The sequence below is a fragment of the Stenotrophomonas sp. 10L48 genome (genome assembly GCF_056395105.1).
Map to the genome: position 1 here is coordinate 1 of NZ_JBFTIX010000003.1, position 57,671 is coordinate 57,671.

General features: G+C 67.1%; 46 protein-coding genes, 1 pseudogene and 1 riboswitch (1 of these 48 running past the window's edge). Of the genes and pseudogenes, 30 read left to right on the top strand and 17 right to left on the bottom strand.

Annotated elements, in window-relative coordinates:
- Positions 1-310 precede the first annotated feature (310 nt).
- The 3 genes from AC1DCU_RS05590 to hemH form a co-directional block, all read right to left on the bottom strand.
- The gene (locus AC1DCU_RS05590; RefSeq protein ID WP_442251900.1) at positions 311-2,407 is read right to left on the bottom strand and encodes a methyl-accepting chemotaxis protein; all 2,097 of its coding nucleotides are present in this window, start codon (positions 2,405-2,407) and stop codon (positions 311-313) included.
- Positions 2,408-2,698: 291 nt separating this feature from the next.
- On the bottom strand, positions 2,699-3,556 hold the full coding sequence (locus AC1DCU_RS05595) for an alpha/beta fold hydrolase (protein WP_442251899.1): 858 nt from the start codon (positions 3,554-3,556) through the stop codon (positions 2,699-2,701).
- Positions 3,553-4,515 carry a ferrochelatase gene (gene hemH, locus AC1DCU_RS05600; protein ID WP_478014148.1) on the bottom strand — a complete coding sequence of 321 codons (963 nt, stop codon included), beginning with the start codon at positions 4,513-4,515 and terminating at the stop codon, positions 3,553-3,555. Before hemH ends, AC1DCU_RS05595 begins: the two co-directional genes overlap by 4 nt.
- Positions 4,516-4,681: 166 nt before the next feature.
- On the opposite strand from hemH, the gene AC1DCU_RS05605 reads away from it, so the two are divergent.
- From AC1DCU_RS05605 to tatC, 4 genes are all read left to right on the top strand, one after another.
- Entirely contained in the window at positions 4,682-5,572 is an 891-nt protein-coding gene (locus tag AC1DCU_RS05605; protein WP_025878761.1) for a lipid-binding SYLF domain-containing protein, read from the top strand.
- A 74-nt stretch (positions 5,573-5,646) separates the two neighbouring features.
- Positions 5,647-5,874, top strand: coding sequence for a Sec-independent protein translocase subunit TatA (tatA, locus tag AC1DCU_RS05610; RefSeq protein ID WP_025878762.1), 228 nt, complete (start codon positions 5,647-5,649; stop codon positions 5,872-5,874).
- Positions 5,875-5,889: 15 nt separating this feature from the next.
- Positions 5,890-6,363 (top strand): Sec-independent protein translocase protein TatB, encoded by a 474-nt coding sequence (tatB, locus tag AC1DCU_RS05615; protein WP_442251898.1) that lies wholly within the window; start codon positions 5,890-5,892, stop codon positions 6,361-6,363.
- Positions 6,360-7,109 carry a twin-arginine translocase subunit TatC gene (gene tatC, locus AC1DCU_RS05620; RefSeq protein ID WP_025878764.1) on the top strand — a complete coding sequence of 250 codons (750 nt, stop codon included), beginning with the start codon at positions 6,360-6,362 and terminating at the stop codon, positions 7,107-7,109. Before tatB ends, tatC begins: the two co-directional genes overlap by 4 nt.
- A 90-nt stretch (positions 7,110-7,199) precedes the next feature.
- Here the strand turns inward: tatC and AC1DCU_RS05625 are convergent, their stop codons facing one another.
- From AC1DCU_RS05625 to AC1DCU_RS05635, 3 genes are read right to left on the bottom strand one after another with little or no spacing between them, the layout of a single operon-like run.
- Entirely contained in the window at positions 7,200-8,111 is a 912-nt protein-coding gene (locus AC1DCU_RS05625) for a BPSS1780 family membrane protein (RefSeq protein ID WP_025878765.1), read from the bottom strand.
- Positions 8,112-8,162: 51 nt separating this feature from the next.
- On the bottom strand, positions 8,163-8,909 hold the full coding sequence (locus AC1DCU_RS05630; protein WP_442251897.1) for a glutamine amidotransferase: 747 nt from the start codon (positions 8,907-8,909) through the stop codon (positions 8,163-8,165).
- The gene (locus tag AC1DCU_RS05635; RefSeq protein WP_442251896.1) at positions 8,881-10,716 is read right to left on the bottom strand and encodes a GspE/PulE family protein; all 1,836 of its coding nucleotides are present in this window, start codon (positions 10,714-10,716) and stop codon (positions 8,881-8,883) included. The genes AC1DCU_RS05630 and AC1DCU_RS05635 overlap by 29 nt, the downstream gene beginning before the upstream one ends.
- An 83-nt stretch (positions 10,717-10,799) precedes the next feature.
- On the opposite strand from AC1DCU_RS05635, the gene glyQ reads away from it, so the two are divergent.
- The 4 genes from glyQ to AC1DCU_RS05655 all read left to right on the top strand — a co-directional run bounded on the left by glyQ (position 10,800) and on the right by AC1DCU_RS05655 (position 19,788).
- A complete protein-coding gene (glyQ, locus tag AC1DCU_RS05640) occupies positions 10,800-11,711 on the top strand; it encodes a glycine--tRNA ligase subunit alpha (protein WP_025878768.1) in 912 nt (303 codons plus the stop codon).
- A gap of 88 nt (positions 11,712-11,799) precedes the next feature.
- A complete protein-coding gene (gene glyS, locus AC1DCU_RS05645) occupies positions 11,800-13,875 on the top strand; it encodes a glycine--tRNA ligase subunit beta (protein ID WP_442251895.1) in 2,076 nt (691 codons plus the stop codon).
- A gap of 253 nt (positions 13,876-14,128) precedes the next feature.
- Positions 14,129-15,925, top strand: coding sequence for an autotransporter assembly complex protein TamA (locus tag AC1DCU_RS05650; protein WP_081794577.1), 1,797 nt, complete (start codon positions 14,129-14,131; stop codon positions 15,923-15,925).
- A complete protein-coding gene (locus AC1DCU_RS05655; protein WP_354275619.1) occupies positions 15,922-19,788 on the top strand; it encodes a translocation/assembly module TamB domain-containing protein in 3,867 nt (1,288 codons plus the stop codon). The genes AC1DCU_RS05650 and AC1DCU_RS05655 overlap by 4 nt, the downstream gene beginning before the upstream one ends.
- A gap of 245 nt (positions 19,789-20,033) precedes the next feature.
- On the opposite strand, the gene AC1DCU_RS05660 is transcribed toward AC1DCU_RS05655, so the two are convergent.
- The gene (locus AC1DCU_RS05660) at positions 20,034-20,789 is read right to left on the bottom strand and encodes a hypothetical protein (RefSeq protein ID WP_442251894.1); all 756 of its coding nucleotides are present in this window, start codon (positions 20,787-20,789) and stop codon (positions 20,034-20,036) included.
- Positions 20,790-21,053: 264 nt separating this feature from the next.
- Here AC1DCU_RS05660 and AC1DCU_RS05665 point away from each other — a divergent pair, with 264 nt between their 5' ends.
- Together AC1DCU_RS05665 and AC1DCU_RS05670 are read left to right on the top strand one after the other, a co-directional pair.
- On the top strand, positions 21,054-23,201 hold the full coding sequence (locus AC1DCU_RS05665; protein ID WP_442251893.1) for a S46 family peptidase: 2,148 nt from the start codon (positions 21,054-21,056) through the stop codon (positions 23,199-23,201).
- A 259-nt stretch (positions 23,202-23,460) separates the two neighbouring features.
- Positions 23,461-26,904 (top strand): hybrid sensor histidine kinase/response regulator, encoded by a 3,444-nt coding sequence (locus AC1DCU_RS05670; RefSeq protein ID WP_049465038.1) that lies wholly within the window; start codon positions 23,461-23,463, stop codon positions 26,902-26,904.
- A 39-nt stretch (positions 26,905-26,943) separates the two neighbouring features.
- Here the strand turns inward: AC1DCU_RS05670 and AC1DCU_RS05675 are convergent, their stop codons facing one another.
- The 3 genes from AC1DCU_RS05675 to acs all read right to left on the bottom strand — a co-directional run bounded on the left by AC1DCU_RS05675 (position 26,944) and on the right by acs (position 30,677).
- Positions 26,944-27,519, bottom strand: a complete 576-nt coding sequence (locus AC1DCU_RS05675; protein WP_032976929.1) for a manganese efflux pump MntP — start codon at positions 27,517-27,519, stop codon at positions 26,944-26,946.
- A gap of 89 nt (positions 27,520-27,608) precedes the next feature.
- A riboswitch (yybP-ykoY riboswitch) is annotated at positions 27,609-27,698 on the bottom strand.
- Between the two features lie 288 nt (positions 27,699-27,986).
- Positions 27,987-28,652: a response regulator transcription factor gene (locus AC1DCU_RS05680; RefSeq protein ID WP_006477308.1), complete on the bottom strand. Its 666-nt coding sequence runs from the start codon at positions 28,650-28,652 to the stop codon at positions 27,987-27,989.
- 81 nt (positions 28,653-28,733) lie between these two features.
- Positions 28,734-30,677 carry an acetate--CoA ligase gene (gene acs, locus AC1DCU_RS05685; protein ID WP_025878776.1) on the bottom strand — a complete coding sequence of 648 codons (1,944 nt, stop codon included), beginning with the start codon at positions 30,675-30,677 and terminating at the stop codon, positions 28,734-28,736.
- A 245-nt stretch (positions 30,678-30,922) separates the two neighbouring features.
- Here acs and AC1DCU_RS05690 point away from each other — a divergent pair, with 245 nt between their 5' ends.
- The 4 genes from AC1DCU_RS05690 (at position 30,923) to xth (ending at position 36,754) form a co-directional block, all read left to right on the top strand.
- A complete protein-coding gene (locus AC1DCU_RS05690) occupies positions 30,923-32,344 on the top strand; it encodes a DcaP family trimeric outer membrane transporter (RefSeq protein WP_442251891.1) in 1,422 nt (473 codons plus the stop codon).
- 111 nt (positions 32,345-32,455) lie between these two features.
- Entirely contained in the window at positions 32,456-34,111 is a 1,656-nt protein-coding gene (locus AC1DCU_RS05695) for an MFS transporter (protein WP_025878778.1), read from the top strand.
- Positions 34,112-34,309: 198 nt separating this feature from the next.
- Positions 34,310-35,719 carry a coniferyl aldehyde dehydrogenase gene (locus AC1DCU_RS05700; protein WP_442251890.1) on the top strand — a complete coding sequence of 470 codons (1,410 nt, stop codon included), beginning with the start codon at positions 34,310-34,312 and terminating at the stop codon, positions 35,717-35,719.
- A 267-nt stretch (positions 35,720-35,986) separates the two neighbouring features.
- The gene (gene xth, locus AC1DCU_RS05705) at positions 35,987-36,754 is read left to right on the top strand and encodes an exodeoxyribonuclease III (RefSeq protein WP_032976774.1); all 768 of its coding nucleotides are present in this window, start codon (positions 35,987-35,989) and stop codon (positions 36,752-36,754) included.
- A gap of 72 nt (positions 36,755-36,826) precedes the next feature.
- Here the strand turns inward: xth and AC1DCU_RS05710 are convergent, their stop codons facing one another.
- Positions 36,827-37,078, bottom strand: a complete 252-nt coding sequence (locus AC1DCU_RS05710) for a GlsB/YeaQ/YmgE family stress response membrane protein (protein WP_025878785.1) — start codon at positions 37,076-37,078, stop codon at positions 36,827-36,829.
- An 84-nt stretch (positions 37,079-37,162) separates the two neighbouring features.
- Between AC1DCU_RS05710 and AC1DCU_RS05715 the strand changes: the two genes are divergently transcribed.
- The 10 genes and pseudogenes from AC1DCU_RS05715 to AC1DCU_RS05760 all read left to right on the top strand — a co-directional run bounded on the left by AC1DCU_RS05715 (position 37,163) and on the right by AC1DCU_RS05760 (position 45,688).
- On the top strand, positions 37,163-37,762 hold the full coding sequence (locus AC1DCU_RS05715) for a 4'-phosphopantetheinyl transferase family protein (RefSeq protein ID WP_032976775.1): 600 nt from the start codon (positions 37,163-37,165) through the stop codon (positions 37,760-37,762).
- A gap of 39 nt (positions 37,763-37,801) precedes the next feature.
- Entirely contained in the window at positions 37,802-38,440 is a 639-nt protein-coding gene (gene rsmG, locus AC1DCU_RS05720; protein ID WP_313116459.1) for a 16S rRNA (guanine(527)-N(7))-methyltransferase RsmG, read from the top strand.
- A gap of 112 nt (positions 38,441-38,552) precedes the next feature.
- The gene (locus AC1DCU_RS05725) at positions 38,553-39,350 is read left to right on the top strand and encodes a ParA family protein (protein ID WP_025878788.1); all 798 of its coding nucleotides are present in this window, start codon (positions 38,553-38,555) and stop codon (positions 39,348-39,350) included.
- Positions 39,350-40,273 (top strand): ParB/RepB/Spo0J family partition protein, encoded by a 924-nt coding sequence (locus AC1DCU_RS05730; RefSeq protein WP_025878789.1) that lies wholly within the window; start codon positions 39,350-39,352, stop codon positions 40,271-40,273. The genes AC1DCU_RS05725 and AC1DCU_RS05730 overlap by 1 nt, the downstream gene beginning before the upstream one ends.
- Before the next feature lie 142 nt (positions 40,274-40,415).
- Positions 40,416-41,141: a suppressor of fused domain protein gene (locus tag AC1DCU_RS05735; protein ID WP_032976777.1), complete on the top strand. Its 726-nt coding sequence runs from the start codon at positions 40,416-40,418 to the stop codon at positions 41,139-41,141.
- A gap of 64 nt (positions 41,142-41,205) precedes the next feature.
- Positions 41,206-42,171, top strand: a complete 966-nt coding sequence (locus AC1DCU_RS05740) for an NAD-dependent epimerase/dehydratase family protein (protein ID WP_478013574.1) — start codon at positions 41,206-41,208, stop codon at positions 42,169-42,171.
- Positions 42,172-42,261: 90 nt separating this feature from the next.
- The gene (locus tag AC1DCU_RS05745; RefSeq protein ID WP_099589329.1) at positions 42,262-42,984 is read left to right on the top strand and encodes a glycosyltransferase family 2 protein; all 723 of its coding nucleotides are present in this window, start codon (positions 42,262-42,264) and stop codon (positions 42,982-42,984) included.
- The gene (locus AC1DCU_RS05750) at positions 42,984-43,331 is read left to right on the top strand and encodes a lipid-A-disaccharide synthase N-terminal domain-containing protein (protein ID WP_025878793.1); all 348 of its coding nucleotides are present in this window, start codon (positions 42,984-42,986) and stop codon (positions 43,329-43,331) included. Before AC1DCU_RS05745 ends, AC1DCU_RS05750 begins: the two co-directional genes overlap by 1 nt.
- A 249-nt stretch (positions 43,332-43,580) precedes the next feature.
- Positions 43,581-43,670, top strand: a pseudogene (locus AC1DCU_RS05755) (lipid-A-disaccharide synthase N-terminal domain-containing protein); the annotation flags it as partial.
- Between the two features lie 245 nt (positions 43,671-43,915).
- Complete coding sequence (locus tag AC1DCU_RS05760; RefSeq protein ID WP_025878076.1) at positions 43,916-45,688, top strand: DUF885 domain-containing protein; 1,773 nt, start codon at positions 43,916-43,918, stop codon at positions 45,686-45,688.
- 102 nt (positions 45,689-45,790) lie between these two features.
- Here the strand turns inward: AC1DCU_RS05760 and AC1DCU_RS05765 are convergent, their stop codons facing one another.
- From AC1DCU_RS05765 to AC1DCU_RS05785, 5 genes are all read right to left on the bottom strand, one after another.
- Positions 45,791-49,000 carry an efflux RND transporter permease subunit gene (locus AC1DCU_RS05765; protein WP_442251888.1) on the bottom strand — a complete coding sequence of 1,070 codons (3,210 nt, stop codon included), beginning with the start codon at positions 48,998-49,000 and terminating at the stop codon, positions 45,791-45,793.
- Positions 49,001-49,009: 9 nt separating this feature from the next.
- Positions 49,010-50,209, bottom strand: coding sequence for an efflux RND transporter periplasmic adaptor subunit (locus AC1DCU_RS05770; protein WP_478013575.1), 1,200 nt, complete (start codon positions 50,207-50,209; stop codon positions 49,010-49,012).
- Positions 50,206-51,459, bottom strand: coding sequence for a TolC family protein (locus AC1DCU_RS05775; RefSeq protein ID WP_025878070.1), 1,254 nt, complete (start codon positions 51,457-51,459; stop codon positions 50,206-50,208). The genes AC1DCU_RS05770 and AC1DCU_RS05775 overlap by 4 nt, the downstream gene beginning before the upstream one ends.
- A 56-nt stretch (positions 51,460-51,515) precedes the next feature.
- Complete coding sequence (locus AC1DCU_RS05780; RefSeq protein WP_032976781.1) at positions 51,516-51,860, bottom strand: hypothetical protein; 345 nt, start codon at positions 51,858-51,860, stop codon at positions 51,516-51,518.
- A 161-nt stretch (positions 51,861-52,021) separates the two neighbouring features.
- Positions 52,022-52,420, bottom strand: coding sequence for a RidA family protein (locus AC1DCU_RS05785; RefSeq protein WP_025878068.1), 399 nt, complete (start codon positions 52,418-52,420; stop codon positions 52,022-52,024).
- Between the two features lie 110 nt (positions 52,421-52,530).
- Here AC1DCU_RS05785 and AC1DCU_RS05790 point away from each other — a divergent pair, with 110 nt between their 5' ends.
- A complete protein-coding gene (locus tag AC1DCU_RS05790; protein ID WP_032976783.1) occupies positions 52,531-53,424 on the top strand; it encodes a LysR family transcriptional regulator in 894 nt (297 codons plus the stop codon).
- On the opposite strand, the gene AC1DCU_RS05795 is transcribed toward AC1DCU_RS05790, so the two are convergent.
- Complete coding sequence (locus tag AC1DCU_RS05795) at positions 53,393-54,625, bottom strand: nucleotide disphospho-sugar-binding domain-containing protein (protein WP_442251886.1); 1,233 nt, start codon at positions 54,623-54,625, stop codon at positions 53,393-53,395. The two genes, AC1DCU_RS05790 and AC1DCU_RS05795, sit on opposite strands and share 32 nt — an antisense overlap.
- Positions 54,626-54,828: 203 nt before the next feature.
- On the opposite strand from AC1DCU_RS05795, the gene dnaQ reads away from it, so the two are divergent.
- The 5 genes from dnaQ to AC1DCU_RS05820 form a co-directional block, all read left to right on the top strand.
- Positions 54,829-55,338: a DNA polymerase III subunit epsilon gene (gene dnaQ / locus AC1DCU_RS05800; protein ID WP_442251885.1), complete on the top strand. Its 510-nt coding sequence runs from the start codon at positions 54,829-54,831 to the stop codon at positions 55,336-55,338.
- Between the two features lie 240 nt (positions 55,339-55,578).
- Positions 55,579-55,815 (top strand): 50S ribosomal protein L28, encoded by a 237-nt coding sequence (rpmB, locus tag AC1DCU_RS05805; RefSeq protein ID WP_005411638.1) that lies wholly within the window; start codon positions 55,579-55,581, stop codon positions 55,813-55,815.
- A gap of 10 nt (positions 55,816-55,825) precedes the next feature.
- Positions 55,826-55,993, top strand: coding sequence for a 50S ribosomal protein L33 (rpmG, locus tag AC1DCU_RS05810; protein ID WP_170272460.1), 168 nt, complete (start codon positions 55,826-55,828; stop codon positions 55,991-55,993).
- Between the two features lie 206 nt (positions 55,994-56,199).
- Positions 56,200-57,618 carry a cardiolipin synthase gene (gene cls / locus AC1DCU_RS05815; protein ID WP_032976786.1) on the top strand — a complete coding sequence of 473 codons (1,419 nt, stop codon included), beginning with the start codon at positions 56,200-56,202 and terminating at the stop codon, positions 57,616-57,618.
- 24 nt (positions 57,619-57,642) lie between these two features.
- Positions 57,643-57,671, top strand: the 5' end (the start) of a protein-coding gene (locus AC1DCU_RS05820) for an FAD/NAD(P)-binding protein (protein ID WP_478013576.1). The gene runs 1,393 nt beyond the window's last position; only the first 29 of its 1,422 coding nucleotides appear in the window; it begins with the start codon at positions 57,643-57,645; the stop codon falls past the right edge of the window.

A 57,671-nucleotide genomic window follows, 5' to 3' on the forward strand; every position in this document is an offset into this window, starting at 1 on the left:
GGCCGGCAACCACGTGCAGCCGCGTGATGTTCATGAGGTTGCCGGCCAGCGGCCGRCACTACGGAACTCAATACCCACGCGTAGATGCGGCGCCCACGGAGTGCCGCATTCTGTGGAGCACAGCAGCTGGCGGACATACTCCGCCGCAGCGGCAGGTGCTCTGGCCTTCTTACTTATCATCGTGTCGCATGCAGCCTCAAACGGACCGCCTTCGTACCCGTTGAGTCAAACAACCCCGCCGGGAACCACGCCCAACAAAAAGGCGGCGCCCTGCGGGCGCCGCCTTCCATGCAGCAGACGCAGGCCCGGATCAGTCAATCAACGCGGCCTCGCGCCGGCGGAACACCGATACCGCCTGGTTCAGCGCACCGGCCTGCGACTGCAGTTCACGTGCCGCCGCAGTGGCTTCTTCCACCAGCGCCGCGTTCTGCTGCGTGGCCTGGTCCATCTGCACCACCGTCTGGTTGATCTGCTCGATACCGGATGACTGCTCCTGTGACGCCGCCGAGATCTCGCGCATCAGGTGGCTTACGTTCTCCACGCCGCCGACGATGCCCTGCATGCGCTGTCCGGCATCGGCCACCAACTGGGCGCCCTCGCCGATCTGACGTCCTGCCTCGTCGATGAGGACCTTGATCTCCTGGGCCGCCGCCGCCGATCGCTGTGCGAGCACACGGACCTCGCTGGCGACGACCGCGAACCCGCGTCCCTGTTCGCCGGCGCGTGCCGCTTCAACCGCTGCGTTGAGCGCGAGGATGTTGGTCTGGAAGGCAATGCCGTCGATCACGCCGGTAATGTCGCCGATCCGCTTCGACGCGCCTTCGATGGCCTGCATGGTGTCGACCACCCGCTGCATGGCGTGGTTGCCATCACTTGCTGCGCCCTGGGTGGAGGCGGCCAGCTCGCTGGCCTGGCGCGCATGCGCTGCGTTCTGGCGCACGGTGGCGGTCAGCTCCTCCATCGAGGCGGCCGTTTCCTGTAGATGAGCGGCCTGTCGCTCGCTGCGCTCGGACAGCGCGCCGTTGCCGGCGGCGATTTCGCTGGCGGCCGTGCTGATGGTGGTGGCGCAGTGCTGGATGTGGCCCACCATGCGCGCCAGCTGGCCGGCGGTGGCGTTGGCATCGCGCTGGATGGCGGCGAACGCGCCGTGGTACTCGCCCTGCATGCGACGGTCGAGATCGCCGTTGGCCATCGCCGAAAGCATCTGCCGCACTTCGTCGACCGTGCTGCCCAGTGTGTCCAGCAGCTGGTTGATGCCCCCGGTCAGGCCGTCGAGGAAGCTGGCGCCTTCGCTGGCTTGCAGGCGCTGTTCCAGATCACCCTGCGCGGCGGCATCGACAATCCCGGCGACGGCATTCTCCAGCGTCAGTTCATGGGTACGGTCATGCCATTCCACCGCAAAACCCAGGCGCGCGCCCTGTGCGTCGAACACCGGGGTGACGACCTGAGCGAAGTGCACCGGCCCGATCCGCACCTTGCCGTTGTGTGTCGCCTGCAGCCCATTGAGGATGCCGCGGATGCGGTCAGGGTTGGCATGGAAGCGATGGATGCTGCTGCCGACCAGCCGCTCGGCGTCGAAATCGGGGAAGGCCTGGCGCAGCGTGGCCTGCTGGTTGCGCAGCAGCGCCACCACCGAGCGGTTGACGTAGCGGATGACGTGATCGTTGTCGGCGATCATCATCGCCGTGCGCGAGGCATCCAGTGCCTGGCGGATCTGCGCGTTCTCGGCATGTGCTTCGGCCTCGCGGCCGCGCTGCGCCTGCACATGGCGTGCGGTATCGGCCAGCGCGTGGGCCAGTGAACCGGGTGCGTAGTTGCGTGCATCGCTGTGTGCGCCGAGGTCGGCGCCCGTGGCAATGTCGCGTGCCAATGCCGCCAGGCGGTGCGGTCCGTGACCCAGCGCTTCGCTCTGTTGGCGCAGGCGCGCGGCGGTCTGGCCCAGCACCAGCGTCAGCACCGCCAGGGCCATGGCATTCAACAGCGGCGGCAGGACGGCCGCCCCATCAAGCAACGGCGCCAGCAACGCACTGACACCCACGGCGCCGGCCAGCCACAACGGCATGCGGTCACGCTGGATGAGCAGCACGCCCAGCAGCAGCGCGATGGGCAATGCGGCATTCAATCCGCTGATATGACAGAGCAGGCTCAACTGCAGTGAAAGCAATACGGCCAGGCCGTTGCGCGCGAGCGCATGGCCGGCCTGGCGCCAGCCCAGCCAGGCGGCTGGCAGTACCGCGGCGGCAACGGCGCTCGCAGCGGGCAGCGACGTGCCGCGCACGGCAAGCACAAGGCCGATCGCTGCGAATACCACGCTGCCCAGCAGCAGGCGACGATCGCCCCGCTGTGCCAGCTGTTGCAGATAAGGGACACGGCCCTGGTCGGGCGGGCGGGAGGACGCAATGGACATCGGCAACTCCTGGATCAACGGACGGCAGCGACCCTGCAACGCCCTGCGCGGATGAGCGCAACGACGGCACGGTCGGGGAATTCGGGGAATGCGGCGCAGGCAGCGACGCGGAGGACGGACACCGTGACCACATCCTGTGGATGACGGTGCAGCAGACGGGACATGCGGTCTTCCTTGCAGAACCAGGAACGAGCCGCAGGCACAAAGGGCCTGCGTGCTGTGGACGCAGGGGCCCACTACCGTTCTATCGGCCGCACTGGCGCAGAGTGAAGTGCGCGCGGCCGACGATGGTCAGCGTGCGTTGGCGTTTTCGCTCAGGAACGCATCGATGACGGCGGCAATACGCGCCGGGTGTTCCATGTGCAGGTGATGGTTGCCGGGGAATACCGCCAGGCGGCCATCACGCAGATGCTGCAGGCGCTCGCTGCGCATCGGCTCGGGATAATACGACTGTGCAGGCGTGGCATAGATCACCTGGGTAGGACAGGTGATGGCCTGCAGCAGGTTGTCGATCTGGCCTTCGCTGAGGCGGATCGCGGTGGGCAGCATCAGGCGCGGATCGCTGCACCAGCGATAGCCGCCTTCGACCGGCTCGACACCGCGTTCGACCAGCAGGCGTGCGCAGCCTTCGCTGAGCTGGTTGGTCATCATCCGCGCCCGGATCGGTGCAGCCAGATCCGGGAACACGCGCAGCTGCTTGCGTGCCAGTGCTCGGGTGGCGTCGACGTGCTCGCGCAGGCGGCTGGCAGTTTCTTCCTCCGGCCCGCGCAGGCCGCCGAGTGCCTCGATGGCGACCAGCCGTTCGATGCGATCACTGACCGCTGCGGCGAGGCTGGCGATGCCGGCACCCATCGAATGGCCGATCAGGGTGAACCGGTCCCAGCCCAGTGCATCGGCGACATCGAGGACATGGGTGATTGCTGCTGGCGTGGTGTACACCGCCCCGATCGGCAGATGCGCGCTGTGGCCGTGCCCGGGCAGATCGATCGCCACCAGGTCCAGGTGCGGCAGATGCGGCGCCAGCGGAACGAAGCTGGCCGCATTGTCGAGCCAGCCGTGCAGGGCCAGCGCCCGCGGACCCTTACCCGGCCGGCGCAGGCCGGCGACACGGACGCCCGCGACCTGCAGCTCAAACGGCTGCAGGCTCATGCCAGCGACGCCACGGCCAGCCGAGCCAGTGCGCGGGCGTGATCCGGTGCGGCGTTGAGGCAGGGGATATAGCGCATCTGTGCGCCGCGCTCGGCCAGTGTTTCGGTGAAGCCCATGGCGACTTCTTCCAGTGTTTCCAGGCAGTCGGTGGCAAACCCGGGGCAGACGACGTCGATCTGTTTCACCCCCGCTTCGGCCAGCTCCCACAGGCTGGGCTCGGCGTAGGGCTGCAGCCAGCGTTCGCGGCCGAAGCGCGACTGGTAACCCATCTGCCAGTCGTCCGCGCCCAGGCCCAGTGCTGCGGCGATCGCGCGCGCACTGGCCTCGCAGCGCTGCGGATAGGGATCGCCGGCATCGGCAAGGCGCTGCGGAATGCCATGGAAGGAGAACATCAGCTTCTGGCCGCGACCCTGCTGCTGCCAGTAGCGCTGGATCGAGCCGGCAACGGCGGCGACCCAGTCCGGATCGATCGAATAGTCCTGCACCAGGCTGACGGTGACCTGTGGGTTCCTGCGCTGCCAGGCATCCACACGATCCTCGACCGAGGCCGTGGTGGTGGTCGAATACTGCGGATACAGCGGCAATACCACGATGCGGCGCACGCCCTCGGTGGCCAGCCGATCCAGTTCGGTGGTGAGCGCGGGTTCGCCGTAGCGCATCGCGTGGCGTACGCGCAGCGTCGGCAGCAATGCTTRCATCGCCTGCGCCAACTGGCGGGTGTGGACCATCAGCGGCGAGCCTTCCGGCAGCCACACCTGGGCGTACTTGGCGGCTGAACGGCTGCTGCGCAGCGGCAGTATCAGACCGCGCAGCAAGGGCTGCCACAGCAGTGCCGGCAGCGAGACCACGCGCCGGTCGGACAGGAATTCGGCCAGATAACGGCGAACGGCGGGGGCCGTCGGCGTCTCGGGCGTGCCTAGGTTGACCGCCAGTACGGCGGTATCGGGTGCGTCGAGCATGGGCGGTATTGTCGCCGATTCCATCGTCACGTCGGCATGCAGGGTTCGGATGGATGTCATCGATGAGGCCAATATGAGCAGGCAACGCTCATTGGGGATTCATCACAACACTACTAATTTCAGTCACTTGCTATATCTTCCTATGGACTGACTTCTGGAGCCTGCCATGCGTCGCCCGATCCAAGCCCTGCTGATCGCCGCCAGCCTGCTGTCCAGCCAGGCCATGGCCGGACCGCAGGAAGACCAGCGCGCCCGCAACGCGGTGCGTGTACTGGCTGAAATCCAGGGAATCCCTGAACAGGGCATTCCGGACAAATTGCTCGACGAAGGCCGCGCGGTCATCGTCATTCCCGACACGATCAAGGCCGGTCTGGTGATCGGCGGCCGTCGTGGCCACGGCCTGATGTCGGTGCGCATGCCCAATGGTGCGTGGTCCAACCCGGTATTCATCAAGCTCACCGGCGGCAGCATCGGCTTCCAGGCCGGTGTGCAGTCCTCCGACGTTGTGCTGGTGTTCCGCAACGACCGCAGCCTGGACAACCTCGTCAACGGCAAGTTCACCCTCGGCGCCGATGCCGGTGTGGCCGCCGGTCCTGTGGGCCGCAATGCCGCCGCCGCCACCGATGGCCAGCTGAAGGCCGAGATCTGGTCGTGGTCGCGCGCCCGCGGCCTGTTCGCTGGCGTGGCCCTGGATGGTGCGATCCTGCAGATCGACGATGCTGCCAACCTTGACGCCTACGGCAGCAACACCACCCCGCGGATGATCTTCGAGGGCCGCGCGGCTGGCTCGCCTTCAATGGATGTGGTCGCTTTCCGTGATCGCCTGGAAGAGGCCACCTACGCGGCGCGCAACAACCGCAATGGTGGCAATGACGCACCGCGTCCGGCGGCTGCTGCAGCGCCTGCCCCGCAGCCTGTTCAGGCAGCGCCGGCGGCACCTGCTGAAGCGACCACGGCGCCGCTGCAGGCCGTGCCGCAGACCCCGCCGCCGGCCCAGCAGGGTTTCCAGCCGGTCAACGACGGTGAAATCCGCACTGAAACACTGGGCAACAACTGACTTTCGTCACGCGCGCCGGCTAACAGCCGGTGCGCTATGCTCGGCAATCTGATCACTAACGTAACGAGCGACTTATGGGCAGTTTCAGCATCTGGCATTGGTTGGTCGTGCTCGCCATCGTCCTGCTGGTGTTCGGCACCAAGCGCCTGACCAGTGGTGCCAAGGACCTCGGCTCGGCGGTCAAGGAATTCAAGAAGGGCATGCACGACGACGACAAGCCGAACGCGCAGTTGGGCGACGAGTCGCGCAGCCAGGACGCCTCGCGCACCGCGCAGGACGAGCACGACCGCAAGCCGCGTTGATCCGGAGCGGTTGCGGTGTTTGATATCGGCTTCAGCGAACTGCTGGTGATCGCGGTTGTCGCCTTGGTGGTGCTCGGACCTGAGCGCCTGCCCAAGGCGGCCCGCTTCGCCGGGCTGTGGGTACGCCGCGCGCGCAATCAATGGGATTCGGTCAAGCAGGAACTGGAACGCGAACTGCAGGCCGAAGACATCAAGCGGCAGATGCAGGACGTGCGCCAGGGCATGCAGGACACCGAGAACCAGCTGCGTGCCAGCGGCGAAGCCATGCGCCGCGAAGCCGAGCAGATGCAACAGCACAGCGACACACTGGCGCAGCAGGTGCGTGCACCGGCCCCGGCCGAACAGCCCCCACATCTGGCGGATGCGCCCGAGCCGGGGGGGGCGTCGACTGAAGGTGCAGCCATTACGCCTGCCACCGCTGAAGCTGCGGGCAATGCCGTTGCTGATACCGCGACCGAAACGCCCGCGCGCACGGAGCGCCCGTCATGAGCGAACACGACTTCGGCGAAAGTTCGCTGGTGGAACACCTGGTTGAACTGCGCTCGCGCCTGGTGCGTGCGCTGCTGGGGCTGGGCGTTGTGCTGCTGGGCCTGCTGCCGTTTACCCAGAAGCTTTACAACGCACTGGCCGAGCCGCTGATCTCGCAGTTGCCCAATGGGCAGACGATGATCGCCACCAACCCGGCCGGCGCCTTCTTCGCGCCGTTGAAGCTGACGTTCTTCGTGGCCCTGTTCGTGGCCGTGCCATGGCTGCTGTACCAGCTGTGGGCCTTCGTCGCGCCGGGCCTGTATGCACGTGAGAAGCGCCTGGCGATGCCGTTGCTGGTCTCCTCGGTGCTGCTGTTCTACACCGGCTGCGCCTTTGCCTATTTCCTGGTGCTGCCGGCGGTCTTCCACTTCCTCACCACCTTCAGCCCGGAAGTGATCGCGATCACGCCGGATGCGAATGCCTACCTGGATTTCGTGCTGGCGATCTTCTTCGCCTTCGGCGGCAGCTTCGAGCTGCCGGTGGCGATGGTGATCCTGGTGCTGCTGGGCTGGATCACGCCGCAGCAGTTCAAGGAAGGACGCGGTTACGCGATCGTCGGCATCTTCGTGCTCGCTGCGATCCTGACTCCGCCGGACGTGGTGTCGCAGCTGATGCTGGCGATCCCGATGTGCCTGCTGTACGAGCTGGGCATCCACGCCGCGCGCTGGCTGGTTCCGTCTTCGGTGGTCAAGAAGCCTGCGGCCTGATCCCCGGTAGCGCCGGGCCATGCCCGGCGTTCGTGGGGTGAAGTGACATCCATCCGCCGGGCATCGCCCGGCGCTACCGTTGAGCCCCGCTCAAGCGTGGAAGACGTCGTTGGCAGGCGGCGACTGCGGCACCGGCGGTGCGCCGCGGCTGCCGCGATGCACGAACATCTGCTTCCAGGCCGCATAGACGGCGCCGACATACAGCGGCATCAGCACCGTGGTGAACACCAGCTGCGCGATGAAGGCCGCCGCCAGCGGGCCGCCCAGCAGCATGCCGAGCTGGACCACGATCACGAACAGCACATAGACGCAGAACGCGGCGATCAGGCCGAGCACGGTGAACACGGCGGTGGCGCCGATGTTCTCGATGCAGCCCTGCAGGCTCAGGCGCAGCGCGTGCATGCCGCTCTGGCGGTCGAACACCACCAGTGCCGGCTGGGTGAACATCGCCAGGGTCAGCGCCACGGCGGTGCAGAACACCAGCAGCATCCACAGCGCGATGCGCTGCGCGGGCAGGTTGGCGACCAGTTCGGCGGCGGTTTCCGGACTGATCTGCTGCCCGCTGCGGCCGAGTTCCTGCATCTTGGTCATGGTGTCGCTGAAGGCGGTGAAGCCCTCGCGGCCGATCATCAGGTACAGCAGCGCGCCCAGCAGCAGCACGGCCAGCACCTGGATCGCCAGCGGCACCAGCAGGTGGCTGACACGACGGTCGCGGATCGGCTGCAGCAGATGGGTGGCCAGGCCGGGACGGCCCTGGTCGATCTCACCCATGGCGTACAGCATGCCGCCGAACATCACCGGTGAAATCACCAGCGTCATCATCTGCAGGGCCAGGCCGGCGGTACCGGGCAGCATCGTTCCCAGCAGGGTGACCACCCAGTTCACCAGCAGCCAGGTCAGGCCGATCCGGGCCAGCTGCAGCGGCGCACGCCGATACAGCGAGAACGTATCCAGCAACCACTGGGCGCCCGCCGAGGCTGGCAGCTTGCGAATCTCTTTCATGGACATCCGGGGAGGGACAGGAGGGGCCGGGCGGTGTGCCCGTGCCGCCGATTATCCCTGTTTTGCCACCGGCTGGGCTGAAGACAGCCGGGCCTGGCGGACAAAGCGCCGCAACAGCTGGCGCGCCAGCGGCGCGGCGCTGACCGCGCGCTCGATACTGCGCGCGCAACCGCCATGACGGCCGATGCAGTCGGCGCGTGCGCGCACGTAGCCACGCATGTGGTGGGTGGCGAATTCCGGATGGAACTGCACGCCCCAGGCCTGGCGGCCCCAGCGGAAGGCATGGCAGCCATCCAGCGGCGAGCGCGCCAGCACGGCGGCGCCTTCGGGTACGCGCAGCACGGTCTGCAGATGGGTGGCGTGGGCCGCGAAGTGGCTCGGCAGGCCCTGGAACAACGGGTCCTTCGCGGCCTGCGGGTCCAGTGCCAGCTCAATCGTTCCCGATTCGCGCCCGGCGGGGTTGTAGGCCACTTCGCCGCCCAGCGCGTGGGCCAGCAGCTGGTGGCCGTAGCAGATGCCGAACACCGGCACGTCGTCGTGCGCGGTCTGCCGCAGCCAGGCGGCACTGCGTTCGCTCCATTCGGCGTGGTCGGTGACGAAGGCGGCCGAGCCGGTTACCAGCACGCCGGCGAACTGGCGTGGATCGGGCAGGTCGGCGCCGTGCTCGACGTCGACCACGACGGTCTCGTGTTCTTCCAGGCCGGCGGCGACCCGGATCCAGTGCGGAAAGCGCCCGTAGCGGCGCAATGACGGCACGGGGCGGCCGGTTTCAAGGATCAGGAAGGGCGCTGGATTCATCCGGGGGAGGTAGTACCGACAGGACTTCCTCGATTGTAGTCAGCCCCTGTGCCACCTTTTCAAGCCCGGCCTGGCGCAGGGTTCGCACTCCTTCAGCACGCGCGGCACGGTTGAAACCGGCCAGATCCATGTCCGCACGGATCAGCCCGCGCAGGCGCGAGCCCAATGGCAGCAACTCATACAGGCCGATGCGGCCGAGGAATCCGGTGCGCCGGCACTCCAGGCAACCGACCGGCCGACAGGGCGTGGCGGTATCTGGATATGCAGCTTCGCTATCAGCCAGCACTGCCCAATCGGCCCGGCCGAGGGTGTGCGGCTGCTTGCAGTGCGGGCACAGGGTGCGCACCAGGCGCTGGGCGAGAATGCCGTTGACGGTGGACGACAGCAGGTAATGCGGTACGCCCAGGTCGAGCAGGCGGGTGATGGCCGAGGGCGCGTCGTTGGTGTGCAGGGTGGACAGCACCAGGTGGCCGGTCAGCGAGGCCTGCACGGCCATCTGCGCGGTTTCCAGGTCGCGGATCTCGCCGATCATGATGATGTCCGGGTCCTGCCGCAGCAGGGTGCGCACACCGCTGGCGAAATCCAGGTCGATGTTGGTCTGCACCTGCATCTGGTTGAATTCCGGCGCGATCATCTCGATCGGGTCTTCCACCGTGCATACGTTGACGTCCGGCGTGGCCAGCCGCTTCAGGGTGGAATACAGGGTGGTGGTCTTGCCCGAACCGGTCGGGCCGGTGACCAGCACGATGCCGTGCGGGCGCTCGACCAGGGCGGTCCAGCCGGCCGCTTCCTGCGGGCTGAAGCCGAGCTGGTCGATGCTCTTGAAGGCCGCTTCCGGGTCGAAGATGCGCATCACGCATTTCTCGCCGAAGGCGGTCGGCATGGTCGACAGGCGCATTTCCACTTCACGGCCGCCGGGCGAGCGGGTCTTGATGCGACCATCCTGCGGGCGCCGGCGCTCGGCCAGGTCCATGCGTCCGAGCACCTTGATACGGCTGACCACGGCGGTCATCACCGCCGGTGGCACTTCGAACACCTTGTGCAGCACGCCGTCGATGCGGAAGCGCATGCGGCCCATTTCGCGGCGGGGCTCCAGGTGGATGTCCGAGGCGCGCTGCTCGTAGGCGTACTGCAGCAGCCAGTCGACGATGTGCACGATGTGCTGGTCGTCGGCATTGACGTCGCCGGTGCGGCCCAGTTCCACCAGTTGCTCGAAGCTGGGCAGGGTGGTGTTGGCCTCACCCCGTACGTCGCCACGGGCACCGCGCACCGAGCGGGTGACGCCGAAGAACTCCATGGTGTAGCGGTGCAGGTCCAGCGGATTGACCACCGCCAGCTCGATGCGAAGGCGGGTCAGGTGCTGCAGGTCGCGCAGCCATTCCTGTGCCAGCGGCTCGCTGGTGGCCACCAGCACGCGTTCGCCATCCACCGCCAGCGGCAGGAAGCGATGGCGGCGCGCGTAGGCGTGCGAGGCCACGGCGGTGACCGAGGCGACGTCGACCCGGGTCGGATCGATGCGCAGGTAGCGGCTGCCGGTACGCTGGGCCAGCCACTCGGTGAGGCGTTCCAGATTGAGGTCGCCGCCGTCGCTGGCGGCCAGCTTGAGGTTGGACAGCAGCACCAGTGGATGCACTTCACTGGCATTGCGGGCGCCCTGTGCGGAAAAACGGATGCGCTCGCGCTCGTGCGCAGCCACCACGCCGTCGGCCAGCAGGGCCGCCGCAACCTGTTCGAACTGCAGGCGACCGGGCGGCAACGGTGCCGCTCCAGGCTCGCCGGGCGTGCCCGTGGGCAGCCGATGTTCCATCCACCTGCTCCTTCCGGGTACGGAATGCCCCGCAGGTCGGCCGTTATACTAGCGCACCCCTTTGCCGGCCAAGACTCGTCCGCATGTCCGCGACCCCGACCGTTCCGATCACCTTCCAGGGCCTGATCCAGACCCTGAACCAGTTCTGGGCCCAGCAGGGCTGCGTGCTCATCCAGCCGCTCGACCTGGAGGTGGGCGCCGGTACGTTCCACCCGGCCACCTTCCTGCGTGCGATCGGCCCGGAAACCTGGAACGCGGCCTACGTGCAGCCGTCGCGGCGCCCGACCGATGGCCGCTACGGCGAGAACCCGAACCGCCTGCAGCGCTACTACCAGTACCAGGTGGCGATGAAGCCGGCACCGGACAACATCCAGCAGCTGTACCTGGATTCGCTGAAGGCGGTGGGCATCGATCCGCTGGTGCACGACCTGCGCTTTGTCGAGGACAACTGGGAATCGCCGACCCTGGGCGCCTGGGGCCTGGGCTGGGAAGTCTGGCTCAACGGCATGGAGGTGACCCAGTTCACCTACTTCCAGCAGGCCGGTGGCCTGGAGTGCCGGCCGGTGCTGGGCGAGATCACCTACGGTCTCGAGCGCCTGTGCATGTACCTGCAGAACTGCGACAACGTCTACGACTTGGTCTGGACCTACGGCCCGGATGGGCAGCCGGTGACCTACGGCGACGTCTACCACCAGAACGAGGTGGAGCAGAGCACCTACAACTTCGAATACGCCGACGTGGAAGAAATGTTCCACCGCTTCGATGCCTGCGAGCGCGAAGCGCAGAAGCTGGTGGAAGTGAACCTGCCGCTGCCGGCCTACGAACAGGTGATGAAGGCCAGCCACACCTTCAACCTGCTCGATGCGCGCCGCGCGATCAGCGTGACCGAACGCCAGCGCTACATCCTGCGCGTGCGCGCGCTGGCCCAGGCGGTGGCCAAGGCCTACTACGAGCAGCGCGAGAAGCTGGGCTTCCCGGGCGCGAAGAAGGCCTGACGGCCCGTTCTCCCATCACGCGTTTCACCTACTACCCCAGGGGCGCCGGCCGCGTCGCGCGCTGCGCCCCCACCACAGGATCGAACCGATGAGCCACTTGTCTCCCCTGCTGATTGAACTGGGCACCGAAGAGCTGCCGGTCAAGGCACTGCCGGGCCTGGCCCAGGCCTTCTTCGACGGTGTTGTCGACGGCCTGCGCAAGCGCGGCGTGGAACTGGAGCTGGGCGATGCACGCCCGCTGTCGACCCCTCGCCGCCTGGCTGTGCTGCTGCCGGGCGTTGGCCTGGAGCAGCCGGAACAGCACAGCGAAGTGCTGGGCCCGTACCTGAACATCGCGCTGGACGCCGAAGGCCAGCCGACCAAGGCGCTGCAGGGGTTCGCGGCCAAGGCCGGGATCGACTGGACCGCGCTGGAAAAGACCACCGACAACAAGGGTGAGCGCTTCGTGCACCGTGCGGTGACCCCGGGCGCGCGCACTGCTGCGCTGCTGCCGGAGATCCTGCGCGAGGCCATCGCCGGCATGCCCATTCCCAAGCCGATGCGCTGGGGCGACCACAGCTGGGGCTTCGCGCGCCCGGTGCACTGGCTGGTGCTGCTGCACGGCGGTGACGTGGTCGAGGCCGAACTGTTCGGCCTGAAGGCCGACCGCATGAGCCGCGGCCACCGCTTCCTGCACGACAAGACCGTGTGGCTGACCCAGCCGCAGGACTATGTGGAATCGCTGCGCGCCGCCTTCGTGCTGGTTGACCCGGCAGAGCGCCGCCAGCGCATCGTCGCCGAGGTGGAAGCCGCTGCAGCCACCGCCGGTGGCAGCGCACGCATCACCGAGGACAACCTGGAGCAGGTGGTGAACCTGGTCGAGTGGCCGTCGGCGGTGCTGTGCAGCTTCGAGCGCGCGTTCCTGGCGGTGCCGCAGGAAGCGCTGATCGAGACGATGGAGATCAACCAGAAGTTCTTCCCGGTGCTGGATGACGGCGGCAAGCTGACCGAGAAGTTCATCGGCATCGCCAACATCGAGTCCAAGGACGTGGCCGAAGTGGCCAAGGGCTACGAGCGGGTGATCCGCCCGCGCTTCGCCGATGCCAAGTTCTTCTTCGACGAAGACCTGAAGCAGGGCCTGCAGGCGATGGGCGAGGGCCTGAAGACGGTGACCTACCAGGCCAAGCTGGGCAGCGTGGCCGACAAGGTCGCGCGCGTGGTGGCGCTGGCCGAAGTGATTGCGCCGCAGGTCGGCGCCGATCCGCTGCTGGCCAAGCGTGCCGCGCAGCTGGCCAAGAACGACCTGCAGTCGCGCATGGTCAATGAGTTCCCGGAACTGCAGGGCATCGCCGGCCGCCACTACGCGGTGGCCGGTGGCGAATCGCCGGAGGTGGCGCTGGCCATCGACGAGGCCTACCAGCCGCGCTTCGGTGGTGATGACATCGCGCTGTCGCCGCTGGGCAAGGTGCTGGCGATCGCCGAGCGCGTGGATACCCTGGCCGGCGGTTTCGCCGCGGGCCTGAAGCCGACCGGCAACAAGGACCCGTTCGCCCTGCGCCGCAACGCGCTGGGCCTGGCCCGCACGATCATCGAAAGCAGCTTCGAACTGGACCTGCGCGCGCTGCTGGCCAGCGCCAACGCCGGGCTGGCCGCGCGCAACGTGCAGGCCGACGTGGCCGAGCTGTACGACTTCATCCTCGACCGCCTGAAGGGCTATTACAGCGACAAGGGCGTGCCGGCCAGCCACTTCAACGCGGTGGCCGAGCTGAAGCCGGCCTCGCTGTACGACTTCGACCGCCGCTTGGACGCGATCGGGATCTTCGCGGCGCTGCCGGAAGCCGAGGCGCTGGCCGCGGCCAACAAGCGCATCCGCAACATCCTGCGCAAGGCCGAAGGCGATATTCCGGGCCAGATCGATGCGGCCCTGCTGCAGGAAGATGCCGAGCGCGCGCTGGCCGAAGCTGTGACTGCCGCCATCGACGATACCGGCGCCAGCCTGCACCAGAAGGACTATGTGGCCGTGTTGGCGCGCCTGGCCCGCCTGCGTCCGCAGGTCGATGCGTTCTTCGACGGGGTGATGGTCAATGCCGAGGATCCGGCACTGCGTGGCAACCGCCTGGCACTGCTGACGATGCTGGGCGAGCGCCTGGGCAAGGTCGCGGCGATCGAGCACCTGTCCAGCTGATCGCCCACGATGGGTAGCGCCGGGCCATGCCCGGCGGCTTTTCTGCAGGCCGCGCTGCGCGCTCGCCATGAATCAGACCGTATCCACGCATGGCGTGGATCTACTGGGTAGCCGGCCGCTGGCCGGCAGCGACGCGATGCCGATATTTCCGCATGCGGCCGCGATGATCGCCACAAAGGCGCGTATTTTGACCGCCACTTAACAACCGATCCGGATTGACGTGATGCATTTCGCATCGTCACCTCCGGTCGGTATGCTGTGCCGCATGCAGCCAACGAAATACGCCCTGCCGCTGATGGTCCTCTCGCTTTGCGCCACTTCCGTGGCCCATGCGCGCGGCACCATCGACAAGGTGGACATCAAGGGATTGGACAAGGGCGACGACGCCGCGATCATCGAGAACATCCAGGAATCGCTGTCGTTGTTCGACACGATCGGCAAGGAGCAGGGCGAGTCGCGCCTGGAATACCTGCTGTCACAGGCCGAGCGGCAGACCCGTCAGGCGCTGGAACCGTTCGGGTACTACAACCCAGTGATCAAGGTCGAGGCGCCACGCCAGGACGAGCACGTCACCGTGCTGATCCATGTCGACAAGGGCCAGCCGGTGCTGGTGCGCCGCGAGCATATCGACATCACCGGTCCGGCGATGTACGACCAGTACCTGCAGGACGACCTGGCCGCGTTCAAGCCGCGCAAGGGCCAGCGCTTCGAACACACCCAGTACGAAGCCAGCAAGATCACCGTGACCCGGCGCCTGGCCGAGCGCGGCTACTTCGACGCCGACTACACCCAGCGCCAGGTGCAGATCACCCGCGCGGACAACGCTGCCGACATCGACCTGACCTGGGACAGCGGCCGCCGCTACAACATGGGCCCGGTGACCTTCGAGCAGAACTACTTCGACGACAAGCTGTTCGACCCGCTGGTTTACTGGGACCAGGGCAGCTACTTCCACGAAGGCAAGCTGGACCGCCTGCGCGAGTCGCTGACCAAGCTCGATTACTTCAGCGTGATCGACATCCAGCCGCGCCCGGACCAGGCCGATGAAAACGGCGAGGTGCCAGTCGATGTGAAGCTGACGCGGGCCAAGCGCAGCATCTATTCCTACGGCCTGAGTTACGGCAGCGAAAGTGGCGCCGGTGTGCGTGGTGGCCTTGAACGGCGCTACCTGAACAGCCGCGGCCACAAGATGAACACCCAGCTGGACTATGCGCAGAAGCGCAAGAGCCTGATCACCAGCTACCGCATTCCCGCATTCAACTGGCTGGATGGCTGGTATACCTTCGCCGCCAGTGCCTACGACGAGCAGACCGACTACATCGATCTGCGCAACTTCAAGCTGATCGCCAGCCGCAGCGGCGAGATCAACGAGAACTGGACCGCCATCGCCTCGATCAACGCGCTGCGCGAGCGCTGGCGCTATGCCTCGGGCACCGAGTTCACCGATGCGGTCTACAACACGTCCACGCTGGTCTACCCGCAGATCGTGGCCGACTACGTGAAGGTGGACGATGAGCTGTTCCCGCGCAGCGGCATCAGTGGCACCGCGACGGTGCGTGCCGGCGTCGAAGGCGTCGGATCGGACACCAGCTTCGTGCAGGCCAATGCCGTGCTGCGCTGGTACATCCCGGTGGGGCCGACCAATCGCCTGATCCTGCGCGGCGAAGGCGGCACCACCTGGACCAGCGACCTGGTGGCGATGCCGCCCAGCCTGCGCTACTTCGCCGGTGGCGACCGCAGCATCCGCGGTTATGCCTACCGTGAGGTCGGCCCGCGCACGCCGAAGCCGGACAAGTACGCGCTTGGTGCCAAGCACCTGGTGGTCGGCTCGGCCGAGTACGAGCATTACTTCAATGGCGGTCCGTGGGGTGCAGCGGTGTTCGTCGACACCGGCAGCGCCTTCGATACCAACATCGACCTGCACACCGGCGTCGGCTTCGGCGTGCGCTGGAAATCGCCGGTGGGCCCGGTGCGGGTCGATATCGCTCACGGTCTGAACAACCCTGATTCGCAGTTCCAGCTGTACCTCAACATCGGAGCGGACCTGTGAGCACGCCCGCACCGACTCCGTCGCCGAACACGCCGCCGCGGCGCGTGCGCTTCTACCGTCGTCGCCGCTTCTGGGCATGGTCCGGCGCGGGCGTGGTCGGCCTGGTGCTGGTCGCCCTGTTGGCCGTGTACTGGCTGCTGCAGACGGTGGCCGGCCGCGATGTGCTGCTGGCGCAGGTGGTGGCGCGCCTGCCGGTGGGTGCCAGCTTTACCTGGGACAAGGTCGATGGCCCGGTGGCCGGACCGCTGACCCTGTACAACGTCGACTTCCGCTACGACGACATCCATTTCCACGCCGAGCGCGCGCACCTGGAGCCGGACCTGCGCCCGCTGCTGGGCCGCAAGCTGCTGCTGGACAAGCTGGAGCTGACCAACGCTACGCTCAATCTGGCCAAGAGCGATGAGCCGTTCAAGCTGCCGTCGTGGCCCGATTCGCTGCCGCAGATCGAAATGCCGCTGGCGATCCAGGCCGATGTGATCGCCATCGACAGTTTCCGCATCAGCCAGGCCAACGAGCCGGTGATCGACATCAGCCGCGTGCGCGGTGGCATCGAGATCGCCAATGGCGAGTTCCAGGCGCGCAAGCTGGTGGTGGACAGCGACATGGGCAATTTCACTGCCCAGGGCCGCTACATCCCGGCCAAGGACTACGACACCGACGTCACCGTCACTGCGGTGCTGCCGGCACCGCGCGGGCGTACCGCGGCCACGGTCGGCCTGGTCGCGCGCGGTGACCTGGCGCATATGGAAGTGGCGCTGGCCGGCCGCGCACCGAAGCCGCTGCACGCGATGCTGGTGTTCGATGGCCGCACCGATCCGACCTGGAACGCGACTGTACGCAGCGACGAGCTGGACCTGGCGCTGTTGTCGCCGGCATTGGCCAGCTCGGCCATCGCGCCGCTGGCATTGGACTTCACCGCCTCCGGCAAGGGCGGCAACGCCAACCTGCATGGCCGGGTGAAGCAGGGTGAGCAGGAACTGGAGCTGGCGCCCTCGGTGGTTTCGCTGCAGGACCAGGTGCTGAAGGTCTCGCCGCTGGTGGTCAAGGGCCTGGGCGGCGAAGCACGCCTGGAAGGTACCGCCGATTTCAGCCAGGAAGACCAGCAGAAGCTGAACTTCTCGGTGATCGCGCAGGACCTGACCTGGGTGCCGGCACCGGACCCGAACACCGCCGGCAGTTCGCCGGTGCCGGTGACGCTGAAGGAAGCGCGCTTTGGACTGGCCGGTACCTTGAAGGCGTGGGCGGCGATCGGCCGTGCCGATGTCGAGCGCGAAAAGCAGAAGGCGCAGCTGCGCTTCGATGTGCGTGGCAACGATCAGGCTGCGGAGATCCGCGAACTGCAGGCGCAGACCCCGGGTGGCCAGCTGCAGGTGGAAGGCAAGGTGGCCTGGGCACCGCAGCTGGACTGGGATGCCAAGGCCACGCTGAAGGATTTCGACCCGGGCTACTTCGCACCGGGCTGGGATGGCCGTCTGTCCGGCAATCTCGCGTCCAAGGGACGCCAGCTGCCGCCGCCGGCCAATGCGCCGCCGGGCACTGCGGGCACGCTGGAGGCCACGGTGGACCTGCCGTCGCTGAAGGGCATTCTGCGCCAGCGCAATGTGGATGCCCAAGGCAAGTTCGCCCTGCAGGGTGAACAGGGCCAGGGTGAATTGAAACTGGCCGTCGGCAGCAGCCGGGTGACCGCCTCGGGCAAGGTCGGCGACCGCCTGGACATCGATGCGCGCTTCGAGCCGCTGCAGCTGAGCGATCTGCTGCCCGGCGCCGATGGTGGCCTGCGTGGCCAGGTGCAGGTGAAAGGCCCGCGCGATGCACCGGACATCACTGCAGATCTGGTCGGCAACAATCTCAACTGGGACGGCTATGGCGCTGAAAGCCTGAGCATCAAGGGCCGCCTGCCGTGGCGTGGCGACAGTGGCACGCTGGCGATACAGGGCCAGCAGGTCAATGCCGGCATGCTGCTGGAACGCTTGAACATCGATGCGCAGGGCAGTGTCTCCAACCTGCGCCTGGCCGCACAGACCCGCAACGAACTGGGGGCGATCGAGCTGCAGGGCAGCGTTCGCCAGCAAGGTGAACAATGGCGTGGCGAACTGGCCACGCTGCGCATCGCACCGGTGAAGGGCGATGCGTGGGCACTGCGTGCGCCCGCGGCATTCGCCATCAACGGCAGCAACTACACGCTGGGCGAAACCTGCCTGGGCGCTGCGACCGGTGGCGCCCTGTGCGCACATGCCAACTGGCCGCGCGAAGGCCTGGTGGTGCGCGGCGATGCGTTGCCGCTGGCGCTGGTGCAGCCGTGGTTGCCGCCACAGTCCGGCCGACGCATCTACCTGCGTGGCGAACTCAACCTGGACGCGCAGATCCGGCCGCGTGGCAACGCGTGGGAAGGGCACGTGGAAGTGCGCTCGGCCGAAGGCGGCGTACGCCTGGGCGAGAACCGCAACACCGGCGTCGGCGATGCCAACCGTGGCGAGCTGGTGCGCTATGACCAGTTCTCGCTGAAGCTGGACATGACCCCGGCCAGCATCAAGGGCTACCTGGGCATGGGCTTCCAGGGCAACGGCTTCGTCGATGCGAAGATGCAGACCGGTTGGGAGCCGAGTGCGCCGCTCAACGGCGAGCTCTACCTCAACATGTCGCGCCTGTACTGGCTGGAACTGTTCTCGCCGGATGTGGTGCGCCCGACCGGCCTGATCGAAGGCCACGTGAGCCTGCGTGGCACGCGCGGCCAGCCGTCGCTGGGCGGTGATGCGCAGCTGAGCAACTTCAAGGGCGAGTTCCCGGCGCTGGGCCTGACCTTCGACCAGGGCAAGGGCAGCTTCGTCGCCCAGCCCGACGGGTCGGCCAAGATCACCGCACAGGCCAATTCGGGCAAGGGCACGCTGTATGTCGACGGCGGCCTGTCCTGGTTCGGCGATGCACAGCCGCTGCAGCTGAAGATCCACGGCGAGAATGTGCTGCTGTCCAATACCAGCGAGCTGCGCATCATCGCCAATCCCAACCTGGACTTCACCCTGGCCAAGGCCGCGATGGAGCTGCGCGGAACGGTGCACGTGCCCGAGGCCGACATCGATCTGGAGCGCCTGGACCGTGGCACCTCGGTGTCCGAGGACGTGGTGGTGCTGGACCCGGCCGATCCGGAAGAGTCGCGCACCTCGCCGCTGGATATGGAGCTGGCCGTCAGCCTGGGCGACAAGGTCAAGATGAGCGGTTTCGGCCTGAAGGGCGCGCTGACCGGCAAGATGCAGGTCTGGGCCAAGCCCGGCCGCGAGATGACCGCCAACGGTGGCCTGGAAGTCAGTGGCCGCTACAAGGCCTATGGCCAGGACCTGACCATCACCCGCGGCAACCTCAACTGGAACTACAACGCGGTGTCCGACCCGCGCATCAATATCCGCGCCGAGCGCCGGATCGGTGATGTCACCGCCGGCATCGACGTGACCGGGCGCGCGCAGCAACCGCGCGCCGATGTCTGGTCCGATCCGGCGATGTCGCAGTCCGAAGCACTGGGTTACCTGGTGCTGGGGCGCAGCCTGACCGGTGCCAGCAGCGACCAGACCCAGCAGGTGAACGCCGCATCGGCCGCGCTGTCGGCGGGCAGCGGGCTGCTGGCTTCGCAGCTGGGTGCCAAGCTGGGCCTGGACGATGCCGGCGTCAGCCAGTCGCGCGCGCTGGGCGGCTCGGTGATCGGTGTGGGCAAGTACATTTCGCCCAAGCTGTACGTGGGCTACGGCGTATCGCTGGTCGGTGCCGGTTCGGTGATCACGCTGAAGTACCTGCTGCGCCGCGGCTTCGACGTGGAAGTGGAATCGAGCACGGTGGAAAACCGTGGCTCGTTGAACTGGCGGCGGGAGAAGTAGAGCCACGCCATGCGTGGCTGCGGTGGCGCCGAGCCCGGCGCTGCCGTAATCCACGGTTGGGCCAGCGCGGACGGCCGCACTGGACATGCAGGCTTTTCATCCAGCAGGCCTGCACCAGTGCCTGCGCGATCATAGCGACTGCGTCCACCAGCCCCGGTCTTGGTGCGTCCTGCCTCATCGGAGCGAAGCGTTGCAAGAAGCACTGGTGGATGATGCCGAGTACAGTGCCGCTGTCGATCAATCGCTCACGTACTGGCGGGTGCCTGCAATACCAAGCGATCTCCCCTTGTATCGCTGGGGCTGGTGATAGAAGCCCTGTGGGCTATCGCCAAGGCGCCCAGCAGAGTGCACGCCAACAGCAGCGCCACGACAACACGCTGCCACAGGGGCAGTCGGCGGCGCGGCGCTGAATGCAGCCGATTACCGGCCGCTGCCGCCCAGAACAGGACTTGCTTGCGCTGCAACGGCGGCGGCGGAACCACGAACCACATGATCGGCTCGCCGACCAGGTAGTGCAGAGTGTCGCGCATCTCGCGTCGCGTGTGCGCTGACCGCGCCTGCCACCGTGCACGTAGTGGTCGCCAGCGCCCACTCAACCGAGCCACGCGCCCGCGGGCCTGTGCTACGGAAACCGGTGCATCATCGCGATGCATGTAGCGCGCAAGAGCAACCTCGTTACCTCGCAACAGCAACCAGCGCACGTGCATGCTGTGGCCAAGGGCGGCCATGTCGTAGCACTCGCGGATATTGCCCCGGTCATACCACTGGAAGCGGTCGGCCAGCTGCTCGAAGTTCGCCTGCGGAAACGGCGTGGTGCCATTCATCAGCCGCTGCCAGGTTGCCAGCTTCACTGCGCTGGCATCCGCGGGTGCCTGCAGTTCCGGGGACTGCTGCAGCCAGGCTGCGAAATCTGCCGGATCGTGCTGCTGCCCGTGGCGGACGATGCGGTCGGCAAGCGCTTCGGCGGCAGATGGCCCCGTCACTGCGGCTTCATCATTCATGCGTCGTGATTTCCTTGCGGCTTGCCACGCAGTATTTCCGCTGCCGAGCTGTGCGTAGCGGGCCTGTTCACAGAACTGCCCCATCGGCGCGTTTCACGCCGATCAGCGAATGCGTGGTGCCCAGATCGATTCCTGCGATCATCGGTCCTTCCCTGGTATCCGTGCCTGATTCTAGCCAGCATCGGTGCCCCCAACCATCGGCCGTTGCCCCATCCGGCCCCAGCAGCTATGGTCCCGGGCTGTTCTGTCGTACCGGATTGCCTCATGTCGCCACGCAAAGCCCTCCCCACCGCCCTGGCCCTGGGCCTGACCGTCGCCGCTGGCGCCCATGCCGACGAAGGCATGTGGATGCCGACCCAGCTGCCGGAGCTGGCCAAGCCGCTGCAGGCGGCTGGCTTCAAGGGCAACCCGGCCGATCTGGCCAACGTGACCGCGCCGCCGCTGAGTGCGGTCGTGCGTGCCGGCGGTGGCACCGGCTCGTTCGTGTCGGCCGATGGCCTGCTGCTGACCAACCACCACGTGGCAATGGGCGTGATCCAGTACAACAGCTCGCCCGAGCACAACTTCATCAACGATGGCTTCATCGCCAAGGGTCGCGCCGACGAGCGTCCGGCCAATCCGGACTTCCGCGTGCTGGTGACCGTCGGCTTCGACAAGGTGACCGACCAGGTGCTGGCACAGGCCAAGGGCAAGACCGGCCGCGCGTACTTCGACGCGGTGGATGCAGCCAGCAAGCAGATCGTGGCCGAGTGCGAGAAGGACGGCAGCGTGCGCTGCTCGGTGGCCAACATGTATTACGGCACCGACTTCTACCGCATCGCCCAGCTTGAGCTGAGCGATGTGCGCCTGGTCTATGCGCCGCCGCGCGCGATCGGCAACTACGGCGATGAGATCGACAACTTCATGTGGCCGCGCCACACCGGCGACTTCACCCTGCTGCGTGCCTACGTGGGCAAGGACGGCAAGCCGGCCGCCTACAGCAAGGACAACGTGCCCTACCAGGCACCGGCGCACCTGCAGATGTCGGTGGAAGGCCCGAAGGAGGGCGACTACGCGATGCTGGCCGGTTACCCGGGCATCACCTACCGCCATCGCACCGCCGCCGAGTTCGCTGGCCAGATCGATACCGTGCTGCCGCGCCGGGTGTCGGTGTTCCAGCAGATGATCGACACCATCGAAGCGGCCAGTGCCAAGGATGCGCAGGCACGTACCCGTTATGCCTCGCAGCTGCAGTCGCTGAAGAACAACCGCAAGCGTGCTGCCGGTGAGCTGGAAGGGCTGCTGCGCAGCGATGCCAAGGCCCAGCGTGCGGCCGACGAGCAGGCGATGCTGGCCGCCACCGACCGCAAGTACCAGGGCGACATCAAGGCGCTGCTGGCCAACCTGTCGCAGGGCGCGGCGGTGGGCGAGCGCGACCTGCTGCTGGAACAGATGGCCAGCCAGAGCCAGCTGCTGCGCTCGGCGTTGCTGCTGGAACGCCTGCGCATTGAATCGGCCAAGCCGGATGCGCAGCGCGAGACCGGCTACCAGCAGCGCGACCAGGCGATGATCGAGGGCGTGCTGAAGCAGGTGCAGCGCCGCTATGCACCCGAGGTCGAGAAGGCGCTGCTGACCACCCTGTTGACGCGCTACCAGCAGCTGCCGGATGCGCAGCGCGTGGCCGAGTTCGACACGGCCTTCGGCCGTACCCCGGCACAGCTGGCGCAGGCGCTGGACACGCTGTATGCCGGCACCCAGCTGGGTGACGAAGCGCAGCGCCTGTCCCGCTTCGCCGCTGCCCGCGAAGGCAAGGCGCTGGCCGCCGATCCGCTGATTGCCGTGGCCGGCCCGCTGGTGGCCGCGCAGCTGCGCATCGAAAACGAGAGCAAGACCCGCGAAGGCGAACAGCTGCGCCTGCGCCCGGCCTACATGCAGGCCTTGTTCGCCTGGCGTGCCAAGCAGGGCCGTGCGGTGTACCCGGATGCCAACCGCACCCTGCGCATCAGCTACGGCAAGGTGGAAGCGCTGCACCCGCGTGATGGCGTGACCTATTCGCCGGTGACCACCGTGGCCGGCATCGTCGAAAAGAACACCAACGCCTATCCGTTCGATGCCCCCAAGCCGCTGCTGGCCGCGATTGCCAAGGGCGACTTCGGCAGCACCGCCGACCCCGCGCTGAAGACCCAGACGGTCAACTTCCTGACCAACCTGGACACCACCGGCGGCAACTCCGGCTCGCCGGTGCTCAACGCCAAGGGCGAACTGATCGGCCTGAACTTCGACAGCAACTGGGAGTCGGTCAGTGCCAGCTGGTGGTTCGACCCCCGCTACAAGCGCGCCGTGCACGTGGACATGCGCTACCTGCGCTGGCTGCTGGCCAAGGTCTACCCGGCACCTGAACTGCTGAAGGAAATGGGCGTTCCGGCGGAATAACGCCGGTTCCCGGTAGGCGCCCACGATCTCCCGGCAGGTGCCCACCGTCTTCCGGTAGGTCCCCACTGTCTTCCGGCAGGTGCCCACCGTTTCCTGGTAGGTGCCCACCTTTCCCTCTGGTGGGTGCCCACCGTTGGTGGGCACGGACGCCTCTGCCACGACCAACGGTCATGACCCACCTTTGCGCCCCCCCGTCGTGACCTACCATCACGATCAACGGTCGTGATCTACTGGCCCCTCCTCCGACGGAAACACGCGCTTGGTCTCCAGCTGGATCCTGCTGCTGGTCTCGGTTGCCTACGCTGCGCTGCTGTTCGGCGTGGCGTGGTGGGGCGACCGTCGGCCGATGTACCCGGACCGGCCGTGGCTGCGGCCGGTCGTCTACAGCCTGGCGCTGGCGGTGTACTGCTCGTCGTGGACCTTCTACGGCGCAGTCGGTACCGCCGTGCGCAATGGTGTGGGCTACCTGCCGATCTACATCGGCCCGTTGCTGCTGCTGCTGTTCGGCTGGCGCATCATCGAGCGTCTGGCGCTGATCGCGCGCAGCCAGAACGTGGTCTCCATCGCTGATTTCATTTCCTCGCGCTTCGGCCGCTCGCGGCGGCTGGCGGCGCTGGTGGCGATCATCGCGCTGATCGGCATCATTCCCTACCTCGCCCTGCAGTACAAAGCGGTGGCGATGAGCCTGCAGGTACTGACCGGCAACACCGGCCCGACCGGGTTCTTCAGCGATCCGGCCCTGTACGTGGCGTTGCTGATGGCGCTGTTCGCCACCCTGTTCGGTACCCGCCAGGTGGACGCCACCGAACACCACCACGGCATGATGCTGGCCATCGCGCTGGAGTCGGTGATCAAGCTGGTGGCGATGGTGGCGGTGGGCGTGTTCGCCTATGTCTGGCTCAGCGACCGCAACGAGGCGGTGGTGGAGTCGGTGCATACGCTGTTCACCGGGCTTCCGCCGGTGGGGTTCATTTCGCAGACGCTGCTCAGTTTCCTGGCCATCATCTGCCTGCCGCGCCAGTTCCATGTGGCGGTGGTGGAGTGCGGGGATGTGCGCGACGTGCGCCGCGCGCGCTGGATGTTCGGCGGCTACCTGGTGCTGATCTCGGCGATGGTGCTGCCGATCGCCACGGCCGGCATCAGCCTGTTCGGTACCGGAAGCGGCGTGGCCGACGACTCGATGGTGCTGGCGTTGCCGCTGGCCGAGGGCCGCAACGCGCTGGCACTGATCGCCTATATCGGCGGGTTCTCTGCCGCCACCGGCATGGTCATCGTGTCCTCGATCGCGTTGGCGACGATGGTCAGCAACGATCTGGTGATGCCGGTGCTGCTGCGTCGCAGTGGCGACCACCAGGAAGCGGCCGATGTCGCCTCGCGGGTGCTGTGGATCCGCCGGCTGGCGATCCTGCTGCTGGCACTGATGGCCTACAGCTACTACCGCAGCAGCAGCAACGACAGCACGCTGGCCTCGTACGGACTGATGGCGTTCGCCGCGGTGGCGCAGTTCGCGCCGGGCCTGATCGGTGGCCTGTACTGGCGCGGCGCCAGCCGTCGTGGCGTCGAGACCGGCATGCTGCTCGGCTTCGCCACCTGGCTGTACACCCTGCTGCTGCCGGCGATGACCATGGCCGGCTGGATGGATGCAGGCTGGGTGCAGCATGGTCCGTTCGGCATCGATTGGCTGCGGCCGCAACAGCTGTTCGGCATGACCGGCTGGGACCCGCTGACCCATGGCACGTTCTGGTCGCTGCTGGTCAACGCGGCGACGATGATGCTGGTATCGGCGCGTTGGCGTCCGGGCGTGGATGAGCGCCTGCGCGCTGCGCCCTTCCTCGATCCCTATGCCGAGCGGCCTTCAGTGGCCGGTGGTTGGCCGGGCCACGTGCACGTGGGCGACCTGCTGGCACTGGCCTCGCGCGTGGTCGGCGAGCGCCATGCGCGGCGCTCGTTCTTCGAACAGGCGCAGTCGCTGGGGCGCGAGCTGCAGTCCTCGGCACCGGCGGACCGGCCGTGGGTGCAGTTCACCGAGCGCCTGCTGGCCGCATCGATCGGGGCGGCGTCCGCGCGCCTGCTGCTGACCAGCCTGCTGCGTGGCTCCGGCATGGACCTGGGCGAAGTGGTGGCGGTGCTGGACGAAGCCGGGCAGGAACTGCGCTTCAACCGCGAGATCCTGTCGACCACCCTGGAAAACATCAGCGCCGGCGTCAGCGTGGTCGACCCGGACATGCGCCTGACCGCGTGGAACCGGCGCTACCAGGACATGTTCGGCTATCCCGACGGCATGCTCTACGTGGGCCGCCCGGTGGCGGATCTGATCCGCTACAACGCCGAGCGTGGCGAGCTGGGCGAGGGCGACATCGAAGTGCAGATCAACCGCCGCATCGGCTATATGCGCGCCGGTTCGCCGCACGTGTTCGAGCGCACCCGCAGCGATGGCAAGGTGATCGAAATGCGTGGCCAGGCACTGCCCGGCGGCGGTTACGTCACCAGCTACAACGACATCACCGACTACAAGCACGCCGAACGGGCGCTGCTGGAAGCCAACGAAACACTGGAACAGCGCGTGGCCGAGCGCTCGCATGTTGCGGAAGTCGCACAGCAATCGAAGACCCGCTTCCTGGCGGCGATCAGCCATGACGTGCTGCAGCCGTTGAATGCGGCGCGACTGTTCGCTTCGGCGCTGCGCGACAGCGACCATGTCAGTGACGAGCAGCGGCACCTGGCCGAACGCGTGGATGCGTCGCTGCGTGCGGCCGAAGAGCTGCTGGATGGGCTGCTGGACGTGTCGCGGCTGGATGCTGGTGGCCTGCATCCGGTGATCGGCGAATTCGATGTCAGTGCGTTGATGCGTGAGCTGGCCGCGCAGTACACGCCGGTTGCGGCCGGGCGTGGGCTGCGGCTGGATCTGTTCGCGCGTACCACCTGGGTGCGCAGTGATCGCCGCCTGCTGCGCCGCGTGCTGCAGAACTTCCTGGCCAATGCGCTGCGCTACACGCGGCAGGGGCGCATCGTGCTTGCCGTGCGCCAGCGCGGCGACGAAGTGGAGCTGCAGGTGTGGGATACCGGCCCCGGCATTCCCGAACACCACATGCGACAGATCTTCGATGAGTTCCACCGCTACCAGCAGCCGTTTGACTGGGGCGAGCAGGGCCTGGGGCTGGGCCTGTCGATCTGCCAGCGCATCTCGCGCCTGCTTGACCATCGCTTGAATGCCCGCAGCCGGGTTGGCAGTGGATCGATGTTCTCGATCATCCTGCCGCAGGTAGCGCCGTTGCCGGGATATACCGAAGCGCTCACCGTGGCGCAGGCCGCACCGCCGATCCGCAGCGATTCGCTGGCCGGCCTGCGCGTGCTGTGCGTGGACAACGACGAGGAGATCCTCGATGGCATGCGCGCGCTGCTGGGGCGCTGGCAGGTGCAGGTGATCACCGCATCGACGGTGGACCAGGCGTTGCAGAAGATCGCCGAGCGTCCGCAGGTGATGCTGGTGGACTACCACCTGCACGATCGCATGGATGGCCTGGATGCACTGGTGGCACTGCGCGAAGCGGCGGGCTATCCATTGCCCGGCGCGCTGCTTACCGCCGATGGCCGCGATGAACTGAAGCGGATGGCACGCGAGCGCGGCTATCGCCTGTTGACCAAGCCGATCAAGCCAGCCTCACTGCGCGCGTTCCTGGGCGCGTTGCGCGACGCCCGGTAGTGCCGGCCGCTGGCCGGCAACCTCGCAATCGCCGGCAGGTTACGCCACGCCGTGCAGGTGTTCGTACAGGATCGTCGCACCGATGATCACCAGGATCACGCCACCGATGATTTCGGCGCGCTTGCCGACCATGCTGCCAAGTGCGCGGCCAAGCATGATGCCGGCGGTGACCATGGTCAGCGTGCACAGGCCGATGACCGCCGCCATCACGCCGATATGCACGTCCATGAAGGCCAGGCCGATGCCCACCGCCATCGCGTCGATGCTGGTGGCGAAACCGGTCAGTGCCAGCTTCCAGAAGCCGTGGTGCTGCGACGGATCTTCATCGTCCTCGCCGCTGTCAGGGCGCAGGCCGTTGTAGATCATGTGGATGCCCAGTGCGCCGAGCAGGCCGAAGGCAATCCAGTGGTCGAAGGCTTCGACGTACTGCAGGGCGGCACGACCGAGCAGCCAGCCGATGATGGGCGTGATCGCCTCGATGACGCCGAAGATGATGCCGGCGCGCAGCGCATCACGGAACACCGGCCTGCGCATGGCGGCACCCTTGCCGATCGCCGCGGCGAAGGCATCGGTGGACATGGCAAAGCCGATCAGGAGGATCGAAACAGGAGACATGAGCGGCAGCAGAAGGTCGGGCAAGGACGGACGCACGGCTCGCGCTCGCGCCCAACCTGACGTTGCGCGCGCGGGCCGCTGGTCTCGCCAACCATCATGGTTGTCCACGCCACGGCGCACTGGCCGAGTATGTTGACGTGGACGATTCCTGCGTAGGAATCCGGCTACTCCCCAAGGGGACGCGAAGCTTAGCACCGCGATCCGCGCGTGGCGCATCTCCCGCGAAACGCGCAGGCACGGCTGGTTTGTATAGCGATGGCTATACCACGGGCGATACGGTAGCGCCGGGCCGTGCCCGGCGAGCGTAGCGGGTAGTGCCGGCCGCTGGCCGGCACGCGCAACGGCGAGAGCGTGCCAAGCAAGCCTGGCACCCGCAAAAGCAGTTTCCGGTAGCGCCGGGCCATGCCCGGCGAGCGCAGCGGCGATACAGGTACGGGCGATTGCCGGCCAGCAGCCGGCACAAACCCTCAGTCTTCTTCCGGCGGCAGCACGATGGCGTCGTCGTCGATCGCCAGCTTGCCGGCCATCAGCACCGCCTGGGTGCGGTTGGTCACGCCCAGCTTGCGCAGGATCGCGGTCACGTGAGCCTTGATCGTCGCTTCGGAGACATTGAGGTCGTAGGCGATCTGCTTGTTCAAGCGGCCCGCACCCAACATCTGCAGCACGCGGAACTGCTGCGGGGTCAGCTCGCGCAGGCGCTGACCGACTTCGCGTTCTTCGCTGCCGGTGGGCGGCACGTTGTGTGCTTCCGGCGGCGCCCAGGTCTCGCCATCGAGGATGGTGCCGAGTGCATGGCCGATGGTGTCCGAATCGGCGGATTTCGGAATGAAACCTAGCGCACCATGGTCGAGTGCACGCCGCATCACCGTGGCTTCTTCGCGTGCGGACACCACCACCACCGGCAGGTGCGGATGCAGCGAGCGCATGTGTACCAGTGCGTTGAAGCCCTGTGCGCCGGGCATGTTGAGATCCATCAGGACCAGGTCGGCGTCGTTGTGCTGGTCGGCCAGCGCATACAGCGCCTCCACGCTGTCGGCCTCGAACAGTTGAACGCCCGGAATGACCCGCTGCACGGCACCCCGCAGGGCTTCGCGGAACAACGGATGGTCATCGGCAATCAGGAGGGTGGTCATGGTCGGGGGGAACCGTGGGGGGAAAGCAGATGGGGTCAGAGCCCTTTCCTTGTGGAAAGGGATCCGACCCCGGGTAGCACATCAACGCACCTTGCGCTCGTCCACCAGCGACGCCACGACTGATGGATCGGCCAGGGTCGAGGTGTCGCCGAGCTGGTCCGGTGCGTTCTCGGCGATCTTGCGCAGGATGCGGCGCATGATCTTGCCCGAACGGGTCTTCGGCAGGCCCGGTGCCCACTGCAGGTGGTCGGGCGTGGCGATCGGCCCGATCTCCTTGCGCACCCAGGCGACCAGCTCCTTCTGCAGCTCATCGCTGGGCGCTTCTTCGGCCACCAGGGTGACGTAGGCATAGATACCCTGGCCCTTCACGTCGTGCGGGAAGCCGACCACGGCGGCTTCGGCCACCTTCGGGTGCGAGACCAGCGCGCTTTCCACTTCGGCGGTGCCGATGCGGTGGCCGGACACGTTGATCACATCGTCCACGCGGCCGGTGATCCAGTAGTAGCCGTCTTCGTCGCGGCGGCAGCCGTCACCGGTGAAGTAGCTGCCCGGGTAAGTGCGGAAGTAGGTGTCGATGAAGCGCTGGTGGTCGCCGTACACCGTGCGCATCTGGCCCGGCCAGGAGTCACGGATGATCAGGTTGCCTTCGGTCGGGCCGTCCTTGATCTCGCCATCGGCATTGACCAGGGCCGGCTGCACGCCGAAGAAGGGCAGGGTGGCCGAACCCGGCTTCAGATCCATCGCACCGGCCAGCGGCGAGATCAGGATGCCGCCGGTCTCGGTCTGCCACCAGGTATCGACGATCGGGCAACGGCTGTCGCCGACCACTTCGTAGTACCAGCGCCAGGCTTCCGGATTGATCGGTTCGCCGACGCTGCCAAGCAGGCGCAGCGAGGCGCGCGAGGTCTTCTTCACCGGCTCCTCGCCTTCGCGCATCAGCGCGCGGATGGCGGTGGGAGCGGTGTAGAAGATCGACACCTTGTGCTTGTCGATCACGTTCCAGAAGCGCGAGGTGTCCGGGTAGTTCGGCACGCCTTCGAACATCAGCGAGGTCGCGCCGTTGGCCAGCGGGCCGTACACGATGTAGCTGTGGCCGGTGACCCAGCCGACGTCGGCGGTGCACCAGTAGATGTCGTCCTCGCGCAGGTCGAACACCGCTTCATGGGTGTACGCCGCGTACAGCAGGTAGCCGGCGGTGGTGTGCAGCACGCCCTTCGGCTTGCCGGTGGAACCGGAGGTGTAGAGGATGAACAGCGGATCCTCGGCGTTCATGGGTTCCGGCTCGCAGCTGGCCGGCTGGCTGTCGACCACATCATGGAACCAGCGGTCGCGCGGGGCCTGCATGTCCACCGCACCGCCGGTGTGGCGCACCACCAGCACGGTTTCCACGGTATTGGTGCCGGGCAGCTTCAGCGCCGCATCGACGTTGGCCTTCAGCGGAATCTTCCGGCCACCGCGCAGGCCTTCGTCGGCGGTGATGATCAGCTTGCTCTGGCAGTCGCTGACACGGTCGGCGATCGAATTCGGGGCGAAGCCACCGAACACCACCGAGTGGATCGCACCGATGCGCGCGCAGGCCAGCATGGCCACGGCAGCGTCGACGATCATCGGCAGGTAGATGGTGACCCGGTCGCCCTTCTTGACACCCAGGTTGCGCAGCGCGTTGCCGAGACGGCAGGTGCGCTCGTACAGCTCGCGATAGGTCACGTGCTGGGCCGGCGCGTCCGGGCTGTCCGGCTCGAACAGCAGGGCCGTCTTGTCGCCGCGCTTTTCCAGCTGGCGGTCCAGGCAGTTCACGCTGGCGTTGAGCTCGCCATCTTCGAACCACTTGATGTGGAAGTCGGACAGGTCGTAGCTGACGTTCTTGATCTTCGTCGGCTTGCGCGACCAGTCCAGCCGCTCGGCAGCCTTGCCCCAGAACGCATCCGGATCGGACACCGAGGCCTGGTACTGCTGTTCATAGGTGTTCTTGTCGATACGCGCCTTGGCGGCGAACTGCGGATCGACAGGGTAGAGATCAGCCATGGCACCCTCACTTGCACGTTGACTTTGTGTGTGCAGCCGCAGCATTGCAGCAGCCGTTCCCCCTCAGTTTGCCCCATCCACCCCCGGTCGCGTCACCACTTCGGTTAGACCTTGGTCGAAAGTCGGGCCCCTGCAGGCCCGGGTTCGACCAATGGCCAATAGCCGGTGCGTGCAAACGCCCCGCAGTCTCGGCTCGACCGTGCCCCACGCGCGGCATCACCTTGCCACTTGGGAGAGAGGGCAACATGAGCCACCGTACGTTGAAAGCCGTGCGCACACCTTTGGCGGCCTGCCTGTTGGTCGCCCTGGTCGCACCGGGCATGGCGTTCGCCGAGACCGCCAAAGAGAAGGCACTGGAGTCACGCGTCGCCGAACTGGAGCGGCAGGTGCAGGCGCTGCTGGCGTCGCAGCAGCAGCAACAGACCCAGATCGTGCAGACCCAGCAGGCGGTCACCGACGTCCGCACGCTGCAGGCCGAACAGAAGCCGGCGGTGCCTGCGGGCAAGCAGCCGATCCAGGTCACCACCATCACCCCCGGCGCGGCGCCGGGCACCACGGTCAAGATCGGCGGTTTCATCAAGGCCGATTTCCTGGCCACCCAGACCAGCGATGGCCAACTGGCCGACGACGCCACCGGCCGCTCGCTGTACCTGCCCGGGCAGACCCCGGTGGAAGGCGCCGGCGGCAGCGGCAAGCGCTCGGACGTGGACTACAACGCCCACGCCAAGTTCTCGCGCTTCAACCTGGGCATCGACAACGTCAGCGAGTCGGGCAACAAGGCCGGCGCGTTCTTCGAGATGGATTTCTTCGGCAACTCGCTGGGCAACCAGACCGCCACCAACACCTATGGCGTGACCCTGCGCCATGCGTACATGTACTGGAACAACTGGATGGCCGGCCAGACCTGGTCGAACTTCATGGATGCGGCGTCGTTGCCGGAAGCGGTCGACTTCGTCGGTCCCACCGATGGCGTGATCTTCGTGCGCCAGGCGCAGGTGCGTTACACCCAGGGTGGCTTCAGCGTCGCGCTGGAGAATCCGGAAACGACCACCCTCACCGGTGCGCGCAATCCGGTCACCGGCGCCTGGACCAATGCCAGCGCCAATTCCGATCGCGGCAGCCTGCCGGACCTGACCCTGCGTTATGGCTGGAAGGGTGACTGGGGTACGTTCGGTGTTGGCGGTATCGTCCGTCAGCTGAAGGTCGACAACCAGGCCACCGGCGCAAAGGCCGACAAGGTGGCCGGTGGCCTGACCCTGGGCGGCAAGTGGGTGATGGGTGACAGCGATTCGCTGCACTACCAGTTCACCGGTGGCGAGGGCATCGCCCGTTACATCGGCCTGGGCATCACCGCCGATTCGGCCTATGACGTGGCCCGTGACGAGCTCAACCCGACCGGTGTGATCGCCGGCTATGTCGGTTGGCGCCATGCGTTCTCGCCGAAGCTGCGCACCAACCTGATCTATGCGCGCAGCGACTACGACAACGACAGCATCCTCGGCCCGCTGGTGACCAAGAGCGTGCAGAGCATCCGCGGCAACATCTTCTACTCGCCGCTGCCCAAGGTCGATGTCGGTGCCGAGCTGATGTACGGCAAGCGCGAGATAGAGAACGGCAACAAGGGCGATATCACCCGTCTGCAGTTCACTACGAAGTACAGCTTCTAAAGGAGTGCCGACCAAGGTCGGCACCTACCAAGAATGAGTGCCGACCAACGGTCGGCACCTACCTAGACTGCGTGCCGACCGAGGTCGGCACCTACAGAGGGAAAGCTTCCCATGTCCACAACACCTGCACCGGCGAAAGCCCAACTAACCCAGGGACACAAGAAGGTCATCTTCGCGTCCAGCCTGGGCACCGTTTTCGAGTGGTACGACTTCTTCCTGTATGGCTCGCTTGCGGCGATCATCGCCAAGCAGTTCTTCAGTGGCGTCAATGAAACCACGGGCATGATCTTCGCCCTGCTGGCCTTCGCGGCCGGCTTCTTCGTGCGCCCGTTCGGTGCGGCCTTCTTCGGCAGCCTCGGCGACCGCATCGGCCGCAAGTACACCTTCCTGGTCACCATCCTGATCATGGGCATCTCGACCTTCCTGGTCGGTGTGCTGCCCAACTACGCCTCGATCGGCTTCGCCGCGCCGGTGATACTGATCATCCTGCGCCTGGCCCAGGGCCTGGCCATGGGCGGCGAGTACGGTGGTGCGGCGACCTACGTGGCCGAACACGCGCCGGACGACAAGCGTGGCCTGTACACCAGCTTCATCCAGTGCACGGCCACCCTCGGCCTGTTCATGTCGCTGCTGATCATCCTGGCCTGCCGCTACTTCCTCGGCAACGAAGCGTTCGAAGCCTGGGGCTGGCGCATTCCGTTCCTGGTCTCGATCGTGCTGCTGGGTGTGTCGGTGTGGATCCGCCTGCAGCTGAGCGAGTCGCCGCTGTTCCAGCAGATGAAGTCGGAGGGCAAGGGTTCCAAGACGCCGTTCCGTGACAGCCTGAAGGGCGGCAACCTGAAGCTGATGCTGCTGGTGCTGCTCGGCGCCGCAGCGGGTCAGGCGGTGGTCTGGTATGGCGGCCAGTTCTACGCGCTGTTCTTCCTCAGCAGCATGCTGAAGGTCGACGCCACCACCTCCTACCTGCTGATCGCCGCCGCGCTGGCGCTGGGCGTGCCGTTCTTCATCTTCTTCGGCTGGCTGTCCGACCGAATCGGCCGCAAGAAGATCATCCTGGCCGGCTGCCTGTTGGCCGCCATCACCTACATCCCGATCTTCAAGGGCCTGACCCACTTCGCCAACCCGGCCATCGAAGAGGCCCGCAGCAGTTCGCCGGCGCTGGTCGTGGCCGACCCGACCACCTGCTCCTTCCAGTTCGATCCGGTGGGCCTGCGCAAGTTCACCAGCTCCTGCGACGTCGCCACCGCCGCGCTCACCAAGGCCGGTGTGCCGTATGACGTGCAGCCGGCCGCTGCCGGTTCGCTGGCGATGGTCAACGTGGGCAGCGCCAGCGTCACCTCGTACGAGGCCGCCGGCCTGACCAAGGAAGAAGGAAAGGCCAAGGCCGATGCATTCGGTGCTGAGCTGAAGACTGCGCTGACCGGTGCCGGCTATCCCGCCAAGGCCGATGGTTCGCGCATCAACTACGCAGGCACGATCCTGATGCTGTGGCTGCTGGTGCTGTACGTGACCATGGTCTACGGCCCGATCGCCGCCTACCTGGTCGAACTGTTCCCGACCCGCATCCGCTACACCTCGATGTCGCTGCCGTACCACATCGGCAACGGCTGGTTCGGTGGCTTCCTGCCGGCGATCTCGTTCGCGCTGGTGGCCGGTACCGGCAACCTGTACTACGGGTTGTGGTACCCGATCATCATCGCGCTGATGTCGGTGGTGATTGGCGGCCTGTTCCTGCGCGAGACGAAGAACGTGGACATCACCAAGTAAGAATGATGTTCATCGAGTGAAGGAGAGGCCGTGGTGCAGACCACGGCCTTTCTGTTTGTGGGGGCGCTTATCCGGCCCGCACCCTGGTAGTGCCGGCCGCTGGCCGGCAACTGCACGATGTCTGCCGGAGATCCATGAGGCTGCCGGCCAGCGGCCGGCACTACCATTACATTGCAGAGCACGCCGTATAGTCGGCCCATGACCACCACCGCCCCAGCCGACCTCCCCGTCATCCTGCACAACCTGCGCAGCGCCTGGCAGGCCCAGCGTCCTTCGCTGGACCAGCGCGAAGCCGACCTGCGTCGCCTGCGCGCGGCGTTGAAGGACCGCATGGACGAAATGGCTGCGGCCATCGCCGAGGACTTCGGCCATCGTGCCCACGTGGAATCAAAGCTGGCCGACGGCATGAGCGTGCTGTCGGCCATCGACCACCTGCGTCGCCACCTGCGGCGCTGGTCGAAGCCGCAGCGGGTGGGCGCCGGCTGGCGACTGTGGCCAGCCCGCGCGCAGCTGCGGCCGATGCCGCTGGGTGTGGTCGGGGTGATCTCGCCGTGGAATTATCCGGTCACGCTGGCGTTGGTGCCGCTGGCCACCGCGATTGCCGCTGGCAACCATGTGCTGTTGAAGCCTTCGGAGCACACCCCGCGCACCAGCGCGTTCCTGGCCGATCTGCTGGCCAGCGTGTTCCCGCCCGATCGTGTGTCGGTGGTGCAGGGTGACGCGGACGTGGCCGCGGCGGTGTCTTCGCTACCGCTGGACCACCTCGTGTTCACCGGTTCCACCGCGGTCGGCCGCAAGGTGATGGCGGCGGCGGCGGAGCATCTGGTGCCGCTGACGCTGGAACTGGGCGGCAAGTCGCCGGCGATCGTCTGCCGCGATTTCCCGCTGGACAAAGCCGCCGCGCGGTTGGCCACCGGCAAGTGGTTCAATGCCGGCCAGACCTGCATCGCGCCGGATTACGTGCTGATCGACAGCGTGCGCCAGCGTGAGTTCGTGCAGGCGCTGCAGCAGCAGGTGCGCGAGCGCTATGGTGATTTCAGCGATGCCGATGATTACACGCGAATCATCAACGAGGGCCAGTACCGGCGCCTGCAGGGCTATCTGGCGCAGGCCCGCGAACGCGGGGTGCCGGTGATTCCGCTGGCGCAGGTGGATGACGCGCGCGCCGATCGCGAGCGGCTGCTGGTGCCGTCCGTGGTGCTGGACCCGCCGGATGACCTGGACCTGATGCGCGATGAGATCTTCGGCCCGATCCTGCCGGTGCGCGCCTATCCGGACCTGGATGCGGCGCTGGCCGACATCGTGGCCCGCGACCGGCCGCTGGCGCTGTATCCCTTCAGCCACGACACGGCCACGGTGGAGCGCATTCTCGGCCAGGTGCTGGCCGGCGGGGTCACGGTCAACGACACCCTGCTGCACTTCGCCGCCGATGGCTTGCCGTTTGGTGGGGTGGGCGCCAGTGGCATGGGGGCGTACCACGGGCGGGCCGGGTTTGATGCGATGAGCAAGCTGTTGCCGGTGCTGTGGCAGTCGCGCTGGGCGGCCAGTGATCGGCTGCGGCCGCCGTATTCGAAGATTGCGGGGTTGTTGAAACTGCTGCTTCGGTGAATCCAGGCAGTGCGTGCACCAGTGGTAGTGCCGTGCGCTGGCCGGCAGGTGCAGGGTCTTGCCGGAAGGGTCATCGGGTTGCCGGCCAGCGGCCGGCACTACCGGTAGGGGCCAACCCGTGCGGCCGGTTCCGGTAGGGGCCAACCTTGGTTGGCGCGCGTGAACCCCAAGCGCCGACCAAGGTCGGCCTCTACGAAGGCAACAGCGGGAAGCAAAGCGCCGACCAAGGTCGGCCTCTACCAAAGCCCACCCGGGTAGAATGCCCGCATGAAAATCGCCTCGTGGAACGTCAATTCGCTCAATGTCCGCCTGCCGCACCTGGAGCAGTGGCTCAAGGACTTCGGCCCGGACATCGTCGGCATCCAGGAAACCAAGCTGGAGGACCACAAGTTCCCGGACTCGGCGCTGGTCGCCGCCGGTTACCGCAGCGTGTTCGCCGGGCAGAAGACCTACAACGGCGTGGCGCTGGTGTCGCGCGAGCCGGCACAGGACGTGCAGATCGGCATTCCCGGCTTCGAGGACGAGCAGAAGCGGGTCATCGCCGGCACCTTCGGCGACCTGCGGGTGATCAACCTGTACGTGGTCAACGGCCAGGACGTGGGCACCGACAAGTACGAGTACAAGCTGCGCTGGCTGGAGGCGGTGCACGCGTGGATCGCCGAAGAACTGCAGCGGCATCCGAAGCTGATCGTGATGGGCGACTTCAACATCGCCCCCGATGCGCGCGACGTGCATGACCCGGAGGTGTGGAACGACAACCACATCCTGACCTCCACTGCCGAGCGCGGCGCACTGAACAAGCTGCTGCAGCTGGGCCTGCACGATGGCTTCCGCCTGCACAACGATGAGGCCGGCACCTTCAGCTGGTGGGACTACCGCGCAGCGGGTTTCCGCCGCAACCTCGGTCTGCGCATCGACCTCACCCTGGTCTCCGATGCGCTGAAGGGCACTGCGGTGGCCTCGGGCATCGACCGCGAGCCGCGCACCTGGGAACGTCCCAGCGATCATGCGCCGGCGTGGGTGGAATTGGGTTGAACGAACGGGGCCCGGCGATTGCCGGGCCCGTTGCGATGCATCTGCCGGCCAGCGGCCGGCACTACCGCCGCGTCAGCGTATGCTCTTGCGGGTGAACAGGTTGACGATGGCCAGAAGAATCACCGCGCCGATCAGCGAGAACAGGAACGTGCGCAGGGTGATCGCTTCATTGATGCCGCCGCCGAACAGCCAGCCGGAAATCAGTGCGCCGACGATGCCCACCACGATGTTGAGGATGATGCCCTGCTGGCCATCGCGCTTCATGATGATGCTTGCCAGCCAGCCGACGATGCCGCCGACGATCAGCCAGATGATGATGCCCATGATCGACTCTCCGGTGGATAACCGCGTCCAGTTGACGCGCAATGCCGTGAACCCGCTGTGCAATCCTGTGACGGGCGCGTGCGGATGAGCCTGCCAGCCACCCTTGAGGGCCCCTGGCGGTTTGGTCCGGTTACCGTCTGGCGCTGCCCGCACGTCCCCGGCCAGCGCGGTGAGCCGCAGGCCCGGCAGGTGCTGGCACAGGCCTTGGGCGGCGAGCCGGATGCGCTGCCGCTGGTGCGCGACGACAAGGGCCGGCCGGAACTGAGCGGCGCGCTCGCCCACTACGGCACCGGCTGGAGCCACAGCGGCGAGGTGCTGCTGGTAGCGCTGGGCGAGGGCGTGCGGCTGGGCGTGGACCTGGAACTGCTGCGCCCGCGCCCGCGCATGCTGGAAATCATCCAGCGCTTCTTCCATCCCGACGAAGTGGCCTGGCTGCAGGGCCTGGACGAGGCCGACCGCGAACATTGGTTCTTCCGCGTCTGGTGTGCCAAGGAAGCGATGCTGAAGGCGCACGGGCAGGGCATTTCCTTCGGCCTGCACCGCCTGCAGCTGGCCCCGGCCGACGATGGCGCCCTGCACCTGCGCTGGTGCGACCCGGAGTTGGGCGAGGCCGCGCGCTGGCACCTGCACGAATGGCAGGCCAGCGGACAATTCCGCGCCGCATTGGCCTGGTATCCGCAGTGAATCGGCGAATCAACGGCGAAAACCGGCGATAATGCCGGCATGAGCGAACACGATCTTCCCGCCGGCGTAGCGAACACGCTGCAGCAGGGCCTGGCCAGCATGGGCCTGGCCGCCGAGCTGGCCCCGCCGCTGCTGCGCTACCTGGCGCTGCTGCACCGCTGGAACGGCACCTACAACCTCACCGCCATCCGCGATCCGCAGGAAATGGTCACCCGCCATCTGCTCGATTCGCTGGCGATGCAGCCGTTCGTGGCCGATGGCAGCCTGGCCGACCTCGGTACCGGCCCCGGGTTGCCGGGCATCCCGCTGGCGATCGCCTGCCCGGGCCTGCAGGTCACCCTGGTGGAAAGCAACGGCAAGAAGGCCCGCTTCATGCGCGAGGCCGTGCGCCAGCTGGGCCTGGGCAATGCCCGCGTGGCCGAATCGCGCGCCGAAGCGCTGGCCGAGCCGGGCAGCTACGACCAGCTGACCGCGCGCGCGATGGACACCCTGGCCGGCATCGTCCGCGTCGGTGGCCACCTGCTGCGCCCCGGCGGCGTGTTGCTGGCCATGAAAGGCGTCTACCCGCATGAGGAGATCGCAGCGCTGCCGGCCGGTTGGCAGGTGCGCGAGGTGGTCGCGCTGAGCGTGCCCGGCCTGGCCGGTGAACGCCATCTGGTCACCGTCACAGGTCCCTGAACCCCGCCGCCCGCCCCTTGTGGAACAAGCGGTTGGCGATCCACGATTTCCGCACGGGCCCGGTTGTACGCATAATGACCGGTCCCAGCACACGTCGACGAGGCACACCCGCATGGCCCGCATCATCGCCATCGCCAACCAGAAGGGTGGCGTCGGCAAGACCACGACCGCCGTCAACCTGGCCGCTTCCCTGGCCAACGCACCCAAGCGCGTGCTGTTGGTCGACCTGGATTCCCAGGGCAACGCGACCATGGGCAGTGGCGTGGACAAGCGCGAGCTGGTCTCCTCCACCTACGACCTGCTGCTGGGCGAGTCCAGCGCCGCCGACGTGCGCGTGCAGACCGCCGAAGGCTACGACCTGCTGCCGGGCAACATCGACCTGACCGCGGCCGAGATCCAGCTGATGGCGCAGAGCGAGCGCGAGCAGCGCCTGAAGCGCGCGCTGGCACCGATCCGCGATGAGTACGACTACATCCTGATCGACTGCCCGCCGGCGCTCTCGCTGCTGACCCTCAACGCACTGGCCGCCGCCGATTCGGTGATCGTGCCGATGCAGTGCGAGTACTACGCACTGGAAGGCCTGAGCGCGCTGGTGGAAACCATCGAAGCGCTGCGTGCCAACCTCAACCCGGCGCTGGAGATCGAAGGCGTGCTGCGCACCATGTTCGACGTGCGCAACAACCTGGCCAATGCCGTGTCGGCCGAGCTCACCGAACACTTCGGCGACCGGGTGTTCCGCACCATCGTGCCGCGCAACGTACGCCTGGCCGAGGCGCCCAGCCATGGCCAGAGCATCGTCGGCTACGATCGTGCTTCGCGCGGCGGCGTGGCCTACCTCGGCCTGGCCGGCGAGATCATCCGTCGCAATAACGAACGCAACAAGGCCACCAAGGCCGTGGAGACCGTCTGATGACCAGCAGCAAGCCTGCAGCCAAGAAGCGAGGCCTCGGCCGCGGCCTGGACGCACTGCTCGGTCCGAAGGGCGCGGTCAGCCAGGTGCAGGCCAGTACGGCGGTGATCGAGCCGCTGCCCGGTGAAGTGCTGCGCAAGCTGCCGGTAGGCCAGCTGCAGCCGGGCAAGTACCAGCCGCGTCGCGAGATGGACCAGGGCAAGCTGTCCGAACTGGCCGACTCGATCAAGTCGCAGGGCGTGATCCAGCCGATCCTGGTGCGCCAGCTGCCGGCAGGCAACTTCGAGATCGTCGCCGGTGAACGTCGCTGGCGCGCCTCGCAGCTGGCCGGCCTGGACGAAGTGCCGGTGGTGGTGCGTGAGCTGGAAGACCGCACCGTCATCGCGATGGCGCTGATCGAGAACATCCAGCGCGAAGACCTCAACCCGCTGGAAGAAGCCGAAGCGCTGCAGCGCCTCATCAGCGAATTCACCCTGACCCATGCCGAGGCCGCCGAGGCCGTCGGCCGCTCGCGCGCGGCGGTGTCCAACCTGCTGCGCCTGCTGGAGCTGCCGATCGCCATCCGCCTGCTGCTGGAAACGCGTCGGCTGGAGATGGGGCACGCCCGCGCGCTGCTGACGCTGGCCCCGGAACTGGCCAGCAAGCTGGCCCAGGAAGCGGCCGACGAAGGCTGGTCGGTGCGCGAGGTCGAGCGCCGCGCGCAGGCGTTTGCCGCCGGCAAGGTGCCGAGCAACCGTCCCCAGCCGGTGGCCAAGGTGCAGCAGGCCGACATCGCCTCGCTGGAAACCGAGCTGTCCGAAGTGCTGGGGACTTCCGTTGCGATCAACCATGGCCGCGGCGGCAAGGGCAAGCTGATCATCCATTACGCCAACCTGGACACGCTCGATGGCGTGCTGGAGCGGCTGCGCACGCGCCAGGGCTGACCCCGGCGCATCTTCATGGGCGCACGGCCTGTTCCTGCCGTGTGCCGTCGATTGCAGGGAACGCACCGCCGCGCGTGCCGGAGGCCGCGTCGTCCACCGCAGGTGGGCCGCTCCGCCCCGTGGCTCATCCAGGGAGCAGGACATGACCATTGAAGTAGACGACGTCAGCCCGGGCGGCAGCCCGATCCTCGTGCACAGCCGCGAGAAGGACTTCACCCCGGCCCAGGGGGAGTCGCACATCGAGGAGATCAGCGCGCACATCGAGCGCCATCTTGGCCCGATCTCCGGGGTCTTCCATGAAATCATCTCCGATATCGTGCACATCGACGTGCATGTGGTGCCCGCCACCGACGAGTGCCCGTACCTGCGGCTGGTGACCTCGGGCATGAGCGATCTGCCGATGGCCGTGCCCGACGAGGTGGACGCCCCCCGGCACATGGAACTGATGGTGACCCTGCCAGCGGATTGGCCGATCACCCAAGATGCCTTCGAGGATGAGCGCAACTATTGGCCGGTGCGCCTGCTGAAGACCCTGGCGCGGCTGCCGCACGAGTACGACACCTGGCTGGGCTTCGGTCACACCATTCCCAACGGCCATCCGTCCGAGCCCTATGCACCGGGCGTGGGGTTCGATGGCGCCATCGTGCTGCCGCCGGTCACGACCCCGGACGACTTCGGCACGCTGGCGCTGGAAGACGGCACCACCATCGAGTTCATGGCGATCGTGCCGCTGTACCCGGAAGAGATGGACCTGAAGCTGAAAAAGGACTCGGAAACCCTGCTGGATCGCTTCGATGCGAAGAACATCCAGGATGTCATCCAGCCGGGGCGCACCAATGTGGCCAAGAAGCGTTTCGGCCTGTTCTAGGCCCTGCGCGTACCATCAGACGCCATCACTACTGAATTGACCGTTGAATTCCAGGCTCACCGCAATGACCATCCTGCTCACCGGCGCAGCCGGCTTCATCGGTGCCTACACCGCTCGTGCCCTGCTTGATGCGGGCCAGTCGGTGGTCGGCCTGGACAACTTCAACGATTACTACGACCCACAGATCAAGCGCGACCGCGTGGCCGCACTGTGCCCGACGCTGGATCTGCGCACGCTGGACCTGACCGACCGCGACGGCCTGGCCGCGCTGTTCGAGGAAGTACAGCCGACTGCGGTGATCCACTTGGCCGCGCAGGCCGGCGTGCGCTATTCGCTGGAAAACCCGCACGCCTACGTCGACAGCAACCTGGTCGGCTTCGTCAACATGCTCGAGCTGTGCCGCCATCGTGGCGTGCAGCATCTGGTGTATGCGTCCAGCAGTTCGGTGTACGGCGATTCGGCCACGCCGCCGTTTTCCGAAGACCAGCGCGTGGACCAGCCGCGCTCGCTGTACGCCGCCACCAAGGCCGCCAATGAACTGATGGCCTACACCTACGCACAGCTGTATGGCCTGCGTGCCACCGGCCTGCGCTTCTTCACCGTGTATGGCCCGTGGGGCCGGCCGGACATGGCGCCGCTGCTGTTCTCGCGCGCGGTGCTGGCCGGTCGTTCGATCGATGTGTTCAACGAAGGCCGCATGCAGCGCGATTTCACACATGTCTCCGACATCGTGGCCGGTATTCTCGGCGCCCTCGCGCATCCGGCTGATGGTCCGGTGCCGCACCGGGTGTTCAACCTCGGCAACCACACGCCGGTCGAGCTGGAGCGCTTCATCGGCGTGATCGAGCAGGCCGCCGGTCGCCCCGCGCAGAAGGTCTACAAGCCGATGCAGCCGGGTGACATGGTGCGCACGATGGCCGATACCCAGCGCGCACATGACGCATTTGGCTACGAACCGGTCATGCCGATCGAACAGGGCCTGCCGCCGGTGGTGCAGTGGTGTCGCGAGTATTTTGCTGATCGCGCCTGAAAACCGATCCTCACGCCGCCGGATTCATCTTCGGATAACCTCGGCTTCGGAAAATGCGCGGTCTTTGTCCCTCCTTGGCCGAGTCCCCCCATGAGCCAACCCGAGCTGTCTGTCGTTGTCCCCGTATTCAACGAGCGCGACAACGTCGCGCCCCTGGTGGCCGAAATCACCGCTGCACTGCGCGGACGGCTGCCGTTCGAGATCGTCTACATCGACGATCATTCGCGCGATGACACCCTGGCCGTGCTGCAGGGCCTGAAGGCCACCACGCCGGAGCTGCGCGTGCTGCACCACGTCTCGCAGAGCGGGCAGAGCACCGCGGTACGTACCGGCGTCAAGCACGCGCGTGCGCCGTGGATCGCCACCCTCGACGGTGATGGCCAGAACGATCCGGCCGACATCCCCAGGCTGCTGGACGCCCGTGATGCGGCCGATGCCCAGGTGAAGCTGTTCGCCGGCTGGCGCGTCAACCGCCAGGACAGCGGCAGCAAGCGCTGGGCCAGCAAGTGGGCCAATGCCATCCGCGCGCGCATGCTGCGCGATGACACTCCCGATACCGGCTGCGGCATCAAGCTGTTCGAGCGCAACGCCTTCCTCGATCTGCCGTACTTCGACCACATGCATCGCTATCTGCCGGCGCTGATGCAGCGTGCCGGCTGGAAGACCACCAGCGTGCCGGTCAACCATCGCCACCGTACGGCCGGCGTGTCCAAGTACAACAACCTGGGCCGCGCGCTGGTCGGCATCCGCGACCTGCGCGGCGTGGCCTGGCTGATCACCCGCAGCAAGCGCACCGCGGTGGAGGAGCGTTGATGGATCTGGAGCTGCACTGGCTGGACCAGCCGCTGACCTGGTTGTACTGGACCGGCCTGCATGTGACCGGCTGGAAGCTGATCGGCTACACCGGCGCGTTGATGTTCGGTGGCCGCTGGCTGGTCCAGTTCGTCGCCTCCAAGCGCGCCGGCAAGCCGGTGATCCCGCGCCTGTTCTGGTACATGAGCGTGGTCGGCAGCCTGATGACGCTGAGCTACTTCCTGTTCTCGGCCAAGCAGGACTCGGTGGGCGTGCTGCAGAACCTGTTCCCGGCGTTCACCGCGTTGTACAGCCTGCAGCTGGACATCAAGCATCGCGGCTGGAAGCGGGACAAGGCCAGTCACTGACGCCCTGGTAGATGCCGACCTTGGTCGGCGCTGGTTTTCTCCGGGTGCCAACCAAGGTTGGCAGCTACCAGAGCGGCGACGCAGGCACCGCTGTGGTAGCGCCGGGCCATGCCCGGCGGCTGTGGAATGGCGGCCAACATCGGCCGCGCTGCGCGCTCGCGGGGCATGGCCCCGCGCTACCGTGCGCCTTCGGCGCTGGGTCTCCCCGCCTGCCAACCAAGGTTGGCAGCTACCAGGGCTAGGCCCAGGCAGAACCTGTTCCCGGCGTTCACCGCGTTGTACAGCCTGCAGCTGGACATCAAGCATCGCGGCTGGAAGCGGGACAAGGCCAGTCACTGACGCCCCGGTAGACGCCGACCTTGGTCGGCGCTGGTTTTCTCCGGGTGCCAACCAAGGTTGGCAGCTACCAGAGTGGCCACGCAGGCGCCGCCGTGCCCGGGTGATGCCGACCTTGGTTGGCCCGATGCGTCCGCGGCAGGAGCATCCACGCATGGCGTGGATCTACTGAGGCAGGACCTTCGTCCCATGCCATGCGCGGTGAGGGGTGCCATGATCGGGGTCTGCCTTCCCGGGAACCTGTGCTTGTGAAAACCCGTCTTGCCGTAGCCCTGCTGATCGCCCTGTCTGCCCCTGCCGTGGCCCTGGCCGCACCACCCACCGCCGTCGCGCCGGCCAGCGTGGCTACCGAGTCGCCCGCCGATGCCGCCTTCCGCGCGCTGTACGAGAAGGAATGGAAGTGGCGCCAGCAAGGCGGCGGCGAGGCCAGCGAGGACGAAGACGCGCCGGCCAATGCCACCCGCATGCCCGACGTCGGCCCGGCCGCGCAGCAGGCACGCCTGGAGGTATGGGACCAGACCCTGGCCGCGCTGAAGAAGATCGACCCGAAGACCCTTTCGCCCGACAACCAGGTCAACTACGCGATCTACCGCGACCAGGTGTTCAACCTGGCCGAAGAAGTGCGCCTGCGCGGCTACGAGATGCCGTTCAACGCCGATTCCTCGTTCTGGTCCAACCTGTCCTTCATGGCCCGGCGCGAAATGAAGACCGTGCAGGACTACCAGAACTACATCGCGCGCTTGAATGATGTGCCGCGCTACTTCGACCAGCAGACCGGGAACATGCGTGCCGGCCTGAAGCGCGGCTTCAGCGTGCCGCGTGCGGTGCTTGATGGCCGCGAGGTGTCCATCGCCACTGTCGCCGAACTGAAGGACCCGACCGAATCGCCGTTGTACGCGCCGTTCAAGAAGCTGCCCAACACCGTCCCGGCTGCGGAGCAGGCCAAGCTGCAGGCACAGGCCCGCGCGGCGATCAGCGGCAAGGTGGTGCCGGCGTTCCAGCAACTGCGCACTTTCTTCGTCAACGAATACGTGCCACAGGCGCGTACCACCCTGGCCGCCGAAGCGATGCCTGACGGCAAGGCGTACTACAAGCAGCAGATCCACGAATACACCACGCTGGACCTGTCGCCGGACGAGATCCACCGCATCGGCCTGGATGAAGTGGCACGCATCCAGAAGGAAATGAACGACATCATCAAGCAGGTGAAGTTCAAGGGCAGCTTTGCCGAGTTCCTGACCTTCCTGCGTACCGACCCGCAGTTCTACGCCAAGACGCCGGAAGAACTGCTGTCGCGCGCCGCATGGATCTCCAAGCGCGCCGATGGCCAGCTCGGCAAGTACATGACATTGCCGCGCGCGCGCTTCACCATCGTGCCGGTGCCGCCGGACATCGCGCCGTTCTGGACCGCCGGCCGTGGTGGCATGGGCACCTACTGGCTCAACACCTACAACCTGCCGTCGCGCCCGCTGTACAACCTGCCGGCGTTGACCCTGCACGAATCCGACCCGGGCCATGCACTGCAGGGTGCCATCGCTGCCGAGCAGAAGAACCTGCCGGAGTTCCGCCGCAATGCCTACATCTCCGCCTATGGCGAAGGTTGGGCGCTGTACTGCGAGAAGCTGGGCGTGGAAATGGGCATCTACGAAACCCCGTACGAGGATTTCGGTCGCCTGACCTACGAGATGTGGCGCGCCACGCGCCTGGTGATCGACACTGGCGTGCACAGCAAGGGCTGGAGCCGCGAGCAGGCGCTGGCCTACCTGCGTGACCACACGGCGCTGAGTGAGCACGAAGTGACCACCGAAGTGGATCGCTACATTTCCTGGCCGGGGCAGGCGTTGAGCTACAAGCTCGGCGAGATCGCCATCGTGCGCCTGCGTGCGCAGGCCGAGAAGGAGCTGGGCGACAAGTTCGACGTCAAGGGCTTCCACGACACGCTGCTGAAGCAGGGTTCGGTGCCGTTGCCGGTGCTGGAGCAGCAGATCCAGGCGTACATTGCCGAGCGCAAGAAGGCCTGATCGCCGCGCCGCCGGGTCAGAGCGCCGCCAGAGCGGCGGGGATCCGACCCTGCTGCGGGTCGGAGCCCTTTCCGCTGGAAAGGGCTCCGACCCCCTCTCATCTCACCCTGCCACGCGCACCTTCGCCACGCGCGCGGCGAAGGTCGGCAGCACCAGCAGGGTCAGCACCGTGGCGGTGATCAGGCCACCGATCACCACCGTCGCCAGCGGCTTCTGCACTTCCGCACCGGAACCACTGGCGATCGCCATCGGAATGAAGCCGACGATGGCCACCAGTGCGGTGGTCAGCACCGCGCGGATACGGCTGGATGCACCGTTGATTGCGGCCATCATCGGCACGTCACCGGCGTCCAGACGCTCGCGGATCGCCTGCATCAGCACCAGGCCGTTGAGCGTGGCCACGCCGGACACGGCGATGAAGCCCACCGCGGCCGACACCGAGAACGGCATGCCGCGCAGCAGCAGGGCGAGGATGCCGCCGACCAGCGCCAGCGGTACGCAGCTGAACACCAGCACCGCTTCCTTGCCGCTGCGCAGGGCCATGAACAGCAGGCTGCCGATCAGCAGGAATACCACTGGCACCACCGTGGCCAAGCGCTTTTCCGCGCGCTGCAGGTTCTCGAACTGGCCACCCCAGGTCAGGTACGCACCGGGCGGCAGTGCCACGTCGGCCACGGCGGCCTGTGCTTGGCCAACGAATCCGCCGAGGTCGCGGCCGCGCACGTTGGCCTGCACCACCACCCGGCGGCTGCCGTTGTTGCGGCTGATCTGGTTCGGCCCTTCGCTGACGCTGATGCGTGCCACCGAGGACAGCGGAATCACCACGCCGGCCGGCGTGGCGATCGGCAGCGAGGCCAGCTGATCCGGGTCGTTGCGTGCGCTGTCATCCAGACGTACCACCACATCGAAGCGACGGTCGCCCTCGAAGATCTTGCCGGCTGCCGTGCCGCCGATGCCGGTGGACAGCGCATCGCTGACGTCGGCGGCGGTCAGCCCGTACTGCGCTGCCGCTACATGGTCGATCTTGACGTTGAGCGTGGGCAGGCCGGAAATCTGCTCCACCCGCACATCGGCCGCGCCCTCCACCGCGCGCAGCTTCAGCGCCACCTGGTCGGCCACCTTCTGCAGCTGGCTGAAGTCATCGCCGAAGATCATCACTGCCAGGTCGGTGCGTACGCCGGAAATCAGCTCGTTGAAGCGCAGCTCGATCGGCTGGCTGAACTCGAAGCTGTTGCCCAGCTGCTGGCCGGCCAGTTCTTCGAAGCGGGCCACCAGCGCCTCCTTGCCCAGCGTCGGATCGGGCCAGTCCGCACGCGGCTTGAGCACGATCACGCTGTCGGAAATGTTGGTCGGCATCGGGTCGATTGCCGCTTCGGCGGTGCCGGTACGCGAGAACACCGTTTCCACTTCCGCTTGCTGGGCGATGGCCTTCTCCAGTGCCAGCTGCATCGCCAGCGACTGCTCTAGCGAAGTAGACGGGACGCGCAGTGCCTGCATCGCCACGTTGCCTTCATCCAGGGTAGGCATGAACTCGCGGCCGAGCAGGCCGAACGAACCAATGCCCACCAGCAGCATCAACGCTGCACCGGCGATCACTGCGCGCGGCCGCGCGACGGCCTGGCGGATGATCGGCTCGATGCGTCCACGCAGCACGCGGATCAGCTTCGTTTCGTGCTGGCCATCATCACTGTGTGCCTCGCCTTCCTTCGGCTTCGGCTCGCGCACCATCAGCGCGGCCATCGCCGGCACGAAGGTGAAGGAGAAGATGAAGGCACCCACCAGGGCCAGCATGAACGTAGCGGCCATCGGGTGGAACGTCTTGCCCTCCACACCTTCCAGGGTGAGGATCGGTGCGAACACCAGCAGGATGATCAGCTGGCCGAACGCTGCCGGGCGTGCCATCTTTCGCGCCGAATCGGCCGCTACGCGCAGGCGTTCCATCGCGGTCAACGCACGGCCCAGTTCGGCACGACGCTGGCCCAGCATCAGCAGCGTCGACTCGATCACGATCACCGCGCCGTCCACCAGGATGCCGAAGTCCAGCGCACCCAGGCTCATCAGGTTGCCACTGATGCCGAAGCGGTTCATGCCGATCACCGCGAACAGGAACGACAGCGGGATCACCAGTGCGGTGATCGTCGCCGCGCGCAGGTTGCCGAGCAGCAGGAACAGCACCACCACCACCAGCAGCGCGCCCTCGGTGAGGTTCCTGGCCACGGTCTTGATGGTGGAATTGACCAGCACGCTGCGGTCCAGCACCGGCGCGGCCACGATGTCCGCCGGCAGCGAGGCATTCACCTGCTGCAGCCGTGTGGCGGCCGCCTGGGCCACGGTGCGGCTGTTGCCGCCGGCGATCATCAGCGCGGTACCGAGCACCGCTTCATGGCCGTTGCGGCTGGCCGCACCCAGGCGGGGTGCGCGGCTGAGGCCGACATCGGCCACATCGGCCACCCGCACCACCACGCCGTTGCGGGTGGCTACCGGCGCCTGTGCCAGATCGTCGGTGGTCAGTGCCAGACCGTCGGCACGCACCACCAGGCCTTCGCCGGCGCGCTGCACGAAGCCGGCACCGGCCTGTACGTTGGAGCGCTGCAGGGCCGTCACCAGATCAGCCAGGCCCAGGCCATGCGCGGCCAACCGCGCGCTGTCCGGATGCACGCCGTATTCCTTCACGTAGCCACCGACGGTGTCCACGCCCGCCAGCCCGGGGCTGGAGCGCATCTGCGGCGCGATGATCCAGTCCTGCACGGTGCGCAGGTAGGTGGCACGTTCTTCCGGCGTGCGCAGCAGGTTGCCTTCCGGCGTGCGGTAGACCTCGCCGGCCTGCCAGCCGGCTTCACCGGGCTTGGCCAGCTTCGCAGGGTCGAACGCGGTGAAGTCCACCGTCCACATCAACACCTCGCCGAGGCCGGTGGTGACCGGCGACAGCATCGGCGAGGCACCCTCGGGCAGCGCTTCGGCGGCCTCGCGCATGCGTTCGGCCACCTGCTGGCGGGCGAAGTAGATATCGGTGGCATCGGTGAAGATCGCGGTGACCTGCGAGAAACCATTGCGCGACAGCGAACGGGTGGTGGTCAGGCCGGGGATGCCGGCCAGCGCGGTTTCCAGCGGATAGGTCACCTGCCGCTCGATCTGCTCGGGCGTCAGTGCCGGTGCCACGGTGTTGATCTGCACCTGGCGGTTGGTGATGTCCGGTACCGCATCGATCGGCAGCTTGCCGAGCTGGAACAGGCCCACGGCGGCAACGAGTGCAGCCAGGGCCACGACCAGCCAGCGGTGGCGTACCGCGGTTTCAATGATGAGCTTGAACATGGAAGGTCCTCAGTGCCCGTGCTCGGCTTCGCCCTTGGCCAGTTGGGCCTTGAGCAGGAACGCGTTGGCGCCGACGATGCGTTCGTCGCCGTTCAAGCCGCCGAGAATCTCGATGCGGTCACCGGCACGTCGGCCGGCCAGTACCGGCTGCACCTTGAAGCCGCCCTGGACGGCGACGAATACCGCGCTGCTGCCGCCGACGTTCTGTACCGCATCAGCCGGCACGCTCAACGCGCCGTCCTTGCCGTCGGTGACCACCACCGCCGACACCGGCGAACCGGCCGGTGGCAATGCGGCATCCACCGGCATGGCACGGATCACCGCCACGCCACCCTGCTGGCGCACATCGGCGGCCGAACCGGTGACGGCGGCACTGAAGCTGCCGCCCGGCACGGTCACTTCCAGCGTCATGCCCGGCGTGACCTGCGCGGCCAGCGCCGGTGGCGCGGTGAACACCAGCTCGTTCATCGACGGATCGGCGACGTCGGCCACCGGGCTGCCGGCCGCCACCACGCCGCCGGGCGTGACCTGCACATTGCCGACGATGCCGGCCACCGGGCTGGTGACGCGCACGCGGCCGCTGCTGTCGGGCGAACCGTTGGCGGCGGCCTGTGCCTGCGCGGCGGCGACCTGCGCCTGCGCCGCCAGCGAGCGCGCGCGTGAGGTTTCCAGTTCCTGGCGAGCGACCACGCCCTGTTCGACCAGCGCCTTGTCGCGGCCGTGGGCCAGGCGCGCCGCCTCTGCCTCCGCGGCGGCGGCAACCGCATTGGCGCGGAACACCGCCGCCTCGCCACTGACCACGATCGCCAGCGTCTGGTTCTGCTTCACTGCCGTGCCCGGTGCGACCAGCACGCGCTCCACGCGACCGGTCACGGTGGAAGCGACCGAGGCACGTGCACCGATCGACGGTTCCACCCGGCCGGACAGCCGCGTCGAACCACCGCCGCCGCGGCCGACGGCCACCACGTCGATGCCGGATGCCTTGATCTGCTCTGGCGTCAGCTGCACCACGCCTTCATCGGCATCTGCCGCGTTGCCGGTTTCGGCCTTGGCGTCGGTGCTGTCGGCGGCGTGGCCATGGCCATCGTCAGCCGTTGCCTTGCCGGCGGGCTCCGAGACTGCCGGGGCCTGTGTGTTACCAGAACAACCGGCCAGCAATGCAGTCAGCAACAAGCCGCCAACCAGCGGGAAAGAACGGGACAGGTTCATCGGGCCTCCACAAAGGGTGCGCGCCCTTCGAGGCGGGCGAGATCGATTTCCGCGCCGACGCGCGACAGGCGCGCGTCCACGGCGGTGCCGCGGGCGGCGATGAGGGCACTGCGGGTGCTGCGCAGTTCCAGCTGCGAGATGCGCCCGGCGTCGAAGCCGATGCGCGCCAGCCGATAGGCTTCCTCGGCGGCGACCACACTTTCGTCGGCGGCGCGGGTGCGGCTGCCGGCGGCCTTCAGGCCCGCTACCGCCGACAAGCGTTCGGCTTCGCTGTCGCGCCGCTGCTGGTCCAAGCGCGCTTCGGCCGCGCGCTGTTCGGCACTGGCGGCGCGGATGCCACCACGATTGCGGTCGAACAACGGGATCGAGAGACTGACGCCGAGCGTGTAGGCCTGTTCGCGGTCCTCGCGGAAACGCGTCTGCGCGGCGGTAACGCTGAGGTCGGGCAGGGCGCGCTTGCGCTCGACGTCGACCAGACGACCGGCCGCATCAACTTCGGCTTCGGCCACACGCACGGCCAGAGCCACATCGATGGCGCCACGCGGTGCTGGCGGTGCGCGATCGAGCAGACTGTTGTCGATGGTCTGCACCGGTGCATCCAGCAGGGCCGCACCGGCCAGGCGGGCCAGCGCGGCGTCGCGGAAGGCCTGCGCCTCATCCAGCGCGGCGCTGGCATTGGCCACTTCACTCTGTGCCTGCACGGCACGCAACTGCGGCTCGCGGCCATGCTTGACCATGGCGGTGACCGCCGCCGCATCGTCCCGGGTGAGGCTCAGCGCTTCTTCGGCCAGCGTGTAGCGACGCAGGGCGCTTTCCGCCTGTGCGTAGATCGCCGCCAACTGGCTGGCGACATCGCTGCGGCTCTGCGAACCCCGCAGGGCAGCGGCCTGTGCCTCGGCGCGGGCGGCGCGGACGCGCGCGCCGCGCTGGCCCCAGACCTCCAGAGGCTGGGACAGGGTAAGCACGGTGTCGGCCCGGCCCATGCCGCCGTAGGAGCCTGTGCCCCAAGCGTTTTCGGCGGACCAGGAAAGGGACGGATTGGGCAGCGCCCGGGCCTGGTCGGCGCGGGCGTCGGCCGCCTCGGCCAATGCCGCGCCGACGCGGGCGCCGGGCAGCTGGTCCAGGCGTTCAAGCAGGGTGTCGTACGAAGGTGCGGCTTGTGCGGCGACCTGTGCGGCGGGGATCAGGCCCAGCAGCACGGCGACGACCAGCCCGGCCGCGCGCGGCGACCGACGTGTCAGGATCGACATAGGGGGATTCCGGTTGTGAGTGAAACGGGAGCCCGCGATTGCGGGACGCGCTCAACTCACGCCCGGGGAGGACGTGCCAGTTCGTCCTGGGCGACCGCATAGGTCGCCGCATCGCCTGCATTCGTCCAGCGCGCCGGTTGCGGCGTGCCAAAGGCGGCGAAGGTGCTCGCCGGCAGGCTCAGGTTGGAGTGGTGGCAGTGGTTGTGGCTGCAGGCAGCGGCGTGCTTGCCGTCGTTGTCAGTGTCACCGTCGGCATCTTCGGCACCGGCTTCCACATGCACCACGGTGCTGTCGTGCGGTTCCACCGCACACGCCAGCACATCAGCCACCGGCACGACCACGAATGCCGCCATCAGCAGCATCAGCAGGGTCGAACGAAGGTGGCGGGCGATCCGGCGCATGGAGGGGAGGCTAGCAAGCGGTTTTCGGTGGATACAATATCAATGGCCACCTCGGGAATTTGTCGGCGTGTTCCGTTCAGGCGGGTGTCCGGGGTGCCGGCCGCTGGCCGGCAATCCCATGAACCCTGCTGGCGCAATGCGCTGCCGGCCAGTGGCCGGCACTACCTGTCCGCAGGCAGCTTGGCGATCACCTTGATCTCGAACTGGAACCCATACAGCCAGGTCACGCCGATGCCGGTCAGGGTCGGGTGCGGCGCTTGGCCCCAGTACTCGGGCACGATCGCCCAGGCCTTTTCGAAGGTGGTTTCCGGATCGACCAGGAACACGGTCACGTCGATCACGTCATCGAACGTGCAGCCGGCCGCGGCCAGCACCGCGTTGAGATTGTCGAAGGCGCGGCGGACCTGGGTCTCGAAGTCCGGTTCGGGCGAGCCATCCTCGCGGCTGCCGACCTGGCCGGAAACGAACAGGAAGCCATTGGATCGGATCGCCGGCGAATAGCGGTTTCGCTCGTACAGCGCCTGCCGGCCGGCGGGAAAGACAACATCACGGTGGGACATGGGACGGATTCCAGACGGGAGCGGACCATCCTCCCCGCTGTCGCTGCCTGGATAAACCGTGATGATCGGTCTAGATTGATTGCATATTCCAAACAATCACAGCCACGGCCATGGACCGTTTCGAAGCGATGCGCGCGTTCGCCCGGGTGGTGGAGACCGGCAGCTTCACCCGCGCCGCGCACACCCTGCAGCTCAGCCGCACCACGGTCACCCAGCTGGTGCAGCAGCTGGAAGCGCATCTGCGGTTGCGGCTGCTCAACCGCACCACGCGCCGGGTCAGCGTCACTGCCGATGGCGCGGTGTATTACCCGCGCATCGCTCGCCTGCTGGCCGAGCTGGAAGAGGTTGAAGGGGGGCTGGGCGAGGCCGCCGCACAACCGCGCGGGCGCCTGCGCGTCGACGTGCCGGGGCCGTATGCGCGCCTGCGGCTGGTGCCGGCATTGCCGGATTTCCAGGCGCGCTATCCGGAGATCCAGCTGGACATCGGCGTCAGCGACCGCGAGGTCGATGTCATCGCCGACAACGTCGATTGCGTGATCCGTGGTGGCGCGCCTGCCGATCCCGCGCTGGTGGCACGACCGCTGGCGCGCCTGCCGATCGGCTTCCACGCCAGCCCGGGCTATGTGCAGCGGTTCGGTGTGCCGGAACACCCGCGCGCGCTGGAAGGGCCGGACCACCACACGGTCGGTTTTCTCAGCCCACGCAGTGGCCGCGCCCGCGTGTTCACCGCGCAGCGTGGCGCCGAGCGCGTCGAGGTGCAGGGGCGCTATTCAATCGGCTTCGATGATGGCAACGCCTATCTGGCCGCTGGCCTGGCCGGCCTCGGCGTGGTCGCGCTGCCCAGCTACATGGCCGAACCGCATGTGGCGCGCGGCGAGCTGCTGCCCGTGCTGCACGATTGGCAGCTGCCGCCGATGCCGATGCACGTGATGTTCCCGCCGAACCGGCACATGAGCCAGCGGCTGCGGGTGTTCATTGATTGGGTGGTGGAGACGTTGGGCTGAGCCAGCGCTCGAGTGCGGCCACGCCGCATGCCACTCCATCCTCGTTCGCCATTGCAGCGCCCAGCGCGGCCGCACGTGCGCGTGTATCCGCATGCTCGGCGAACGCCAGTGCATCGGCCAACACCTTCGGCTGCAACCGCTTGGGTGACAGTGGCGCCGGTGCCACGCCCAGGTGCTGCAGTCGATCGGCCCAGAAGAACTGGTCGGCGGCGAACGGCATCACCATCGACGGTATGCCGGCGCGGCATGCCGAATGCGTGGTGCCGCTGCCGCCGTGGTGGATCGCCAGTGCGCAGCGCGGCAACAACGCTTCATGCGGGGTCGGGCCGATCACCCGTACCGAGTCGGGCAGCGTCATGTCGGGCACGCCGACCCAACCGGGAAACAGCAGCACGCGGCGTGGCGCCAGCGCCGACAACAGCGCCGGCAGCACACGTTCGCGCTCGAAGCCGGTCATGCTGCCGAAGCCCAGATAGACCGGCGGCGGTCCTGCATCGAGGAAAGCCTGCAGTTCGCACGACGGTTGCCACGGCGCAGCAGGGGCCGACCATTGGCCGCACACGAGGTGGTCGGCCGGCCAGTCCGAAGGCGGTGGCAGCAGCTGTGGCGAGATGCCATACAGCATCGGCAGGCCAGCCCAGAGGGAACGTCGTGGTGGCTGCCCGGCGTGCTGGCGGGCCGTGTTGATCGGGCCGCGGAACTGTCGCCAGATCAGGCCGTTGACCAGGCCATAACTGGCCCGGTTCAACCAGCCCGGCGAGCGTCCGGGCGGCAGGAAGGGCGAGCGGAACGCGCGCGTCGGCGTCAGCGGAATCATGCCGGCGCCGATCACCGGAAGATCGCGACGCTCGCCGACGCTCATGCCGACGAACGCAGCCAGGCCACCGGTCAGGATCGCATCGCAGCCGTCGGCTGCAGCATCGGCCTGGTGCATCCAGCCGGCGACATGTTGCAGCGCCATCCGTGCCAGCCCGGTGCTGGCGGCGGCAACGCCATTGCCGCGTGAGACCAGCGCCACCACTTCGTCGTGGATGTCGCCTTCCAGCGCGGCGTGCGGGACGCCCAAGGCCTTCGCGCTGTCGAGGGTGCCGCCGTCGGCCAGCAGCATGACCTCGTGACCGGCCGCGATCAGCCCATGGCAGAGCATGACCAGCGGGCGCGTATCGCCTTCGGTGCCGTAGGTGAGGGCCAGCAGTCGCATTGGAGCCTCCGCAGTGAATCACCAGTATGCCGACATCGCTGTGTTCATCCGCGCTCCTGCCGACGCACCGCGTGGGACAATCCCGCCTCATCTGCCCCCGCCGCACGGGGGGCGCGCAACAGGATCCAGCACCGCATGACCGCACTGCCATCCCTACCGTCCCTTGTCTGCCGCATGCCGGCCCCTGCATACCGGCGTGCGCCGTGAGCCGCGTCGTCGCACTGGACACCGAAACCACCGGTATCTCGCATCGCCTGGGCCATCGGGTGATTGAAATCGGGGCGGTGGAACTGGTCGATGGACAACTCAGCGGCCGCCAGTTCCACACCTACCTGCAGCCGCAGCGGAAGGTGGACTGGGGCGCGCTGCGCGTGCACGGCATCAGCGATGCCATGCTGGTGGGCAAGCCGCTGTTTGCGAGCAAGGCCGCCGAACTGCTGGAGTTCCTGCGTGGCAGCGAGATGGTCGCGCACAACGCCACCTTCGACGTCGGTTTCCTCGACAACGAGCTGCGCCTGGCGGGGCTGGCCGGTGGGCTGGCCCAGCACTGCCGCGTGACCTGCAGCCTGAAGCTGGCCCGCAGCCGTTGGCCGGGCATGCCCAACAAGCTCGACGATGTGCTGCAGCGCCTGCATATTCCCGGCACCCGCGGCCTGCATGGCGCACTGAAGGATGCCCACCTGCTGGCCCAGGTGGTACCGCACCTGCGCTGAGGGCAGGGCGCCGTCATCGTGTTCAGGCGTGGCCTGTGGGTAAGTTGCGCAAGGTCTTGATTGCGTGCATAATGCGCGGCTCGCTGTGTCCGGTTTCGTGCCGGGCGGCGCCCCCGGGAGCACGTCCCCGGCCGCCCAACGCCAGCGTAACCCTTTGATTCTCTTGACGTGTGGTGGGCAACCACCGAGGCCGCCGTCCCCCGGGCTACGGGGAGACACAACTTACTATCGAGGTGCGCCATGTCCCGCGTATGCCAGGTTTCCGGCAAGCGAGTGCAGACGGGTAACAACGTCTCGCACGCCAACAACAAGACCCGTCGTCGTTTCCTGCCGAATCTGCACGAGCGCCGCTTCTGGGTTGCCAGCGAGAACCGCTGGGTGAAGCTTCGTGTTTCCGCGCATGCACTGCGCACCATCGACAAGAACGGTATCGATTCCGTTCTGGCTGAGCTGCGTGCGCGCGGCGAAAAGGTCTGAGGAGTAGACGATCATGGCAGGCAAGCGCGATAAGGTCCGTATGATTTCGACCGCTGGTACCGGTCACTTCTACACGACCGACAAGAACAAGAAGAACACCCCGGGGAAGATGGAATTCTCCAAGTACGATCCGGTCGTGCGCAAGCACGTCCCGTACAAGGAAGGCAAGATCAAGTAATCCGCAAGGATTGCGGGTCGCTTCCGAAAAAACCCGCCCTCGTGGCGGGTTTTTTTGTGCCCCCCGCCCCCGGTAGGTGTCGACCTTGGTCGACACGTTCCGACCCCGTGGGTGCCGACCGTTGGTCGGCACGCTGTCCCCAGCGCTGCTCGACTCTGYACACCCCGCTGGGCAGAATGGCCCCACACCTCCCAACGGGCGACGCGATGCTGTTCGAGTGGCTGCTGGGCTCGTACCTGCTGTTGATCGACTGGCTGATCCGGCTGGTGGCGCTGTGCTGGATCCCCACCCGCACTACGCCGGGCGCGGCGCGCAGCTGGCTGCTGCTGGTCGGCTTCGTGCCGCTGCTGGGCCTGCCGCTCTATCTGCTGTTCGGGCATCCGTGGCTGTCGCGCGAGCGCATCCGCCGGCAGGCCGAGGCCTCGCAGGTCATCCGTGAAGAACAGGCGCTGCAGCGCCGCCTGCGCTGGACGCCCAAGCCCGATTCGGCCAGCGCCGAAGTGGTGCCGCTGGTGCAGCGCCAGGGCGATTTCATGCCGGTGCACGGCAACGCGATCGACCTGCTGACCGACTATGACGAATCACTGCACACCCTGATCGCCGACATCGACCAGGCCCAGGACCGGGTGCACCTGCTGTACTACCTGATGTTCGATGACACGGTGGGCGAGGCCATCGTCGAAGCCCTGCAGCGTGCCGCAGCGCGCGGGGTGCAGTGCCGCGTGCTGCTGGATGCGGTCGGCGCCAAGCGGGGCCTGCGCGCATACAGCAAGCGGCTGCGGTCACGTGACATCGAAGTGCGCGCGATGCTGCCCGGCGGCCTGCGTTGGCGCCGCAGCGGACGCATGGACCTGCGCAACCATCGCAAGATCGCGGTGATCGACAACGAAGTGGGCTATGTCGGTTCGCAGAACCTGGCGCGCCCTGAATTCGTTGCCGGCCACCCCAACCGCGAGCTGGTGGCGCGCGTGCGCGGGCCTGCGGTGGCGCACCTTGAAGCGGTGTTCGCCAGCGACTGGTACATCGAAACCGGGCAGCGCCTGGAGGTCATCGCCGACGTGCCGGTGTGCAGCGAGGACATCGCCACCCAGCTGCTGCCCAGTGGCCCGGCCTACCCGTACAGCAACGCGCGCGATGCGGTGGCCGCGCTGATCCATCTTGCCCGGCGCCGGCTGGTGATGGTCACGCCCTACTTCGTGCCCGACGAAGCAACGCTGAGTGCACTGCGCATCGCCGCGCTGTCCGGCGTGCAGGTGCAGCTGATCCTGTCGGCCAGCAACAACCAGCGGCTGACCTCGTGGGCGCAGGAGGCCTACTACGATGAGCTGCTGCGCTGCGGGGTGCAGATCGCGCTGTATGAGCCGCAGTTCCTGCATGCCAAGCACATGAGCGTGGACGAGGACATTGCCGTGCTCGGGTCGATCAACATGGATATCCGCTCGTTCGCGCTGAATGCCGAAATCGGCCTGATCTGCTACGACCGACAACTGGTCACGCAGTTGTGCGCCATCGAGGACGACTACCTGCGCCAGTCGCGCCTGCTGGACCTGGAGCAGTGGCGCAAGCGTCCTGCGTGGCTGCGCAGCCGCGAGGGCATCGCGCGCCTGGCCGATGCCTTGATGTAGGCCAGCGCCAGCCGGGCAGGGCCGATGGCCTACAATCGGCGCATGACTGATTC

Excerpts from the sequence above, each read along its gene's own strand:
- AC1DCU_RS05590 (WP_442251900.1), bottom strand. The coding sequence starts at position 2,407 with ATGTCCATTGCGTCCTCCCGCCCGCCCGACCAGGGCCGTGTCCCTTAT.
- AC1DCU_RS05595 (WP_442251899.1), bottom strand. The coding sequence starts at position 3,556 with ATGAGCCTGCAGCCGTTTGAGCTGCAGGTCGCGGGCGTCCGTGTCGCC.
- AC1DCU_RS05605 (WP_025878761.1), top strand. The coding sequence starts at position 4,682 with ATGCGTCGCCCGATCCAAGCCCTGCTGATCGCCGCCAGCCTGCTGTCC.
- tatA (WP_025878762.1), top strand. The coding sequence starts at position 5,647 with ATGGGCAGTTTCAGCATCTGGCATTGGTTGGTCGTGCTCGCCATCGTC.
- tatC (WP_025878764.1), top strand. The coding sequence starts at position 6,360 with ATGAGCGAACACGACTTCGGCGAAAGTTCGCTGGTGGAACACCTGGTT.
- AC1DCU_RS05625 (WP_025878765.1), bottom strand. The coding sequence starts at position 8,111 with ATGAAAGAGATTCGCAAGCTGCCAGCCTCGGCGGGCGCCCAGTGGTTG.
- AC1DCU_RS05630 (WP_442251897.1), bottom strand. The coding sequence starts at position 8,909 with ATGAATCCAGCGCCCTTCCTGATCCTTGAAACCGGCCGCCCCGTGCCG.
- AC1DCU_RS05635 (WP_442251896.1), bottom strand. The coding sequence starts at position 10,716 with ATGGAACATCGGCTGCCCACGGGCACGCCCGGCGAGCCTGGAGCGGCA.
- glyQ (WP_025878768.1), top strand. The coding sequence starts at position 10,800 with ATGTCCGCGACCCCGACCGTTCCGATCACCTTCCAGGGCCTGATCCAG.
- glyS (WP_442251895.1), top strand. The coding sequence starts at position 11,800 with ATGAGCCACTTGTCTCCCCTGCTGATTGAACTGGGCACCGAAGAGCTG.
- AC1DCU_RS05650 (WP_081794577.1), top strand. The coding sequence starts at position 14,129 with ATGCTGTGCCGCATGCAGCCAACGAAATACGCCCTGCCGCTGATGGTC.
- AC1DCU_RS05660 (WP_442251894.1), bottom strand. The coding sequence starts at position 20,789 with ATGAATGATGAAGCCGCAGTGACGGGGCCATCTGCCGCCGAAGCGCTT.
- AC1DCU_RS05665 (WP_442251893.1), top strand. The coding sequence starts at position 21,054 with ATGTCGCCACGCAAAGCCCTCCCCACCGCCCTGGCCCTGGGCCTGACC.
- AC1DCU_RS05675 (WP_032976929.1), bottom strand. The coding sequence starts at position 27,519 with ATGTCTCCTGTTTCGATCCTCCTGATCGGCTTTGCCATGTCCACCGAT.
- AC1DCU_RS05680 (WP_006477308.1), bottom strand. The coding sequence starts at position 28,652 with ATGACCACCCTCCTGATTGCCGATGACCATCCGTTGTTCCGCGAAGCC.
- acs (WP_025878776.1), bottom strand. The coding sequence starts at position 30,677 with ATGGCTGATCTCTACCCTGTCGATCCGCAGTTCGCCGCCAAGGCGCGT.
- AC1DCU_RS05690 (WP_442251891.1), top strand. The coding sequence starts at position 30,923 with ATGAGCCACCGTACGTTGAAAGCCGTGCGCACACCTTTGGCGGCCTGC.
- AC1DCU_RS05695 (WP_025878778.1), top strand. The coding sequence starts at position 32,456 with ATGTCCACAACACCTGCACCGGCGAAAGCCCAACTAACCCAGGGACAC.
- AC1DCU_RS05700 (WP_442251890.1), top strand. The coding sequence starts at position 34,310 with ATGACCACCACCGCCCCAGCCGACCTCCCCGTCATCCTGCACAACCTG.
- xth (WP_032976774.1), top strand. The coding sequence starts at position 35,987 with ATGAAAATCGCCTCGTGGAACGTCAATTCGCTCAATGTCCGCCTGCCG.
- AC1DCU_RS05710 (WP_025878785.1), bottom strand. The coding sequence starts at position 37,078 with ATGGGCATCATCATCTGGCTGATCGTCGGCGGCATCGTCGGCTGGCTG.
- AC1DCU_RS05715 (WP_032976775.1), top strand. The coding sequence starts at position 37,163 with ATGAGCCTGCCAGCCACCCTTGAGGGCCCCTGGCGGTTTGGTCCGGTT.
- rsmG (WP_313116459.1), top strand. The coding sequence starts at position 37,802 with ATGAGCGAACACGATCTTCCCGCCGGCGTAGCGAACACGCTGCAGCAG.
- AC1DCU_RS05725 (WP_025878788.1), top strand. The coding sequence starts at position 38,553 with ATGGCCCGCATCATCGCCATCGCCAACCAGAAGGGTGGCGTCGGCAAG.
- AC1DCU_RS05730 (WP_025878789.1), top strand. The coding sequence starts at position 39,350 with ATGACCAGCAGCAAGCCTGCAGCCAAGAAGCGAGGCCTCGGCCGCGGC.
- AC1DCU_RS05735 (WP_032976777.1), top strand. The coding sequence starts at position 40,416 with ATGACCATTGAAGTAGACGACGTCAGCCCGGGCGGCAGCCCGATCCTC.
- AC1DCU_RS05740 (WP_478013574.1), top strand. The coding sequence starts at position 41,206 with ATGACCATCCTGCTCACCGGCGCAGCCGGCTTCATCGGTGCCTACACC.
- AC1DCU_RS05745 (WP_099589329.1), top strand. The coding sequence starts at position 42,262 with ATGAGCCAACCCGAGCTGTCTGTCGTTGTCCCCGTATTCAACGAGCGC.
- AC1DCU_RS05750 (WP_025878793.1), top strand. The coding sequence starts at position 42,984 with ATGGATCTGGAGCTGCACTGGCTGGACCAGCCGCTGACCTGGTTGTAC.
- AC1DCU_RS05765 (WP_442251888.1), bottom strand. The coding sequence starts at position 49,000 with ATGTTCAAGCTCATCATTGAAACCGCGGTACGCCACCGCTGGCTGGTC.
- AC1DCU_RS05770 (WP_478013575.1), bottom strand. The coding sequence starts at position 50,209 with ATGAACCTGTCCCGTTCTTTCCCGCTGGTTGGCGGCTTGTTGCTGACT.
- AC1DCU_RS05775 (WP_025878070.1), bottom strand. The coding sequence starts at position 51,459 with ATGTCGATCCTGACACGTCGGTCGCCGCGCGCGGCCGGGCTGGTCGTC.
- AC1DCU_RS05780 (WP_032976781.1), bottom strand. The coding sequence starts at position 51,860 with ATGCGCCGGATCGCCCGCCACCTTCGTTCGACCCTGCTGATGCTGCTG.
- AC1DCU_RS05785 (WP_025878068.1), bottom strand. The coding sequence starts at position 52,420 with ATGTCCCACCGTGATGTTGTCTTTCCCGCCGGCCGGCAGGCGCTGTAC.
- AC1DCU_RS05790 (WP_032976783.1), top strand. The coding sequence starts at position 52,531 with ATGGACCGTTTCGAAGCGATGCGCGCGTTCGCCCGGGTGGTGGAGACC.
- AC1DCU_RS05795 (WP_442251886.1), bottom strand. The coding sequence starts at position 54,625 with ATGCGACTGCTGGCCCTCACCTACGGCACCGAAGGCGATACGCGCCCG.
- rpmB (WP_005411638.1), top strand. The coding sequence starts at position 55,579 with ATGTCCCGCGTATGCCAGGTTTCCGGCAAGCGAGTGCAGACGGGTAAC.
- cls (WP_032976786.1), top strand. The coding sequence starts at position 56,200 with ATGCTGTTCGAGTGGCTGCTGGGCTCGTACCTGCTGTTGATCGACTGG.